Origin of the sequence: Halomonas halodenitrificans DSM 735 (genome assembly GCF_000620045.1) — a bacterium.
In the GTDB taxonomy this organism is placed as follows: Bacteria; Pseudomonadota; Gammaproteobacteria; order Pseudomonadales; family Halomonadaceae; genus Halomonas; species Halomonas halodenitrificans.
Map to the genome: position 1 here is coordinate 1 of NZ_JHVH01000008.1, position 55,226 is coordinate 55,226.

Genomic DNA, 55,226 nt, shown 5'->3' on the forward strand with positions numbered 1-55,226 from the left:
GCCAAGACACGCTCACTGGCGACCCATCTGTATCTGTACCGCGCGCCCTATCAAGGGCGTAAAGACCGCAACAAGAACGGCAGTACGTCACGTGCTGGCCGAAGCCGTAAGGCGGCCAAGGGGCAGCGAGAGCCCTGGGTGTTGGTCAGCAACCTGCCATCACGCCATTCCACCGCTGCCAAGGTCGTTGGGCTCTACACCAAGCGCATGGAAATCGAAGAGGGTTTTCGGGACATCAAGAGCGAACGCTTTGGATTTGCGTTCTACCTGCATGGCACCCGACACGCACGGCGCATCGAGGTCCTGCTTCTCATCGCGATGCTGGCCAGTTTGCGCCTCTTGGCCCATGGACTTTCCCTCTATCATGCGGGAAAGGCGCCGGCTTATCAGAGCAACACGCGTCGCTCACGGCGGGGCCTCTCACTGTGGCGACTTGGTTGTGAGGCTGTTCTGGCCCGCCATCCAGCGGGCCGAATGGACCGGCTCTTCCGGCTGATGCGACAAGAGGCGAAGCTAAGCGTTACCGTATGATTCGTGGGGAGGCCTCAGGGTCTGACCCCATTACCGGTTAGGGCGCCAGACGGGGTTGGGGGGTCTGACCCCATCAGGAACCCCATGCCCTGGTTAGGGCGCCAGGCGGAAGTGGTGCCAGCCGTCGTCGCGGTGTTCGTAGCGGATACGGTCGTGGAGGCGGCTGGGCTGGCCCTGCCAGAATTCGATCATCTCGGGGATTACGCGATAGCCGCCCCAGTGCACCGGCCGGGGAATCTCCTGCCCCTCGTAGGCCCGCTCGAAGCGGGTCTGACGCTCCTCGATCCAGGTTCGATCGGGAATGACCACGCTCTGGGTCGCGATCCAGGCCCCGAGCTGGCTGGGGCGGGGACGGCTGGCAAAGTAGTCGTTGGACTCCTGCTCGCTGACCTGCTCGACACGCCCCTCGATGCGTACCTGACGAGACAGCGATGGCCACCAGAAGGTCAGGGCGGCGTGGGGCACATTGGACAGTTCGCTGCCCTTGTGGCTGTGATAGTTGGTATAGAAGATCAGGCCCTGCTCATCAACACCCTTGAGCAGCACCACGCGAGCATGGGGACGCCCCTGGCTATCCACGGTCGCCAGCGTCATGGCGTTACCGTCAAGGCCCTCGCTTTCCAGTGCCAGGGTAAGCCATTCCTCGAACAGCGGCATGGGCTCGTCGGTAGCCTGGGGTTCGTCGAGTTGACCGCCCTCGTAGTCACGGCGGATATCGGCAATCTTGCGTGTCATCGTCCAATGCTCCCCTGAAAATTATTGTGCATGGTCGCCGCTCCGGCGGCGCAGCTCAACATCTGATTTTGATTGTGGTCACGTTATGGTGGATTGCACCATCGCCATATAGGCCCCGGTGCCGCCGATGATCGACAGCAGGGCATTGCGCCGCCAGAGGTGCAGCACGGCGACGATCAGCGATGCCGCCATCATCGGCCAGCCATTGGCGCCGGTATTGAACTGGCCTTCCAGCAGCGGGCGGAAGTCGCGTAGCGCATAGATCACCAGGATCAACATCACCGTCGGGGGAAGGTAGCGCCCGAGATGCAGGATCAGGGGGTGGTCGGCGTGTCGCGCCAGGGCCACGAAGGGAATGATGCGAGTGGCGAAGGTCGCCGCGGCACAGACGGCGATGAATACCAGCAGTGACGACTGACTCATGGGGTGGTCTCCCGGTCGCGGCCGAGGCGATAGTGAAACAGCAGTATCAGGCTGGCCGCCCCGATGGCGCCCAGCAGCAAATGGCGGTCGGGTAGCAGCAATACGCCGCCCAGGCCGGTGAACAGGGCAATGGCAAAGGGCAACCAGCGGCGCAGGCGGCGCGCCTGTTCGAGGGTCAAGACGATAAACAGTGCGGTGAGGGCGAATTCGATTCCCTGACTGTTAAAGGCCAGTGTCGTGCCCGCCAGCACGCCGGCGATCGTCCCCAGTACCCACCAGATCTGATTCAGCAGGCTGACGCGAAAGGCCAGGCCATGGTCATTGCCATGCTCGGTGGGGAGGGTAGTGATCAATGAATAGGTCTCGTCGGTCAGGGCGAAGATCAGGTACGGCTTGCGCCAGCCGGCACCCTGGAAGCGCTTGAGCAGCGAGAGGCCGTAGAAGAGGTGGCGAGAGTTGAGCATCAGCGTCGCCACGGCCAGCTCCATCAGGCCGGCACCGGCGGCCAGCAGGGCCACGGCGAGAAACTGGCCCGCGCCGGCGTAGATGATCAATGACATCAGAAGCGCCGCCCACCAGGGCATTCCGACCTCCACGGCCAGGATACCGTAGGCGGCCCCCAGCGGTAGATAGCCGAACATCACCGGCAGGGTGAGTTTCCCGGCTTCCTTCCAGGCACTTGTCGGTGACACGGTGATAAACTCCTCTCGGCTGATGGGTCGGCTGCTGGGTGGGGGGCGATACCCAAGGCATCCCATGGTAAGACAGATCCACCGACATGGCAGCTTTTGGCAAGAAACGCGACTAATTTATGCAAGGAGACAAGATGACTCGACTGTTGGTATGGGATATACCCGTTCGTTTCTTCCACTGGTCACTGGTAGCCCTGATAGGACTTTCCTTCTACACCATGAAGACAGAGGGGGCGCCCTTTGTCTTTCCCATCGAGATCCATGCTCGAGCGGGCTATCTGCTGAGTGGACTGTTGTTGTTTCGCTGGCTCTGGGGACTGTTGGGCAGCCACCATGCACGCTTTGCAAGCTTTCTGCGCTCCCCCGGCACCATGATTGCCTATGGCCGACGGCTGGCGGGCGCCAGGCCCCCCATCTTCGCCGGCCATAACCCGCTGGGCGGCGCCATGGTGGTGATCATGCTGCTGTCCCTGACCTTTCAGGCGGTGAGCGGGCTGTTTCTGACCGACGACATCTTCTTCACGGCCCCCCTGAATGGCCTGGCCAGCGGTGACACCGTCAAGACCCTGGCCACGCTGCACTCGCTGAACTCCAACCTGCTGGTGGCACTGATTGCCGGCCATCTGTTGGCCCTGGTGCTCCACCGGCTCAAGGGGGAGCGGCTGGTGGGGGCCATGGTCACCGGGCGAAAGACCCTCGAGGGACCGCCGGAAGATGAGCCGAGACAGCGTCGAGCAGCGAGCCTTTATCTGGCACTGGGGTTGGTCGTGCTCTGCGCCCTGCCGGTGATCTGGTTATGGAAGGCGTGACGTAGCGCGATCGGGTGGCCATGAAAATATAGCCATGAAAACCACAGGGGGCGGCCTTCAGGCCGCCCCCTGTGGTTGCTGTCAACCGCGTCCAAAGCGCCTTATTCGGCCCGGAAGTCGTCGTGGCAGCCCTTGCAGCTCTTGCCGACGGCGCCGACCTGGCGGCGCAGGGCGCTGAACTCTTCACCATCGTCCACCATCTGAGCGAGGGTGGCGGCTTCCTGCTTGAAGGTCTCCTGACGCTCCTCGAAACCTTCCCAGTCGTCGCCGATATCGGCCAGGGCGTCGGTCTCGACACCGTGGTCGTCACCCTGGAGAGTGCCTTCAGTGAAGCCCTCCCAGGGCAGGTGGGCGACCGCCGCCAGGTTATTCGCCCGAGTGGCGAACTCGTCCGCGTCATACTCGATATCCCCCTGGGCCATGGCGCCCATGGGTCCCATCTGCCAGCCCATCACGCTCAGGGCGGACTGACGATAGTGGATGGCATCTTCGGGTTCGGCGGCTTGGGCGGCGAGTGGCAGCGCCAGGGCGGCCGACAGGCCGAGGGCCAGCAGGGGGCGGAACGTCACGGTCATCACAAACTCCTTTTTCTTGCTTGATGTGTCTCAGGCTTGATGCATATCAGTTCTAGCCTGGCCTAGCCTAGCATGGAAAGAGAAGGCCGCTAACTGCTACGTTCGGCGGTACGCTGCTGGCGGCTGCGAAAGCGTGCATAACCGGTACAGCCGGCGAACAGGGCCAGGGCGACAAGCGCCTCGGCCAGGCCCCGCAGGCCCTGGCCGGGGAGGGTAGCAACCATGACCCCCTGGGCGAAATACAGCAGGCTGACGAAGGCCAGCCAGGCATGGCCGCGGGGCCGCTGACCAATCAGCGATGGCAGGAAGAGTACCAACGGGAGCACGAAGGCGACGATGGGCATCCAGGTGCCGCTATCGCTGTCTATCAGCAGGCCACGATAGACCATCAGCGCCACCAGGGCGGCGTAGCTGCCCAGGACGAGTCTGCGCATCCGCGTGGTCAGGGTATCGAGGCCCTTGGCGTTTTCCAGGCGTTCCAGGGCGGCTCTCATCGGTCGTTCTCCCGCAGCGACGACAGGGCCAGGGCGAGTCGCGATAGACGCCGACCCTGGGCATGGGCGAGGGTGCGTTCATGCTCGTCCAGGGGCTGGTCGCTACGCTTGCCGGCGACGTGGCTGGCCCCGTATGGGGTACCCCCGCGCGTGGTCTCCATGAGCTCGGTTTCACTGTAGGGCAGGCCCGCATACACCATGCCGTGGTGCAGCAGAGGCACCAGCATCGTGAGCAGCGTTGCCTCCTGGCCGCCGTGTAGGCTCGAGGTCGAGGTAAAGGCGGTGGCCGGCTTGTCGATCAGTGCCCCGCCCAGCCATAGCTCGCTGGTGCCGTCCAGGAAGTGCTTGAGCGGGGCCGCCATGTTGCCGAAGCGAGTGGGGCTGCCGATGGCCAGGCCGGCGCAGTGGCGCAGGTCATCGAGGCTCGCATAGACAGCGCCTTCGGCGGGAATCTCGGGGTCGACCGCCTCGCAGGTGGGCGATACCGGGGGCACGGTCCGAAGCCGGGCCTCGATGCCATGACGGGATTCCACCCCGGCGGCGAGGCGCTCGGCCATGGCACGGGTGGCGCCGTGGCGAGAGTAATAGAGGATCAGCACATAGGGCAGGGAAGCGCTCATCGGGGCTCCTGGGGCTGGAGTGATGGGAAAGGCCAGTCGAGCGGCGCGAGAATGACCTCTCATTGTAACAACGGCCATTGTAACAACTGCCGGGCCCGGGCTCACGGAGAAGCCGGTGTCGAGGCCGAGGTCGATGTCGAGGGCAGGCGGCGATAGACCCAGGCCTCGCTGCCGTCGGCGAGGGTGATGCATACCCGTTCATAGCGAATGCCCAGTCGCTCATAGCGGTCGAGTCGGGCGAGGGCCTCGGCATCGACGGTGAACACCGCTCCCGGGACCCGCTCGCCGGGCGCCGGCTCCAGGTCGAGGCGGGTTCGACGCCAATCCTCGAGATAGGCGGGCCGGGTCTCAACCGCCTCGCCGATCACGATCCAGCGCACCGGTGGCAGGCGCAGGGTGCCGTAGACATAAACGCGATGGGGCCCCTCATCGATAGGCGCGAGGTGCTCGGGTCGGTCGTAGGTGAAGGGGCTCAGCAGGGTCAACCAGAGCCAGCCCCCCACCGCCAGTGGGGAGCCGAAGAGGACGAGGATTAGCGGGTGGCGCAGGCGCATGGGGCGCTAGCCTACCCGGGGCGGTCGCGATCACGCAAAGGGTCACGCCATGGCGGCGAGGGGAGCCTCTTCCCGACGGGCCGCCGCGTCCCGCTGACGCCGGCGAAACAGCGGCTCGGGCTGGTCGACGGCCGGCTGATAGGCGCGGCTGAAGATATGCAGGTTGCGCAGGGCATCATCGAGCCACTGGTCCTCGCGCAGCGACAGGCCATCGAAGCCGCAGCGGGTCATGAAGAAGAGCTGGTCGACCAGCACATCGCCGATGGCACGAATCTCACCGCGATAGCCGAAGCGTTCGCGCAGCAGGCGCGCCAGGCTGTAGCCCCGACCATCGGTGAACTTGGGGAAGTCGATGGCGATCAGCGGTGCCTCGGCGAGACGCGCGGCCAGGGCGGGGTCGAGTTCGGTATCGGCTGCCAGCCAGGGGGCGCAGCGATCCGAGGGCTCGGCCTCGAGCCACTGGTCGAGGGGCAGGATGACCGGGGTATCGCCCGGCGCCTGGGCCTCGCGAATGAGTCGCCAGTCATCGGCGGCCGGCCGGCCACGGAACAGATAGGGACGCGGCTGGGCCGGCGGAGTAGCGGCTCGGGGGGCTTGATCAGGCATAGACACGCTCCTTGAAGGGTTTGAGGCCGATGCGACGATAGGTATCGAGGAAGGTCTCCTCGGCGCTGCGTTCACCGACATAGACCTTGAGCAGGGTATCGATGACATCCGGGACCGCGTCGCGGCTGAAGGAGGGGCCGAGGATCTTGCCCAGCGATGCCGCGTTGCCCTGGGCGCCGCCCAGCGAGATCTGGTACCACTCCTCGCCCTTCTTGTCGACGCCCAGGATGCCGATATGACCAACGTGGTGGTGGCCACAGGCATTCATGCAGCCCGAGATATTGAGATCCAGCGGACCCAGATCGTAGAGGAAGTCCAGGTCTTCGAAGCGCTCCTGAATCGCCTGTGCCACCGGGATCGACTTGGCGTTGGCCAGGGCGCAGTAATCCCCTCCGGGGCAGCAGATGAGGTCGGCCAGAGTGCCCACCGTGGGGTTGGCCATGCCGAGGTCCTCGAGCCGGTGCCAAAGCGATTCCAGGCGATCCATGGGCACATCGCTCAGCACCAGGTTCTGCTCGTGGGTGACCCGCAGCTCGCCGGCGGTGTACTCATCCGCGAGGTCGGCCACCTGATGCATCTGTTCGGCGGTGACGTCGCCGGGGGAGTGGCCGCGGCGCTTCAGGGACAGGGTCACCGCCTTGTAGCCGGGCACCTTGTGGCCGTGGACGTTGTTGGTCATGAAGCGACCGAAGGCCCGATTCTCGCGGCGCAGGGCCTCGACCTCGGCGATGGCATCTGCGGCCACGGGGCGGCGCTCGGGATCCTCGAAGTGGGCCGCCACCCGTTCGAGGCTCTCGCGTGTCAGGGTCTGGGGGCCATCCTTGAGGTGCGCCCACTCCTCCTCGACCCGTCGGCCGAACTCCTCGACGCCCAATGCCTTGACCAGGATCTTGATACGCGCCTTGAACTTGTTGTCGCGCCGGCCGAACTGGTTGTAGACCCGCACCAGCGCCTCGAGATAGGTCAGCAGGTGCCGCCAGGGCAGGTCGTCCCGGATCACTTCGCCGACCATGGGCGTACGACCCAGGCCGCCGCCGGCCAGGACCCTGACCCGCACCTCGCCATGGGTGTCCTTCCAGAGCCGCAGGCCCACATCATGAACCTGGATGGCGGCGCGGTCTTCGGCAGCGCCGGTGACGGCGATCTTGAACTTGCGCGGCAGGTAGGCAAATTCCGGATGAAAGGTGGACCACTGTCGGATCAGCTCGCACCAGGGGCGCGGGTCGACGTCTTCGTCCTCGGCGACGCCGGCGAACTGGTCGGTGGTGGTATTGCGGATATCATTGCCGCTGGTCTGGATGGCATGCATCTGCACGCTGGCGAGCTCGGCCAGCATGTCCGGCACGCTCTCCAGCTTCGGCCAGTTGAGCTGCAGGTTGGTGCGGGTGGTGAAGTGGCCATAGCCGCGATCATAGTCACGGGCCAGATCGCCCAGCTTGCGCAGCTGGTAGGCGGCCAGCATGCCGTAGGGAATGGCGATGCGCAGCATGGGGGCGTAGCGCTGGACATACAGGCCATTCTGCACACGTAGCGGCAGAAATTCCTCTTCGCTCAGGCGCCCGGCCAGGTAGCGGTCCATCTGGTCGCGGAACTGGGTCACGCGTTCGTTGACGAGGGTCTGATCGTGGGAATCGTAGCGGTACATTCAGCCATCCTGCTGCAGTGAAAGTGGCAGAGCCTGGCCATGCAGCATACGGCGGCCTTTATATTATTTAAAAGAATAAAAAATTATAGTTTTTATTCTTAAAGTAATTAAGAATGCGTCTTTTTCGCGATTTTTTCGCAGGCCGACGTGTGAGGTTAGGGGTCAGACCCCAGGTGTTGGGGGTCTGACCCCATCGACTTTTCGCGGCGTCGTCCTCACACCGCGAGTCGCTGCCAGCGACGGCGACGCCAGATGACGGCGAACCATAGCGAGTTGAGGCAGCGGTAGGCGAGCTGTACCCACCAGATCCCCATCAGCCCCTGTTCGAACTCGACGCCTATCACCCAGGCCAGCGGCAGGAACACCAGCCACTGCAGCGACAGGGTCGTGGTCATCACCGTGCGATTGGCCCCGGCGCCGAGCAGGGCCTGGGCCAGCACCAGGGCCGCGGCGTCGAGCACGATCATCAGCGCCGTCAGTCGCAGCGGCAGGCGCGCCAGCTCGATCAGGGCCGAGTCATGCAAAAACAGGGAGAGCACGGCGTCGGGAAACAGCGCCATGGGCAGGGCGATCAGCGCCAGGCAGAGCCAGGCGAGGCGGACGACGTCCCAGCCCCAGCGATAGGCATCGGCATGGGCCTCGCGCCCCAGAGCCTGGCCTACCAGGCTCATGGCGGCGAGGCCCAGGCCCACGCCGGGCAGGATCAGCAGCAGCGAGAGGTTCACCAGTACATGGCCCACCGCGACGCTTGGGGTACCGACCCGGCCCAGGATCCAGAACAGGACCGCATAACCGGTGGCGAACCACAGCTGCTGGAAGGAATGGGGGCCGGCCAGGCGCAGGGTGGTCAGGAGCGTGGCGCGGCGCGGGAGCCCGGCGAGAAGGCCGGCGGGCCGGGCATCCCGCAGGCTGGCGGCGGCCCAGATGACGAGCCCCGCCAACAGCGACAGGGTGGTGCCGGCCCCGGCACCGGCGGCTCCCATGGCGGGCAGCCCCAGGTAGCCGAAGATCAGCCCTAGGCTCGCGAGCACGTTGATGACATGCATCACCAGGATGATGCGAAGATAGAGGCCGGTCTTCTGGATACCGTTCCAGTAGCCCCGGAAACAGAAGATCATCGCCACGGGGGCAAGGGACAGTACCCGCCAGCGAAAATAGGCGACCGCCTCGGCGTTGACCGCGGGGTCCTGGTTGATCCATCCCATCAGTGTCGGCGCCTGCCACAGACACAGCAGGGTAATGGGCAGCGACAGCAACGCGGCGATGAACAGGCCGGCATTGAGCGCCACGGCGAGCTCCCCCCAGGCCCGCTCACCGTGGCGCCGGGCAGTCTGGGCCTGCACGCCGGAGGAGAGCCCGAACAACAGGGCGGTAACCATGAACATCAGATAGCCCCCGATGCCCACGCCGGCCAGGGGCGCCTCGCCCAGGGTGCCCACCATGGCGGCATCCACCAGGTTGATCAGGCTCTGGGTCAGCATTCCGGCGATGATCGGCAGGGCGAGGCGCAGGATGGTCCGGCGGCGTGTCGTAGGAGGCAGCATGGCGTTCCGCGGCGAGGGCAGAGGCGGGCCGCGAGGGCGGCCCGCCGGGAGTCAGGCGGGGTCGTAGGAGAGCACCGGCGCCAGCCAGCGTTCCATCTCCTCGAGACTCATCGCCTTGCGCTCGGCCAGGCTCGCCACCTGGTCCCGGGTGATCTTGCCGGTGGCGAAATACTTCGACTGGGGATGCGAGAAGTACCAGCCCGCCACGGCCGCGGCGGGCCACATGGCGAAGTTCTCGGTCAGCGTGATGCCGGCCTGGTCCGTGGCCTCGAGCAGCGTGAAGAGGCTGGGCTTCTCGGTATGGTCGGGGCAGGCCGGATAGCCCGGTGCCGGGCGAATGCCCTGGTACTTCTCGGCGATCAGCGCCTCGTTGTCCAGGGTCTCCTGGGGCACATAGCCCCAGAACTCCTTGCGCACCCGCTGGTGCAGGCGCTCGGCAAAGGCCTCGGCCAGGCGGTCGGTGAGCGACTGTACCAGGATGGCGTTGTAGTCGTCGCCGTCGGCCTTGTAGCGCTCGGCGAGCGCCTCGACGCCATGGCCGGTGGTCACCGCGAAGCCGCCGATCCAGTCCGGCTTGCCACTCTCCCGGGGCGCCACGAAATCGGCCAGGCTGTAGCAGACCCCGTCGCGATTCTTGGTGGTCTGCTGGCGGATATGCTGGAGGCGCTCGATCACGGTGTCGCGGGACTCGTCGGCATATACCTCGATGACGTCATCATCGACGCTGTTGGCGGGCCAGATCCCGATCACACCCCGCGCCTCTACCAGCTTCTCGTCGATCAACTTGCGCAACATGACCCGGGCATCCGCGAACAGGTTGCGCGCCGCCTCCCCGACCTTGTCGTCGTCGAGGATCTTCGGGTACTTGCCGGCCAGCTGCCAACTCATGAAGAAGGGAGTCCAGTCGAGGCATTCGACCAGTTCCTCGAGGTCGTAATCATCGAAGGCGAGTGTGCCGGTCATGGCCGGGCGGGGCGGCGTGTAGGCGCTCCAGTCGAGGTCACACTTGCGCTCCCGGGCCTGGGCGTAGGTGAGGTCGGCGGCCTTGGGGCGGCGCTTGGCATTGCGCTCTCTAACCCTCTCGTATTCCTCGCGAATATCGGCCACGTAGGCCGGCTTGAGCGTGTCGGAGAGCAGCTTGCCGGCCACCCCCACGGCCCGGGAGGCATCGGAGACGTAGATCACCGGCTGTGCGTACTGAGGGTCCACCTTGACCGCCGTATGGGCCTTGGAAGTGGTGGCACCGCCGATCAGCAACGGGAGCTCGAAGCCCTGGCGCTGCATCTCCTTGGCCACGCCGACCATCTCGTCGAGGGATGGCGTGATCAGGCCCGAGAGGCCGATGATATCGGCATTCTCGTCCCTGGCGGTCTGCAGGATCTTCTCCGTCGGCACCATGACGCCGAGATCGATCACCTCGTAGTTGTTGCATTGCAGGACCACGCCGACGATATTCTTGCCGATATCATGGACATCACCCTTGACCGTGGCCGTGACGATCTTGCCCTTGGCCTGGGCATTGTCGTCCTTTTCCGCTTCGATATAAGGCAGTAGATGCGCCACGGCCTGCTTCATCACCCGCGCCGACTTGACCACCTGGGGCAGGAACATCTTGCCGGCGCCGAACAGATCGCCGACCACGTTCATGCCGTCCATCAGCGGGCCCTCGATCACCTCGATGGGGCGGTCGAAGCGTTGGCGCGCCTCTTCGGTATCCTCGAGGATGTAGGCGGTCACCCCCTTGACCAGCGAATGCTCGATGCGCTTTTCCACTTCCCAGGAGCGCCATTCCAGGTCTTCCTTCCTGGCGACACCGCCACCGTCGGACTTGTACTTTTCGGCGAGGTCCACCAGGCGTTCCGTGCTGTCGCTGCGGCGATTGAGCACCACGTCCTCCACCGCATCGCGAAGCTCGGCATCCAGGTCATCGTAGACCCCCAGCTGGCCGGCATTGACGATGCCCATGGTCAGCCCGGCGCGGATGGCATGATAGAGGAACACCGAGTGAATCGCCTCGCGCACCGCATTGTTGCCGCGAAAGGAGAACGAGACGTTGGAGACGCCGCCGGAGACCATGGCGTGGGGCAGGTGCTCGCGGATCCAGCGAGTGGCCTCGATGAAGTCCACGGCGTAATTGTCGTGCTCCTCGATGCCGGTCGCGATGGCGAAGATATTGGGATCGAAGATGATGTCTTCCGGCGGAAAGCCGAGCTCGTCGACCAGGATCCGGTAGGCGCGCTGGCAGATCTCGGTCTTGCGGGCGAAGGTATCGGCCTGGCCGACTTCGTCGAAGGCCATCACGACCACGGCGGCGCCGTGTCGGCGACAGATGGTGGCCTGCTGGCGGAAGGCGTCCTCGCCCTCCTTCATGGAGATGGAGTTGACCACCGCCTTGCCCTGGATGCACTCGAGCCCCGCCTGGATGATCTCCCACTTGGAGGAGTCGACCATGATGGGCACCCGGGCAATATCCGGCTCGCCGGCGATCAGATTCAGGAAGCGCACCATGGCCTCCTGAGATTCGAGCATCCCCTCGTCCATGTTGATGTCGATGACCTGGGCGCCGTTCTCCACCTGCTCCAGGGCGACCTCCAGGGCCGTGGTGTAGTCCTCGTCCTTGATCAGTCGCTTGAAGCGTGCCGACCCCGTGACGTTGGTGCGCTCCCCGACGTTGACGAACAGCGATTCGGGCCCGATGTTGAAGGGCTCGAGGCCGGACAGGCGGCAGTTCTCCGGGATGGCGGGGACACGGCGCGGGGACATGCCCTGGATGGCGCGATGAATGGCGGCGATATGCTCCGGCGTCGAGCCGCAGCAGCCGCCGATGATATTGACCAGGCCGCTGGCGGCGAACTCGGCGACGATCTCCGCCATCTCTTCCGGGGTCTGGTCGTATTCGCCGAATTCATTGGGCAGGCCGGCGTTGGGGTGGGCGGAAACGTGGGTTTCCGCCTTGGCGGCCAGCTCCTCGACGTAGGGGCGCAGCTCGGCGGCGCCGAGGGCGCAGTTGAGGCCCACCGACAGGGGCCGGGCGTGGCGCACCGAGTTCCAGAAGGCCTCGGTGGTCTGCCCCGACAGGGTACGACCGGAGGCGTCGGTAATGGTGCCGGAGATCATCACCGGCAGGCGCTCGCCCCGTGATTCGAAGAGTTCTTCCAGGGCGTAGATCGCGGCCTTGGCGTTGAGGGTGTCGAAGATGGTCTCGATCATGATCAGATCGGCCCCCCCTTCGATCAGCGCCTCGGCGGCTTCGCGATAATTCTCGCGCAGCGCGTCGAAGGTAACGTTACGCTTGGCCGGGTCGTTGACGTCCGGGGAGAGCGAGGCGGTTCGCGAGGTGGGGCCGAGGACCCCGGCCACATAGCGGGGAACGCCGGTCTCGGCGCCCACGGCATCACACACCTCGCGGGCCAGCCTCGCCGCCTCACGATTGATCTCGGGCACCTGCGCTTCCATGCCATAGTCGGCCTGGGAGAGACGCGTGCTGTTGAAGGTGTTGGTCTCTACCACATCGGCACCGGCCTCGAGATACTCGCGGTGGATGCGCGTGACGAGGTCGGGGCAGGTGAGCACCAGCAGGTCGTTGTTGCCCTTGAGGTCCGAGGGCCAGTCGGCGAAGCGTTCGCCGCGGAACGCCTCCTCGGACAGCCCGGCGTTCTGGAGCATGGTGCCCATGCCCCCGTCGAGCATCAGGATGCGTTCATCGAGGCTTTCGATCAGGGTGGCGGTCTGGGCTGTCGGGGCGGCGGGCATGGCGTGAGGGTGTCTCCAGCGTAGGATGTCCAGGGGGCGCGGCCGCCATCGTGCCTGAAGGCATCTTCCGTGAGGCGGTCTCTATTAATATCAAGCCCGCCATGGTAACAAACCCGGCCCCAGGAGGGCAGGTAGACGAACAAAACCCACCAAATCACTCGGGATTGTCTCGTCGGTCCGCGTGTCTTACCATAAGCGGCATCAATGTATCCGGTACGCGGCGACCTCGCCGCTGCCGCGGAGCGGGAATTACCATGAGCGAATCGATCCAGATTACCGATAGTGCCCAGGATTACCTCGCCGAGCTGCTCGAAAAGCAGGGCGTCGAGGGGATCGCGGTGCGTATCTTCATTACCCAGCCCGGCACGCCCTATGCCGAGACCTGCCTGGCCTATTGCCGGCCCGGCGAGGAAGAGTCCACCGACGAGAAACTCGAATTCCCCAAGCTCAATGTCTTCCTGGACAAGAACAGCCTGGCGTTTCTCGAGGAGGCGGTGGTCGACTTCAACGCCGACCGCATGGGCGGACAGCTGACCATCAAGGCGCCCAACGCCAAGATGCCCAAGGTCAACGCCGACAGCCCGCTGGAGGACCGCATCAACTACGTCCTGTATAGCGAGATCAATCCCGGCCTGGCGGCCCACGGCGGCGAGATCAAGCTTGTCGAGCTGACCGGCGAGAGCATCGCCGTGCTGGCCTTCGGCGGTGGCTGCCAGGGCTGCGCCGCTGTCGACCTGACCCTGAAGGATGGCGTCGAGCGCACCCTGCTGGAGCGCATCCCGGAGCTCGGCGGGATTCGCGACGTGACCGACCATACCGATACCACCAACGCCTACTATCGTTAAGCGACGCGGTGGCACCGTTGGGGTCAGACCCCCAACCCCTGGGGTCTGACCCCAGGGGAGTGCAAATAGCCACCTAGCGGTTGTTATCGGTGGCATCATCCTGCGCTTCCTGCGCTTCCGATTCCTCTTTCTCTTCCTCTGTATTCTCCGCGGCTGCGGAGCCTTCCCATAGGCAGCGGTAGAGCTGCTCTTCCAGGCTCTTCACGCGCTGCGACTGCTCCTCTAGATGACGCTTCTGCTCGTCGATACGGGCCTGAAGCAGCGTCTGCTCGTGTTGGCGGGTCTCGGCCAGCACCTCCGCCTCGCGACGCACTCCCTCGCTCTCGCGATGCCGCTTCTCCTCCTCGGCCAGCCGGCCGCACGCCTCCTGCCATTCGCTTTCGCGCCGGGCCAGACGCTTCTCCAGCTGCTCCTCCCGGCCGGCCGCCGCCTTCTCCTGGGCCAGACGCTCCTGGCGCGCCTGGTCGAGCAGTGTCATCAGGCGGGTCTCGGCGCTCTCATGGCGCTGCTCCTCCCGGGTCAGCTTCGCGTGGTGCTCCTCATCCAGCGCCTGCAGGGCCTGGCGGTGCTCCTCGGCCACGCGGCCAGCCTCGTCGCGGTAGCGCTGCGCCAGGGACTCGGCCTCGGCCAGGCGTGTCGCGAGTCGGTTCTCCGTGGCCTGCAGGGCCTCGACCTGGGCCTGAGAGGTGGCCAGCTGGGCGCTCAGCGCCTCCAGGCGCTGCTCGGTACCGGCCAGATGTTCGGCCAGGGCGGCTTCGCGCTGCCGGGCATCCTCGGCCTGGCGACGCGCCTCGGCCACCGATTCCTGGGCCTCATCCACCCGGCGATCCGCTTCTTCCCGGTAGTGGCGCAGCGTCTCGTTGGCGCTTTCCTGGGCCTGGCGCCAGAGCCCTTCGGCCAGCTCCTGGAGTGCCGCCGGCATGCCCCGGGGTGGCGGCACGTCGCGGTTTTCCTCGCGCTGCTGCCGCCAGGTACGCAGGTGGTCGCTGATGGTGGTGAAGCTCCCGGTCCCCAGGACCTCTCGAATCCTCTGCACGCTAGGGGCGTCACCGCCGGTCAGCAGTTCGTCGATGGCTCGCTGAACGTCTTCGTAGGTCACGCCGGTGCGCGCCATGGGGCTTCTCCTGGGCAAGGGGGCGCGAGCGGATGGCTCATGGCGCCCCTGTGAGTCGATATCCGGCGCAGCTTAGCGGGGATTGGGCGGAAATGGAAGGTAATTACATAATACGTAATACGTAAAATACACTACGGTATACACGGGAAAAGCAAGATTACGCGCCTTATCTTGCTTTTGTTGAGGAGGAGGCGGGATACTTGCCGAGTGAGGAGTGAGGAGTGAGGAGTGAGGAGTGAGGAGTGAGGAGTGAGGAGTGAGGAGTGAGGAGTGAGGAGTGAGGAGTGAGGAGTGAGCCAATGGCACATCAGACGCCAGGAGAGATAACGACGGCGCCGGCGGGGCAACTGCCGGCGGCGCCGGGTGGATATATCGCGGCGCGCAGCGATGCCGAGGCGGTGGCCGAGTGGCTGGCGGAGTATCGTGCCAGCCCCAGGACCCAACAGGCCTATCGTCGCGAGGCCCAGCGGCTGCTCCTGTGGCTCGCCGAGCGGGGCATGACCCTCGGCGAGGTGCGCCGGGACCACCTGGAGGACTTCGAGGCCTTTCTCGCCGATCCACGGCCCCGAGCACGCTGGGTGGGGCCGCCGCGGCCGCGCCATGCCGATGACTGGCGGCCGTTTCGCGGCCCGCTGTCGCCGGCCAGTCGCCGTCAGAGCCTGGTGGTCCTGCAGGGGATGTATGCCTGGCTCGCCGAGGCGGGGTGGGTGGCCCACAATCCCTTTCGGCTGATGCGCGACAAGCGCCGGCGTCTCGACAACCGTCAGGGGCGCATCGAGCGCTATCTGGAGGCGCCGCTATGGAAATGGTTCTGGGGCTGGCTGAACGAGGCGGCGGGACTGTCGCCGGAGGAGGAGGCATCGCCGCGGCATCGCTACGAGAGGGCGCGACGCCGGTTTATCTTTGGTTTTGCCTACCTGCTGGCTCCGCGTATCGCCGAGATGAGTGCCGCCCACATGGGTGACTTCCAGCGACGCGAGGGGCGCTGGTGGTGGAGCGTCGTGGGCAAGGGCGACAAGGCCGCCAGCATTCCGGTGCCCCCGGACATGATGGCGCTGTTGGCCGAATGGCGTCTGGCCCTGGGTTTGGCGCCAGAGCCCCAGCCGGATGAGGCGACACCGCTGCTACGCGCCCTGGACGGCAGGCGCGGCATCGGCGACAACCGCCTCTATCGCCTGATTCGCCAGGCCTTTAGCGAGGCGGCCGAGGCGCTGGCGATGGGGCAGGGCGAGCCGTCTCACCGCTGGGCGCTGCAGCTGCGCCAGGCCACCCCGCACTGGTTGCGCCATACGGCGCTGACCCACCAGGCCCAGGCCGGGGTCGAGCTGCGCTATTTGGCGGCCACGGCCCGGCACTCCCGGTTGGATACCACCGCCCGCTACCTGCATGCCGAGGACGAGGCCTGGCACCAGCAGCAGGCCCGCCATGGCCTTTTGGGGTCAGACCCCAGGGCATTGGGGTCTGACCCCGAAGGGGGCGGACGCGACCGGGGGTAAGCCGGTATAATCAGGGTAACGATTTCAAGGAGTGTTCATGACTACCGATGCCACCGCCGAACAGGCTCAGCAGGAACTGATCGACGAATTCGAGATGTTCGACAACTGGATGGATCGCTACCAGTACATCATCGATATGGGCAAGGCGCTGCCCGAGTTTCCCGAGGCGTGGAAGCAGGCCGAGCTCAAGATCCAGGGCTGCCAGTCCAACGTCTGGATGCGCCACGAGCGCCAGGGCGAGGTGCTGCACTTCGATGCCATATCCGATGCCGCCATCGTCTCGGGGCTGATCGCGGTGCTGATGCGCATCTACAACGACCGGCCGGCCGCGGAGATCCGCGATACCAGCCCGCATTTCCTCGGCGATCTGGGGCTGGACAAGCATCTCTCGCCGACCCGCAGCAACGGCCTCAACGCGATGCTCAAGCGCATCTACGAGGTGGCCAAGCAGGAAGCCGCCGCCTGAGCCTGACGCACCGGGCGGCCGGAATCGTTTTGTCAGCCCAGGACAGGAATGAAATCGGGTATGGCTGGCCTCGACTTGCTGGTGCTAGTGGCTGGTGCTAATGGCCGTCATGCTCCGGCGTTCGGGGCCGGAAGTGCTCATCGAGCTCGGGGTCCTCGCGGCATAGCGTCTCGCTGGGGCCGCCGGGCACCGGGTCGATGCCGCCTTCGCTACCGGGGTGGCAGCGGGCGATGCGCCGCGCCGCCAACAGCCCGCCCTTGAGCGGGCCCTGCACCCGGATCGCCTCCACGGCATAGCTGGAACAGCTCGGCCAGTAGCGACAGCGCGGGCCGAGCAGGGGGCTCAGGGTGAGCTGGTAGAGCCTGACCAGGCCGATCATCACCCCCGCCGCGGCCCCTCGCAGGCCGCGAACCAGCTTGGCGAGGCAGGCGGCGAGGCAGGGCATCAGGGGGTTCCGTACAGGGTGGCGGGATCGATCAGCGGGGCGCTGGTGATGCGCGCCGTGTCCTGCTCCAGGGCCACATAGAAGCAGCTGCGGCGTCCGCTGTGGCAGGCCGGACCGGTCTGATCGACCCGCAGCAGTAGCGTATCGCCATCACAGTCCAGGGCGGCACTCATGAGATGCTGCTGCTGCCCCGAGCTCTCTCCCTTGCGCCACAGCTTGCCCCGGGAGCGGGACCAGTAGCAGACGCGACCGGTGCGTAGCGTCTCCTCCAATGCCTCCCGGTTCATCCAGGCCATCATCAGCACCTCGCCGCTGTCATGCTGTTGGGCGATGGCGGGAATCAGCCCGTCGGCATTGAATCGAATGGCCTCGAGCACGGCGGCGAGGTCGTGGCGGCTCTCGGCCGGGGCTCGTTCCAGGGCCTTGAAGGTATCGGACATGGCGGGTCTCCGCAGGAAAGGATCAGGCGTGGGGGGCGCAGCAGGCGTCACAGCGTCCCAGCAGTTCGATGGTCTGGCGCTCCACCCGGAAACCCAGCCCATGGGCGCAGTGGGCGAGCTCGGCATTGACGTCATCCAGGTGCAGTTCCTCGACGCGGCCACAGAGGCGGCAGATCAGCAGCTGAAAGCCGTGGGAATGCTCCGGGCAGGGGCAGGCGACATAGGCATTGAGCGACTCGATGCGATGCACCAGGCCCTGGGCGATCAGAAACTCCAGGGCACGATAGACCGTTGGCGGACGCGCCGAGGCATGCTCGGCGGCCAGGCGCTCGAGCAGCTCATAGGCCTTTAGCCCACCGGACGTAGCGGCAATCATCTCGAGCACGCGGCGGCGGATCGGTGTGAAGCGCACGCCGCGCTGCTGGCATTGCCGCTCCGCCTGAAGCAGCAGGTTGGGGGAATCGGTCATGGCGCCCGTCGGCTGGTGAGGTCTGGCGCCATTCTACCCAGAGGCGGCGAGGCGGGCTACCGCACTCAGGCGCCGGCGGCGGGCTCGAGCTCACTGCGCCGTGCAAAATGCCGACGCGAGAAGGCGACTCGCTCCTCGGGCGAAACGCCTTCCGGCTGCGCCTCCACCAGATCGAGACGCCGCCGCAGCCCCTCGCCGTTGGCCATCTGGATGGCGAGCCCCGGCCGGGCATTGAGCTCCAACAGCATGGGCCCCTGGTCCTGGTCGAGCACCATATCGGTACCCAGGTAGCCCAGGCCGGTCATCTCGTAGCAGCCGGCGGCCAGCTGCAGCAGGGTAGGCCAGTCGGGGATGGCCAGGCTGATCAACTCATGGCCGGTATCCGGGTGGTCGTGGCGGGTGCGGTCGAACTGAACGCCGCGGATGGCGGTGCCGGTGGCGATATCGAGCCCCACCCCGACCGCGCCCTGGTGCAGGTTGGCCTTGCCATCCGAGGCGGCAGTGGAGAGGCGCATCATGGCCATTACCGGATAGCCCTTGAAGACGATGACCCGGATATCCGGCACGCCTTCGTAGGTGTACGCGGACAGGCTCTCGTCGAAGTTGATCAGCGCCTCGATCACCGCCACATCGGGGGCGCCCCCCAACGAATAGAGGCCGGAGAGGATGTTGGAGACGTGGCGCTCCACGTCGGACAGGCTCATGCGCACGCCGCTGGGCTTGATGTAATCGCCGCCTTCGACGCGATCGACCACCAGAATGCCCTTGCCGCCGCTGCCCTTGGCCGGCTTGATCACGAAGCCGCTCCGGTTCGTGAGCAGCTCGCCGAGGCGCTTGACGCCAAACTGCGTGGATACGGTGCCGATCAGGGCCGGCGTGGTGATCTGATAGCGCTCGGCCAGCAGTTTCGTCTGCAGCTTGTCATCCACCAGCGGGTAGAGGCGGCGGTTGTTGTAGCGTCCGATATAGCGAATATTGCGCCGGTTCATTCCGATGATGCCCTTGGCGCGCAGCTTGCCGGGGGTCGTCCATTCACCCATGACTCACTCCTCGGTGACCGGCTTGAAGCGACGCAGCTCCAGCAGGCGATAGCCGGTGTAGTTGCCGATCATCAGGATCAGCGCCATCAGGATCAGCTGCACCCCGAGGAAGTTGAAGGTGATATGGCGCACCCAAGGGTTATTCATCGCCAGAAAGGCCAGCACCGCGGTAAACAGACTGCCGCCGCCCTGAATCAGCACCTCCTTGGGGCCTTCTTCCTCCCACAGGATCGACATGCGCTCGATGGTCCAGGCGAGGATGATCATCGGGAAGAAGGTGATGGTCAGCCCGGCATTGAGGCCGAAGCGGTAGGCGAGCACCGAGAAGACCGAGATGATGCCGATGACCGTGATGATCACCGCCGTCACCCGGGCCACAAGCAACAGGTTGAGATAGGACAGGTAACTGCGGATCACCAGGCCCACCGAGACCACCAGCAAGAAGCCGATCAGGCCGGTCGCCAGGCTGGTCTGGATAAAGGCCAGGGCGATCAGCACGGGCATGAAGGTGCCCGAGGTCTTGATCCCCACCAGGATCCTCAGCAGCACGACCACCAGTGCACCGATCGGGATCAGCAGGATCGTCTGGAACAGCGCCTGCTCCTCCAGCGGCAGGCTGTGAATCGAGAAATTCAGCAGCGTGTCATCGGCGAGCTGATTGCGTACCGCGGCGGCCGCCGGCTGGTTGCGGGCAATCATCGAGAAGTTGACCTGGGAATTGGTGCCGCCTTCCACCTCCAGCACCGCCTGGCCGTTACCCTCCCAGATCAGGAGGTTATCGGGACGTCCCTGGGCACCGGTGGCCGGGTCGAAAAGCGCCCAGTGCTCGCCATCGAAGACCTGAACCCAGCTGGTGAGGGACTGGCGCCGCCGGCCATCCTCGAGCAGCAATCCACTGACTTCCCGGGCGCGCACATCGGCCTGGTTAAGCAGGCGGACCAGCAAGGGCGTGCGCTCGAACTGGGTCAGCAGCAGGCGGGCATTCTCGCCCTGACGCTCTTCGTCGAAGTCATGGAGCAGCTCGCGGGCGAAGGTGAAGGGGTCGGCGCTGCGGCTCCAGGCGCGCTCGATCAGCTGGGCGGCGGCGGTGTCGTAGGGGCGCTCCCAGACGATGTCACGCTGCGGCGGCGGCGAGGCCAGGCGAGGAGGGGGGTTGCTCGGGGCCCGCAGAACCTGGGCGGTGTAGTAAAGCTGCTGTGAGCCACTGGCCTCACGGATCGACCACTGGGCGCGCCGGGCCTCGTTCTTCTCGATGAAGGAGAGGCCGAAGCCCGGTGAGGCGGTGTGTTCGGTGAGCAGGCGAAAGCCTTCCTGGGAAGAGGGCAAGGCCATGTCCACCAGCACCGGCTCGCCCAGGGCGGTGAAGTTGACCTGCGCCTCTACCTCCCAGACTTGGCGCTGTTCACCCGGCGTCCAGGGCACCTCGAGCTGATAGTGACGATGCAGGGTCATGGCCACGCCGGCCAGGAACAGGACGCCAACCAGTAGATAGAAAGGCAGTCGTGACATGGGTCATCCTTGGCAGAGAGCGACTGGGGCTTGGCTCAGCGCTCTTCGTTGTCGGGTTCGGTGTCATTCTGGTCGCGCTCGGCTTCCGTTGCCGGACGACCACCGGGAAATTCGGGGCGCTCGTGGAGATAGCGCTGGGCCACGTCGACCACGGCGATGTCCAGCAAGAAGCGCCTGCCCAGGATGACCGGGAAGTCGAGATGGGTGCGGTCACTGAGCGTAAACTCCACCGGTTCGCGAATCGACCCCAGGGTCATCATCAGCGTCACCACCGGCCGCGATTCCTCGCCGGTCGCCTGAATGACACGGACGCGGCGTTCGACGGGCGCTTCGATCCACTCATCGCGCACGGCATCCACGACCACATCCTTATCGTCCAGGCCCAGCTTGAAGCGGATCCAGTTTTCCCCGTCGCGCTCGAAGGGGGTGATCTCGCTGGCCGATAGCGACGAGGTGTTGGCGCCGGAATCGATGCGGGCCTTGAGATAGGTGCCCACATCGACCAGGCTGATCCATTCGCGACCGCCCAGTACCGTCTTGTTGGCCAGGCCGTGTTCATCGGCGGCACACTGCTGATTGACGACCACCGGCTCGGCGTCTTCGCTGTTGAGGTCGTCCAGGCGGGCCTGCATTCCCCGCAACAGGGAGCCGACTTCGCGTATATCGCCGATGAGCACGTCCTGGCGATCCGCGACGCCGGATACCTCGGCGCTCAATTGAGGAGTGTCGCAGCGAGCGCTCAGGGCATCTTCCATGGCATCCATGCGCTGATGAAAGTCCGCCGGTGCCAGCGTCGGCGCAGGCTCGGGCTCTTCCGCCTGCATGGCACAACCGGAGAGCAGGATCACGGATGCTGCAAGAGTCGCATTCAATAGAGGATGGGACATGGGGCAGGGCAATTCCTTTGAACGATCCGGCGATCATAATGAGTCCCCAAGGGCCTTGTCCAACTCGACGCATGAGAACCAGGCTCAGGAACAGCTGCCGGACCCGCGGAATGGGATTACAACATGACACGATTTAACATAATATACATTATGCGAAATCCTGTCATGCCAGGTTGGAAGAGCCGCTTGATTGTCTCGACAAGCGCCAGTGTCATGTTCGATGCGCCATATCGCGATACACCCGAACAACTGCAGCGGGCGCCGATGATCGACGCCCGCTGCAGTTATATCTGTTTCGACCGACGCCACGCGCCGGCCGATCACACCGCTACTGGCCAGGCCAGGTACTGACTCGGCCCCGGCGCTTACTCGGCCGGCGCGTAGGAGCCGTCTTCGCGGTGGACTTCGTTGCCGCTCAGGCCCGGCGTAAAGACACATGCCAGGTGCATGGTCTTGCTGGCGCGCAGCAGATGCTCGTCGTGCTGGTCGAGGATGTAGATATCGCCCGGCTTGATCGGCCAGATCTTGCCATCGGCCAGGGTCTCCACCTCGCCTTCGCCTTCGATGCAGTAAACCGCCTCGAAGTGATGCTTGTAGTGGATATGGGTCTCGGTGCCCTCGTAGATACGGGTAATGTGGAACGAGCACTGGCCGCCATCATCGGCCAGGGAAAGACGCGTGCTGTCCCAGTTGCCGTTTTCGGCGGTGACCATGCGATCCGTCTGGCGACACTCATCGAGATTACGAACGATCATGGGTTCTCTCCTTGAATTTTGCTGCGTGGCATCGGTTGTCCTGCGTTTGGCCTATCAGCTTAGCGCCTGCTTGGCACTCTGCTCGAGGATGTCCAGACCCTTCTGAAGGTCTTCGTCGGGAATGCTCAGCGGGCAGAGGCACTTGATTACCTCGCCGTCCTGACCGCTGGTCTCGATGATCAGGCCGTTCTCGAAGGCCTGGTGAGTGACCTTGTCGGCGATGTCGCCGCTACCCACATCGATACCACGCATCAGGCCGCGGCCACGCTCGGAGGCCTCGATGCCTTGCTCGCTGATCCAGGCGGCGATCTTGCCGAAACGTTCGGCAACGATGTCGCCCTTGCGCTGCACGTCCTTGGCGAAGCTGTCGTCGGCCCAGAAGTTCTCGAGTGCCGCGGCGGCGGTGGTGAAGGCCAGGGCGAAGCCGCGGAAGGTGCCGTTGTATTGACCCGGCTTCCAGACGTCCAGCTCCGGGCGCATCAGCACCTGGGAGAACGGCAGGCCGAGCCCGGAAAGCGACTTGGAGTTGGTCACGATGTCCGGCACCACATCGGCGTGCTCGAAGCTGAAGAACTTGCCGGTACGCCCGCAGCCTGCCTGGATATCGTCGACGATCAGCAGGATGTCATGGGCGCGGCAGATCTGCTCGAGGCGCTTGAGCCAGTCCAGGCCACAGGCGTTGATACCGCCCTCCCCCTGCACGGTCTCGACGATGACGCCCGCCGGCACATCGAGGCCGCCGGACTTGTCGCCGAGCAGCTTCTCGAAGTAGTCCAGGGTGTCGGTGCCATCTCCCAGGTAACCATCGTAGGGCAGGAAGGATCCCCCCACGGTGGGCACCCCGCCGGTGGCCTCGCGGAACTTGCTGTTGCCGGTCACGGCCAGGGCGCCCATGGTCACGCCATGGAAGCCGTTGGTAAAGGTCACGATGTTGTGCCGGCCCTTGGCATTACGCGCCAGGCGGATCGCCGCCTCGACGGCGTTGGTACCGGTCGGCCCGGGGAACTGTACCTTGTAGTCCAGGCCACGCGGCTTGAGGATGATCTCGTCGAGCGCCTCGAGATAGCGACGCTTGGCGGCGGTAAAGAAGTCCAGGCCATGGACGATGTTGTCTTCGGCCAGGTACTCGAGCAGGGCCTGCTTGATCTTCGGGTTGTTGTGCCCGTAGTTCAGGGTGCCGGCGCCGGCGAGAAAATCGATATATTCGCGGCCGTCTTCATCGGTCAGGCGGGCATTCCGGGCCTTGGTGAAGACCACCGGAAAGGAGCGTGAATAGGTACGGACGTCGGATTCCATGCGTTCTAGGATCTGGGTCTGCATTGAGAGCCCTCCAGGGGATAGGAAATGGATAGGTCAGGTGACGCGAGGCTCACGGGCGCCCTCGCGCTCGATCGAAGAGTATCAAGAGTCAGAGACGATCAGTCTGGAAGGGGCCGATCCTGATCAGGTTCTCGGGATCGTGCTCGCCGCCCAGCTGGTCGGTAGAGAAGTATTCGCGACTGTTGAGGGGCGCCTGCCAGCGCTGGGCAAGGCGTCGAAACAGGCCCCAGGACGCCAGGTTGTCGGGCGTGATCGTGGTCTCGAGATGGTGAACCCCCACGAGCTCCGGACGCGTCATGATGGCTTCGACCAGGCGTCGAGCCAGGCCGGTGCCCCGGGCCTTCTCGCCCACGGCGACCTGCCACAGGAAATAGGTATCCGGCGCGTTGCTTTTTACATAACCGGAGACGAAGCCCACGATCTCACCGGTCTCGTCGGTGGCAACGGCACAGGTGTCACGAAACTGGGTCGCCAGGAGCAGATAGGCATAGGCGGAGTTGACATCCAGCGGCGGGCAGGACTTGACCAGCTCGTAGATGCCCCAGCCGTCATCGGGATTGGACTTGCGGATGAAGAGGTCACTGGCTTCGGCGTCGACGACTTCGTCGGCCACGGTGGGCCGTGCGAGGTCGGCAGAAGGTGTGAAGGGCTCTGTCATTGTCATCATTGGCGGTGTTCGCTTCGGCGATGTCGGCAAGGATTATATCAAGCGCCCGGAAAATCTCAAATTTGCCATTATTTTGAAGAGCCATATCCATAATAAAAAATTATGCGAGACACGCACATGGCGGCCAAGGGACTGATTGGCCGGGGCCACTGGAGCATTTCAAGTCTAGTTCAGGTTGCCGGCAATGACGCAATGAAAAGGGCCGCCCGAAGGCGGCCCTGGTAAAGCGTATTTAGCGCCGGGTCGGCGTGCGCATGGTGACGAACTCTTCGGCACCGGTGGGATGGATACCCACGGTCGCGTCGAAGTCGGCCTTGGTCAGGCCGGCCTTGACCGCAATGGCGATGCCCTGGATGACCTCGCCGGCCTCCTCGCCCACCATATGGGCCCCGACGACCACGTCGCTGGCGTCATCGACGATCAGCTTCATCAGGCAGCGTTCGCTGCTCCCCGACAGGGTGTGCTTCATGGGGCGGAATTCGGCACTGTAGACGCGGATCTCGCCATACTGCTCCCGCGCCTGCTCCTCGGAGAGCCCCACGGTACCGATATTGGGGTGACAGAAGACCGCCGTGGCGATATTGCGGTAGTCCAGCGGCGCGCTCGGCGGCGTATCCGCGTAGTGACACCGGACGAGGTGCATCGCCTCGGCGAGCGCCACGGGAGTGAGCTCCGGCCCGCCGATGACGTCGCCGAGGGCCAGCACCGAGGGCGCCGAGGTTTCGAACCGATCATTGACCCTTAGATAGCCGCTCGCATCCCGCTCCACGCCCAGGGCATCCAGGCCCAGCCCTTCCAGGTGGGGGCGGCGCCCGGTGGCGGACAGCACCGCATCCACCTCCAGGACCTGGCCATCGGTCAGGGTCACCAGCAGGCCATTCTCGCCCTTGTCGATACGCTCGACATTGGTCTCGAAGCGCAGCCCAACGCCCTTCTCCGCCATCTGGTCCCGGGTAAACTCACGAACCTCGCGGTCGAAGCCGCGCAGGAAGAGTTCGCCACGATAGACAAGGTGGGTATCGCTGCCCAGGCCATTGAAGATACTGGCGAATTCCACCGCAATATAGCCGCCGCCCAGCACCAGGAAGCGTTCCGGGAAGCTCGCCAGGTCGAAGACCTCGTTGGAGCTAAGGGCCAGCTCGCTGCCGGGGAAGTCGGGTATCCAGGGCCAGCCCCCGACGGCGACCAGGATCTTCTCGGCGCTGTAGACCTCGTCGCCTACCGCAACATGATGCGCGTCGACCACCCGGGCACGGCCGTTGATCAGGCGCACTCCCGCCCCCTCGAGCAGCCGCGAGTAGATGCCGTTGAGGCGCTTGATCTCGCCAATCTTGTTGTCACGCAGCGTCGGCCAGTCGAAGCTCGGCGGCTGGGCCTGACGCCAGCCGAAGCCCTCGGCATCCTCGAAGGCGTCATGGAAATGCGCGGCATAGGAGTAGAGCTTCTTGGGTACGCACCCCACATTGACGCAGGTGCCACCGAGATAGCGGTCCTCCGCCACGGCCACCCGAGCGCCGCTGGCGGCTGCCGTGCGCGCGGCACGGACGCCTCCCGAGCCAGCGCCGATCACGAAGAGATCCCAGTCGTAGGCGTTTGGTTCGATATCGGACACGATGTTGCTCCTTGCCATGGGCACTTGGCCCCTGAATTTGATGAGGCGATGATAGCAGCGATAGAAACCCGACGGCATAGCACGACATGCGTACCAGGCCGATGGCCGGTCGGCGGCAGCGCTCGTGTTGACCGCTTCCCCAAGGAGCGGTAAAAAAGCGCCCACTCTTTCTTGCGACGTCTATCCGCTCCCATGACGCTCCCCCCCACAACCGAGGCCCACCATGCGAAAGGAAATCGAAACCCTGCTGGAAAACAACCGCGCCTGGGCCGAAAGAGTCCATCGCGACGACCCGGACTTCTTTGCGCGGCTGTCGAACCAGCAGAATCCCGACTATCTGTGGATCGGCTGCTCGGACAGCCGTGTCCCCGCCAACCAGATCATCGCCCTGCCCCCCGGCGAGGTCTTCGTGCACCGCAACGTCGCCAACCTGGTGCACCATAACGACCTCAATGCGCTGTCGGTACTCCAGTACGCGGTGGATGTGCTCAAGGTGCGCCATATCATGGTGGTGGGCCACTATGGCTGTGGTGGCGTGCGCGCGGCTCTCGAGGGCGGCGATAATGGCCTGGTCGACAATTGGCTGCATTCGGTGCGTGAGCTCTATCATCTGCACCGTGATGAACTCGAACCACTCGAGACAGAAGCGCGTGTGGACCGGCTGTGCGAGCTCAATGCCTGTTCTCAGGTGACGCGTCTGAGCCGCACCAAGATCATCCAGCAAGCCTGGCAGCGCGGTCAGGACATCTGGCTTCACGGTTGGGTATATGGCCTCGCCGATGGCCGCGTCAAGGACCTGGACTGCACCATCGCCGGCCCGGAAGAGGCCGCCGACCTCTACCGGATCAAGCGCGCCACCCCCGCCGGCTGAGACCCCGACAAGGCCGCCGCTCCGGTCGGATGGCGGCCTCAACCATCGGTTAGTAACCAGCAGTTATTCGACCTTCGTATCAAAAATCACCGGCTCATTCGTCCAGCGCATGACGCCAATCGGAATTTCGATTGTACCGATCCTCGTCGGGTCTCTATGTTGGGATATGTAACCCTCGTGCGCGAGGTCGCGCACCAACAACAATCCTGATCAAGGGAACCCGACATGATGTTCAAGCGCACTCTACTGGCCGCCGTCGTAGGCGCCACCATGACCGGTGCGGCTCTGCTGCCCGTTACCGCGAGCGCCGAGACCACCCTGCGCATGGCCTATGATGCGGACCCGGTTTCGCTGGATATCCACGAGCAGCTTTCCGGCGGCATCCTGCAGCTGTCCCACATGACTCATGACCCTCTGGTTCGCTGGACCAAGGACCTCGATTTCGAGCCGCGCCTGGCCACCGACTGGGAGCAGGTCGACGACACCACCATGCGCATGACCCTGCGCGAGGGCGTCGACTTCCACAGCGGCAATGCCTTCACCGCCGACGATGTCGTATGGACCGTGGAGCGCCTCAAGCGCAGCCCCGATTTCAAGGCGATCTTCGACCCCATCGAGAGCGTCACGGCCATCGACGAGACCACGGTGGAGTTCAAGACCGCCGACCCCTATCCGCTGCTGCTCAACCTGGCCACCTACATCTTCCCGATGGATAGCGAGTACTATTCCGGCACCGATGAAGATGGCGACGCCAAGGACGAGATCGTCAAGAACGGCAACTCCTTCGCGTCCTCCAACCTCTCGGGCACCGGCCCCTATACGGTGGTCGAGCATCGCAAGGGCACGCGCATGGAGTTCGCGCGCAACCCCGACTACTGGGACAGCGAGTCGCCGGGTAACGTCGACACCATCGTGCTGACGCCGATCAGCGAGAACGCCACGCGGGTGGCCGCCCTGCTCTCCGGTGACGTCGACTTCATCGCCCCGGTCCCGCCCAATGACCTCGATCGCGTACGCGAGAGTGATGATGCCAAGCTGGTGACCCTCTCCGGCACGCGTATCATCTTTTTCCATATGAACCAGGAGCGCGTCGAGGCCTTCCAGGACCCGAAGGTGCGCCAGGCCTTCGCCTATGCCGTCAATCAGGACGCCATTGCCGACCGTTTGATGAAGGGCTTCGCCACGCCGGCGGCGCAGTTCTCCCCGGATGGGTATGTCGGCCATATCGACTCCCTCGAGCGCCGCTATGACCTGGAGAAGGCCAAGACCCTGATGGAAGAAGCCGGCTACGGGGATGGCTTCGAGATCAGCATGATGGCGCCCAACGTGAACGACGCCAAGATCGCCCAGGCGGTCGCCACCATGCTGGCGCGCATCAATGTCGATGTGGACCTCAAGACCCTGCCCAAGGCGCAGTACTGGGGCGAGTTCGATGACCGGGCCGCCGACATGATGATGATCGGCTGGCACTCCGATACCGAGGATAGCGCCAACTTCCACGAGTACCTGACCGCCTGCCCGGATGCCGATACCGGCGCCGGCCAGTACAACGCCGGCAACTTCTGCAATCCGGAGCTCGACAAGCTCGTGACCGAGGCCAACCTCGAGGTGGACCTCGAGAAGCGTGCCGAGATGCTGCAGCAGGTCGAACAGACCCTCTACGACGAGGCCGCGGTCGTGCCCCTGCACTGGCAGGACCTGGCCTGGGCGGCGGCAGACAACGTCAACATCGAGCCGGTGATCAACGTGATGAACTTCCCCTATCTCGGGGATCTGGTCATCGACGCGGACGATTGACCCCGCTGCCGGCCCGCCGGGCCGGCAGCATCCGTTTGCCGACTCCCCATCAATGAGCGACGCACTCCTCCCGGGAGTGCGACGCCTCCTGTCTGCCCACAGGACACCTCCATGATCGCCTTTCTGATCAAGCGCCTCTTCCATGCGCTGCTGGTGATGTTTGTCATCAGCCTTATCGCCTTCTCCATTCAGGATAACCTCGGCGACCCGATTCAGCAGATGGTCGGCCAGTCGGTGCCCGAAAGCGAGCGCGAGGCCCTGCGTGAAGAGCTGGGCCTCAACGACCCCTTCATGGTGCAGTACCTGCGCTTCGCGAAGAACGCCGCCCAGCTGGACTTCGGCTACTCCTATATCTTCAACGAGCCGACCACCGAGGTCGTGATGCGCCATCTTCCCGCCACACTGGAGCTGGTGGCGGCCACGACCCTGTTGATCGTGCTGCTGTCGGTCCCCATCGGGGTCTACAGTGCCATCAAGCCACGCGCCTGGCTGTCACGATTCTTCATGGGGGCCTCCATCGTCGGCATCTCCATACCGGTGTTTCTAACCGCCATCGTGCTGATCCAGCTGTTCTCCATCGGGGTGAGCTGGGCTCCCTTTCCTGCGGAATCGGGCTGGGGCAGCTGGCTCAACGGCGTGCTCTCCACCGAGGGGGGAATGCCCGCCTATGGCCGCGGTGACCCGGTGCACGTCTTCGGCACCTGGTACACGAACTTCGCGTCGACCGAGGGGCTTGTCTACCTGGTGCTGCCCGCGATTTCGCTGACGTCGATCATGCTGCCGTTGTTCATCCGCCTGATACGCGCCGAGATGCTCGAGGTACTGCAGTCGGAATATGTGAAGTTCGCCCGGGCCAAGGGGATCAGCCTGCGCCGCATCTACTTCCTGCATGCCCTCAAGAACACCATGCTCCCGGTGATCACCGTGGGCGGCGTGCAGATCGGCACCCTGGTGGCCTACACCATCCTGACCGAGACCGTGTTCCAGTGGCCCGGCATGGGCCTGATGTTCCTCAACGCCATCAACCGCTCGGATATCCCGCTGATCATTACCTACCTGATGATCGTGGGCCTGATCTTCGTGATCACCAATACGCTGGTCGACCTTATCTACGGCATGGTCAACCCCACCGTCAAGCTTACAGGGAAGCCCGCATGACTACCGAGACCTCTCCCCTGCAGGCCCCGCCCCTGCCGAGCCGCTGGGAGCGCCTGCGCGACTCCTACCTGCTCTACAGCTTCAAGCGCGATCCCATCGCCCAGCTTAGCCTGCTGGTGTTTATCGTCTTCGTGACCGGCGCCGTGCTGGCCCCCTGGCTGGCGCCGATGAACCCCTACGACCTGGCGCAGATCGATATTCTGGCCTCGGAGCTGCCACCCTTCTGGATCGAGGGCAGTGACCCCGCCTACATGATGGGCACCGACGCCCAGGGGCGCGACCTGCTCTCCACCATCCTGTATGGCGCCCGGGTCTCGCTGATCATCGGCTTCGGCGCCGTGGCGCTGCAGGCCCTGCTGGGTGTGGTGTTCGGCCTGATGGCCGGCTACCTGGGCGGGCGCATCGATGCCTTTCTGATGCGCCTGGCCGATATCCAGTTGTCCTTTTCCACCCTGATGGTAGCCATCGTGGTGGGTGCCCTGGTCAAGGCGATCTTCGGGGGCGCCACCTTCAGCTCCTATGCGGTGCCGCTGCTGGTGCTGATCATCGGCCTCGCCGAGTGGCCCCAGTATGCGCGCACGGTGCGGGCCTCGGTGCTCGCCGAGAAGGGCAAGGAATACGTGGATGCCGCCCGCACCATGGGGCTGCCCAGCCGACGTATCATGTTTCGCCACATCCTGCCCAATACGCTGTCGCCGATCTTCGTGATCTCCACGGTGCAGGTGGCCAACGCCATCATCTCCGAGGCCGCCCTCTCCTTTCTGGGGCTGGGCATGCCGGAGACTCACCCGTCGCTGGGCTCGTTGATCAAGTCGGGCTTCGACTACATCCAGTCGGGCTCCTGGTGGATCACCCTGATTCCCGGCGCCGTGCTGGTGGTGCTGGTGCTGGTGATCAACCTGCTCGGCGATTGGCTGCGCGATGTGCTCAATCCTCGCCTCTACAAGGGCTGATCCCCATGCAACGGCTCGATCTTTTTCATCTGCCCGGCGCCTTCCGGCACGCGACGCTCAACCCGCGCCCCTGGGTGTATCACCAGGGCTGATGACGCTTACGGAGTTCCCATGTCACTTCTCGAAGTCAACCAGCTCGACGTGCGCTTCGCCCTGCGCCATGGCGACGTCAGGGCCCTGCGCGACGTCGGCTTTACCCTCGACCGCGGCGAACGCCTGGGCATCGTCGGTGAGTCCGGTGCCGGCAAGTCCGTCGCGGCCTTCAGCCTGCTCAACTTGATCGCCAAGCCCGGCTATATCGCCGGTGGCAGCATCCGCTTCGACGGCCAGGAGTTGATCGGCATGCGCGACCGCACCCTGCGCCAGATCCGCGGCAACCGCATCTCGATGATCTTTCAGGATCCGATGATGACGCTCAACCCGGTGCTCTCCATCGGCGAGCAGATGGTCGAGTGTCTCAAGGCTCATCGTCGCATCGGGCGGCGCGAGGCGCGTGCCATCGCCCTGCGCAAGCTGGAACAGGTGCATATCCCCTCTCCCGAGGCGCGCCTCGACCAGTACCCCCACGAGCTCTCCGGTGGCATGCGTCAGCGCGTGATCATCGCCATCGCCCTGCTCCTGGACCCGGATATCATCATCGCCGATGAGCCCACCACGGCACTGGACGTGACCATCCAGGCCGAGATCATGGACCTCTTGCTGGAGCTGTGCGAGAAGCACAACGTCGGCCTGATCCTGATCACCCACGACCTGGGGGTGGTCAGCCAGGTCACCCAGCGCATGCTGGTGATGTACGCCGGCCGGGGGATCGAGCAGGGTCCGACCCGGGAGATCATCAATGCCCCCCAGCATCCCTATACCCAGGGGCTGATGAACGCCCTGCCCCAGATGGCCACGCCGGGCAGCCGGCTCAATCAGATCCCCGGCAGCATGCCGTCGCTGGATAACCTGCCCAGCGGCTGCGCCTTCCATCCTCGCTGCGGCTTTACCCGGCGTCCGGATGGCAGCGAGCGTACCGCCTGCCGAACCCAGGTACCCGAGTTCGTCGCCTCCGGCAACTGCCAGGCGGCCTGTCACATGGTGGCCGAAATGCTCGACCAGGAGCGTATTCCGGCACAGGAGACCACCCGATGACCGATACTGCATCCCACGCGCGACGGACACCCTCCCGGTCCGACACCGGGAAGGACAAGACCCTGCTGGAGATTCGTGGGCTGGAGAAGCGCTTCTCGCTCTCCGGAGACTTCCTCGAGCAGCTCAAGTTCAAGGGCGGCAAGCTGGTACGCGAGCAGGTGCATGTCCACGCCATCAACGGGGTCGATCTGGAGATCCAGCGCGGCGAGGCCCTGTGTGTGGTCGGCGAATCCGGCTGCGGCAAGTCCACGGTGGCGCGTACCGTGATGGGGCTGCTGCACCCCTCGGCGGGCGAGGTTCATTACGCTGGCCAGCGCATCGATGACCTCTCGACCCAGGCGCTGATGCCCTACCGGCGGCGTATGCAGATGATCTTCCAGAACCCCTATGCGTCGCTCAATCCGCGCATGACCATCCAGCAGACCCTGGAAGAGCCCATTCGCCTGCATCACCCCGACTGGAGCCGGCAACAGGTCCGTGACCAGGTCGATGAGGTCATGGCGTCGGTGGGCATCGCCGCGGACTGGGGGAAGCGCTACGGCCACGAGTTTTCCGGCGGTCAGCGTCAGCGTATCGCCATCGCCCGAGCCCTGGCCGTGGACCCCGAATTCATCGTCGCCGACGAGCCGATTTCCGCGCTTGACGTCTCGATCCAGGCCCAGGTGCTCAACCTGCTGATGGACGCCCGGCGGGATCGTAACCTTACCTATCTGTTCATCACCCACGACCTCGCCGTGGTCGAGCACTTCGGTACTCGAGTCGCGGTGATGTATCTGGGACGCGTGTGTGAAGTCGCTCCCACGGCAACGCTCTTCGCCACGCCGCGCCATCCGTACACCCAGGCGCTCATGTCGGCGATACCCCGGCTCGAGGACGAACGCCCCCAGCATATTCGCCTGGAAGGCGAGGTGCCCACGCCGGTCCACCTGCCCCCGGGGTGCGTGTTCCATGCCCGCTGTCCCCATGCCAATGCGCGCTGTCGCCAGGAGATACCTCGGCTGATCGCCCGGGAGGATGGCAGCCAGGTCGCCTGCCACGGGGTCGAAGAAGGCCGAATCGACTGACCCCGTCAGGCATCTGGCATAATGCCCTTTGGGCACGGCAACTTGGCACGGCAACGGGAGAGCACATGGAGCTGCGCTGGCTCGAGGATTTCATGGCGCTGGCGCATACGCGACACTTCTCGCGGGCGGCAGAGCAGCAGAACGTAACGCAGCCGACGTTCTCCCGCCGCATCAAGCTGCTCGAGGAGGAGATGGGCACCGTCCTGATCAATCGTCAGACGCTGCCCCTCTCCCTGACCCCGGCCGGCGAGGAATTCCTGGCCCTGTGCCATGATGTTTCCCGGCGGGTGGCCGAGAGTCGGCGACGCCTGGCGCAGCTCGCCGAACAGCATGCCGGGCGCATCCGCCTGGCAGCCCCCCAGAGCCTGTTGAGCCACTTTCTTCCGGCGTGGCTGGGCCAGTGGCCGGTGCCGCCCCCCGTCACGCCCGACCTGCGGGCCACCGGCTGGCTGGCGGACGACTTCTTTCGGGCCCTGGCTCATGACGAGTGTGACCTGGTGCTCTGCTACTGGCCTTGTGCCCCCTGCGGGGTCGAGCCGGACACCCAGGACTATCTCTCCTGCCGGCTGGCCGACGAGCGGTTTATTCCCCTTTCCCTGCCGGAGGCGGATGGCCAGCCCCGCTTCGGGCTGGAGGGCGCGGCGCGCCTGCCCCTGATCGCCTATCACCCGGGGGGATTGACCGCCGCGGCGATTCGCTCCCACCTCGCCGGCCTCGGCGACGCGCCGGCGTTCAGCATCCTCAACGAGAGCATCCAGAGCGGCAACATTCGCGAACTGGTGGCCCTGGGCTACGGCCTGGGCTGGCTGCCCGAGTCCAACGTAGAAGACGCCCTGGCCAGCGGCGGCCTGGTACCGGCCGGCGGCGAACGCTGGTGGGTGCCCATGGAGATCCGGCTGTTTCGCCGTGTCGATAACCAGCAGCCGGCGGTGGCGGCGTTATGGGATAGCCTCGACGGCCTGGGACACTAGGCGCCCAGGCCGATGGGACAGCTGACCCTGCTGACCCCGATAGTGTGTTAGGCACCCAGACCGATGGGGCAGCTGACGCCGGTGCCGGCCAGGCCACAGTAGCCGCCGGGGTTCTTGTGCAGGTACTGCTGGTGGACCTCCTCGGCGTAGTAGAAGTCGCCAAGGGGTTCGACCTCGGTGGTAATGCGGCCACCGCCTGCGCGCGCGAGCGCCCGCTGATAGGCCTCCCGGGTGCGCAACGCCAGCGCCTGCTGTGATTCGTCGGCGGTCAGGATGATCGAGCGGTACTGTGACCCGACATCGTTGCCCTGACGATTCCCCTGGGTCGGGTCGTGGGCCTCCCAGAAGTGCTGCAGCAGCCGCTCGAGGTCGATCTCGGCGGGATCGAACACCACGCGCACCGTCTCGGCATGGCCGGTCAGCCCACTACAGCACTCCTCGTAGGTGGGGTTCGGTGTGATGCCACCGGCGTAGCCCGCGGCGGTGACGTACACACCGGGGAGCTGCCAGAACAACCGTTCGGCCCCCCAGAAGCAGCCCAGGCCCAGCACGATCTGCTGCAGCCCCTCGGGAAACGGCGGCAGCATCGAACGGCCATTGACCGCATGCACCCCGCCGATGGCGAGGGGTGTATCGCGTCCGGGCAGGGCCCGGGAGAGGTCGAGCGTCATGGTTGGCTCTCCTGTCGAGTATCATCGAGCGTGTTGGGGTTGCCGGCGCGGCTGAAACTGTAGACCAGGTCCACCGCCTGTGCCGCACCGGAGACCGCCTCCAGGTAAAGGCTACGCCAGATGTTGTAGCGCAGGGTCAGCTCGGCGATGGGCGAGAAGACGCCTACGCCATAGCCTACCTCGAGGTCGTCGGTCAGCTGGCCGCTGAGGGTGACCTGGCTATCATCGCCGCTTCCCGCGGTGTCCAGGGTGAGGTCCGAGACGCCGAAGGCCTCGCCGATGCCACCCACGGCACCGCCGGCCTGCCCCACGGCGAGCCCCACCAGCGCCGAGGTCAGGGCACCGTCGTTATCGCTGTCGTTGGGCGCCCGCCCGCGCAGCACATAGGAGAGCCCGCTCGCCTCGTCCATGGCGGGTTCCGAGAACACCTCGAGCTGCGGCGACGCGGCGCTGCCGGTCACGCGCAGGCCGGCGACGACGCCATCCTGAGTCGCGTCCGGGTTGCGCACCGCCTCGAAGTTGAGCAGCGGCTGTCCGGGAGGGCCGCTGAATAACAGCTGACCCTCACGAATGATCAGGTCCTGACCATAGGCGCGGAAACGCCCGTCCACCAGGCTGACATCGCCGAACAGCTGTACCGGCCCGTCCTGCTGGCGCACCTCCAGGGTGCCGGAGAGGCCGGACTCGAGGCCGTAGGCGGAGAGCTCCATGTCCGGCCCCAGGCCCAGCTCGATCTGCACGTCCAACGCCATGCCGGCGTCGGCCATGGCCTCGGCGGTATCCTCACCGCTATCGGCTTGCTGCGCTGCACGCTCGGCCTCACGCCGAGCCTGCTCGTCATCTTCCTGGGTGATGATCACCTCGTCGGGGCTGGGTGCCACCGCCGAGGCCGGCAGTTCCCCGACCTCCAGGCGTGCCCAGGGCACGCTCACTTCGCCGCGTACCTGAAGCCGCGTCGGGCGGGCACGAATCGCAAGGTCCGGGGCGATACGCAGGCGCCCGAATTCCGGCAGCACCGCGAGGATGGGCTGGTCGACGCCGCGCAGGGAGACGTCGGCACGCCAGTCGTCCGGCGTGGGCCAGGCGGCATCGCCGTCGATATCCAGCCGCCCCTCCTCGGCGGTGATATAACCGTCGATGCTGGCCGCCGTGCCCTCCAGGTCGATGCCCAGCTCGCCATCACGCACCTCAACGGGGACATCGGCACCGCTGGCCTTCAAACCGGTCAGGGCGATGCGTTCGCGCATCTCGGGGGACTCGAGGCGACCGCCCAGATCGACGTTGCCCGAGAGCCGCCCCTCCAGGGTTTCCATGCCGGCGGCCAGGCCACGATAGGGGGCCAGGCGCAGTCCATCGAGGGACAGGCGGCCCGACAGGCTCCCCGCACCGACGGGGTCGTCGACGCGGGCCTCCAGGGCCAGGCTCCCGGCCTGGTCGAGCGTCAGCTCGAGATCGAGGTCGGCGGCGCCTTGATTGGCGTCGAACTCCCCCGCGAGGCGGGTCTCGGGCAGCGACCAGGGCTGGCCATAGGCATCCTGCCCATCCAGGGCCAGGCGGCTCTCCAGGCGGCCGTTCGCACGCCAGCTACCGTCCGCCCCCCAGCCGGCATCGAGGTCGAGGCCGGTATCGCCTTGCGCGGCCCAGCCGGGCGGCAGAAACGGGTCGGCAAGCGCCATGGGCACTTCCTCGACCCTGAGGCGAACCGCCCCACCATCCGCCGACGCCGTCATGGTCTCGACCAGGCACAGGCTGCCGCCCTGGCGCCGGGTCAGGCAGAAGGGCTCGACCCGGGCGCTGCCCTGCTCGAGGTCGGAGGCAAATACCATCGGCGTGTCGAGACGCAGATCGCCCTGCTCGGCATCGACCTCGAGGCGGGACAGCCGTCCCGCATAGGCCGTACGCTGGGCGTCGAGTCCCGCCTCCAAAGTCAGGGCCGCGCGGGAGAGCGGCATGCTCGAAGGCGCCTCGGCCTCCAGGGTGAGGCGGTGGTCGGAGAGTCGCCCATTCAGCCCCAGGGTCACCTCGTCCAGGCGTTGGCCGCCGGCCTCGAGGCCGGCAAGCGTCAGGCCCACCTCCATGGCCGGGTCCTCCAGGCCGCTGACGCGGCCGGACAGGCTGAGGTCGCGCAGGCGATTCTCGGCGAAGGCCAGGGACTCACCGGTGAGGTCCAGGTCCAGCTGGGGCGCTTTCAGGCTGCCGGCCGCCTCGATGCCGCCGCTGACCCGCCCCGAGAGCGACTCGTGCAGGCTTGCCAGGTTCGGCATGTCGATCTCGCCCTGGAGGGCGATCCGAGGCTCGCTGACCCGCCCCGCCAGCTGCAGTCGATTCTCGCCCTGTCGGAAGTCCAGCCGGGTGATATCCCAGCGCATCTCGCTGTCACCCTCGAGCTCGGTCCGCAGGGCGAGCGGGCGCTCCTGCAGCTCACCGTCGATGGAAAGCTCGGATATGCCAAGCTGCCAGCCGGATTCCCCCTGCTGAAAGCCCAGCGCCACGTCGCCATCGAGGCGGCCGGGCAGTCCCTCCACGAATTGGCCGGGGTCGACATTGTCGAGTCGGGCCCGGGCATCGACCGTGATGCCATCCTCCCAGGACGCACGCCCTTGGCTGGTCACCGAGGCCTCGCTCATCGCAAGCGACAGCGGCGTCCAGGCGAAATGCGTCAGGTCCCCACTGCCGGCCAGTGCCAGCCGGGTATAGGGAAGCTCGGGCCCCTCGGCCTTGAGCGAGGTGGCGAGACGATAGCCCACCAGGCTCCCTTCCAGACGCAGGGCCAGGTCCTTGACCAGCCAGGGTGCGACGGCAACCGTCTCTCCCTGGGCATTGGTGGTGGTCTGGTGCCCGGGGAGCGGCCACTGCACCAGGTCACTGGCCAGGCTTGCGGTCAACGGCAGCGTGGGGTCGAGCAGATCGGCCCGGGCATCCAGCGCCAGGTCGACGGGGCCACTGAGCTCCAGGCGCATCAACAAATCGGCGAGGCTGCCATCCAGGCCCAGTGCGATACGCTGACCGGCCAGCGCCGGCATGATGTCGGGAAGCCAGAGGGCGGTCTCGAGGCGCAGCTCGAGCGGATAATCATCGCTCAGCGTGATGGCGGCCTCGAGGCTGGCGTCAACGTCGCGGGTCGAGACCTCCAGCGGGCGTATCTCCAGGGAATGGCCTTCGCCGAAGAGCGAGAGGGCCAGCCGTTCGACGCCATAGTCCACGGCCCCTTCCACCGCGCTATCTTCCACCAGCAGCTCCGGTACCTCCACGCGCAATGGTAGCGTCACCTCGGGCAGCTCCCGGCGAGGCTGCTCCACCAGGTCCCCGGCCGCCAGCCCTTCGGCCGGGGCGGCCACTTCCTCGGGCAGCGGCGAACGCACGGTGATGGCGGCATCGATCCCGGCCGCGGTCAGGCGTGGCCCCTCTTCTTCGCCTTCGGTCAGTGCCAGCCGGGCGCCGGGCGAGAGCGGCAGCAGCAGGCGGGTGCCGGACAGGCGCGTGGGCAGAAGCCTTAGCGTATCGCCCTGGGCCCGAGCACCGGTGCTGAAGTGGTCCCAGCGCAGCCGAGTGCCATCGGCCAGCATCACCTCGACATCCTCGAGATATATCCGCCGCAGCTCGATGGGAAATGGCAGCTCGATGGGGCCGGGTGGTTCGCCCGCCGGCGTCGGCTCCTCGGCGTCGGTGCCCTCGCCCTCGGCCAGGCGCACCCGGGCCCCCTCGATGCCCAGCACCTCCAGGCAGAGACGGCCGGATAGCACGCATTCGTCTGACCAGGCGATCTCCAGGCGATCCAGGGCGACGTTGGCCGTCCCGGCGTGCATGGAGAAGCCCTCGACCACCAGGCGATCCAGGGGCGCCCCTTCGTAGGCGTCCACGCTGAACAACCCCAGGCGCTCCCCCTGATCGAGCAGCAGGCCGGTGCCCCAGGGCGAGAGCCCCAGGCCCAGCGCCAGGCAGACCAGGCCGAAGAGCCAGAGAGGCAGCAGGATCAGCAGGCGTATCAGTGCCCAGAGCAGGGTCAAAACTCTGGACCGATGGCGAAGTGTAGGCGCCACGAATTGTCCTCGTCGTCGAAGGGATGAGCGATATCCAGGCGGATCGGCCCCACCGGTGATATCCAGCGCACGCCGAGTCCGGCGCCGGTCTTGAGGTCGTCGGGGCCCCAGTCGTCGAAGGCATCGCCGGTGTCGACGAAGGCCGCCCCCCACCAGTCGCCGGTGACGCGATGCTGCCACTCCAGGCTGTAGGTCAACAGCTGCTGCCCGCCGGTCAGGTCGCCATCATCGTCCTCCGGCGACAGGCTCTCGTAGCCGTAGCCACGCACGCTGTTGTCGCCGCCGGCAAAGAAGCGCAGCGACGGGGGAATCAGGGAAAAGTCGTTGGTCTCGATGGCCCCCAACCCCAGCCCCGTTACCACGCGGTTGTCGGCACCGATCTTGCGAATCCAGCGCGTATCGCCGGTGACGCGGACGAAATCCGCATCGGAACCCCAGGTGCTGTCGGAGACCTCCAGGCTCAACTGCTGGTAGTCACCCCAGGTGGGGAACGTCGGGTTACGGGTGCGGGTGCGCGACCAGCGGATGCCGGGATAGAGCAGCAGCACCTGTTCGCTGTCACTCCCCTGGGTGTAGTCCTCGTAGGTGGTCCGCACATAGAGGTGCTGGATCCAGCCGTTGTCGAACTCCCAGCGGCGCGCGCCCTCGACGGTCGCCTCCAGCGAGCGCGTGTCGTCATTGTCCTTGTGACTAATCCCGTATTGGAAGCGGTAGCTATCGCGCAGCGGATTGTCGAGGGGCATCTTGTAGACGCCCCCGAAGCGCTGTTCGGGAGCCGAGAGATAGAGGTCGTGATCGAGCCCGTGGCCGTAGCGATTGATCCAGGGCTGTTCCCAGGAGAATCGCATGCGCGGACCCACGTCGGTGGCGTAGCCGACCCCCGTTTCGAAACGGTGACGGTCGGCGGGGGCCACGCTGACGTCGATGGGTACCGAGGGGCGCGCTTCCTGGCGGGCGGTCAGGGCCGTGGCCCCCTCGAGGGCCGCCCCGGAAACACGCGGCGTCGCCGTATAGCGCTCCCCACCCTGGGTGGCCACAACCTCGGTCCAGCCCGGCGAGCCCTCCTCGAGGGCCAGAGAGGACTGCTGGAGCCGCGGTTTGACGGTAATGGAGCGAAACCATTCGGTCTGGCCCAGACGCTGGTTGAAGCTGGCAAGCTCACTGGCCAGATAGGGCTCACCCGGGGCAAAGGGAAGCAGTCTGCGCAGGCGCTCGGGCTCGATATGGCTGCCGCTGATGGCAACCTCGCCGAAACGATAGCGTGGCCCACTATCCAGGGCCAGGTAGAGCCTCGCGCTCTCGGCGAAGGGGCGCACCTCCATGCGGCGGTCGGCGTAACGCCACTGAAAGTAGCCCCGTTCCATGGCGAGATTGGCCAGCTTGCCACGCAGGCTGTCATAGGGGGCGTGCACCAGAGGGTCCCCCTCGGCCAGGGGGAATTCATCGATGGCTTCCTGGAAAGGCGGATCATCCTGGGCATCCCCCGCCAGGCGAAAATCGAGAGTCTCGACACGCACTCGCGCGCCCGGGTCGATGACCAGCTCGACGAACTCGGGCGCCTCGCCTTCGGCCAGCCGGGCTTCTATTTCCGGTTCGTAATAGCCGTAGACCCGCATCGCCTCGGCGGCAAGGCGGCGTGACTCACCTTCGAGCCGCGCGCGGCTGTACTGCGTCTCATCCAGTCCTTCGAGGTAGTGGCTCACATTCTTCGCCACGTCCCCTTCGAGCCCATCGACCCGGGCCTCGATGGCCATCGCCGCCGGGACGGGCAGCATGCCCAGTGCCAGTGTCGCCGCGATCAGGCGTACTCCGCTATGATTCTCCATATCCTTACGCCTTGCCGTCTGCGACTCGGGGGGGAGTCCTGCCGTGGGCGTCAAGGACGCAATGCTTCGAGCCGTGCGCTGAGCGCAAGCTGACTTCGACGCAATTCGCCAATCTCGGCCTCCAGCGCGGTCTGGCGCTGGCGCAGGGCACCCTGTTGCTGTTGCCCATCTTCCCGCGCCTCGTCGACGCCTTCAAGTGTCTCGGTCAGCGTAGCGACGCGCGCCTGCAGGGTGTCGAGGCGCGAGCGCTGTGTTTCCTGGGTGTCGGCGAGGCGTTTCTCGGCCGCCTCCCGCTCATCGCGCAGCGTCTCGAGTGCCGCCGCCTCGATGCCCTGCGCCTCTAGCTCGGTGAGACGCCGAGCGTTCTCGCCCTGGGCTTCTCTGACGATATCGAGGCGTTCGCCGAGGGCGCCACGTCCCTCTTCTCCGGCGCGCTCCAGGGCATCGAGAGATTCCTGGAAGGCCGAAAGCGTCGCCTCCCGGGTCGCGGCGGCCTCCTTCATGCGGGCCAGGCTCGTCTCGTGCCGAGCGATCACTCCCTCGAGACGCTCGACCCCCGTGGCCAGGTCGTCCTCGAGGGCCGCGAGGCGAGGCTTTAGAGGGGCATCCTGATTGGCCAGGGCATCGAGGCGGGCCTCCAGGCGGTCGAGGCCGTCGTCGTCTCCGGTGGCGGCATCGAAGCGGGCATGCACATTGGAGAGCTCACCGCTCAGCCGGGCGGTCTCTGCCGTCAGACGCTGGCGCTCCTGCCAGCCGAACCAGCCCATCGCCGCCAGGGCCGCGACAAGCATCAGGATCAGCAGCCATAGCGGCCACACCCGCGGCGGTTCGGGATGCCGGGGACGGTGTGCCGCCAGGCTGGCCTCCGGATCCGGGATTATCGATCCGGCGTCGCGGCGGGGTTCCGGTCGCTCTGCCATGCTCTGCTCCTCGTGTGGCCGGGGACGGGATGCCGGGATCCGGGTCGCCTGATATCATGCCGTATCACCGCCTTCTGCGCCAAGGACGATCCATGCCCTTCGAATTGCCCGCACTGCCCTACGATACCAAGGCACTGGAGCCGCATCTGTCGCGCGAGACGGTGATACGGCTCCACGGCCAGACCCAGCGGGCCTGCCTGACCCGCCTCAACCGGCGGGTGGCCGGCACCCCCTGGGCGGCCGCTTCGCTGGAGGCGATCCTCCTCGGTGGCGAGGCGGACATCGCCCGCCAGGCGGCGAAGGCCTGGGCCCTGACCTTCTACTGGCACTCGCTCTCGCCCCAGGGCGGCTCGCCGGACGCCGCCCTGATACAGGCGATCGAAGCCCGCTGGGGGAGTCTCGCCGGTCTCGAGCAGGCCTTCGCCACCGCCGCCGACGAGGCCCCCGACGACGGCTGGATATGGCTGGTGCGGGGCCCAGAGGGGCTGGCCGTGTTGGGCAGCGAGGCACACCAGGTGCCCCTGACGCTTGGCCTGACGCCCCTGCTGGTCCACCATCCCGCGGCGGACCCGAGCGCCCCGACGCCGCTCTCTTCCTTCTGGAAACTGGCCAACTGGTGGTTCGCGGCCATCAACTTCGCCGGCCCCGCCGTACACCGATGATGCCGACTCACGGGTCGGCCCGGCGCCCGATGCCCCGGTAGTGAAGCCCCTGGGCGGCGACCCACTGGGGATCATAGATATTGCGACCATCCAGCACCAGGCGCTCCGTCAGTCGCGAGGCCAGTTCACGCCAGTCGGGATTCCAGTAGGCCTTCCACTCGGTCACCAGCATCAGGGCATCGGCTCCCCGGCATGCCTCGAGGGGATCCGCGTCCATGAGCTCCAGCAACGGGTGGTCTCCGACCTCCTCGCGCAAGGCGGGCAGTGCCGCCGGGTCATGGAGGCGAACCCGCACCCCCTGGGCCCATAGCGCTCGCAGCAGCGTCAGCACCGGCGCATGGTCGATGCGGGCGGTGCCGGGCTTGAAGGCCGCCCCCCAGATCGCCACGCAGCGCCCCTCGAGGCGGCCGTTGAAGTGTGACCACAGCTTGCGGAACAGCGTCTCCTTCTTGTGCTCGTTGATGTCGAGCACCTGATCGAGCAAGGCCGAATGCCGGCCGCTGGCGGATTGCACGTCGGCCAGGCGCACCAGGTCCCGGGAGAAGTTGGGGCCACCGAAGCCGCAGCCGGGGTAGAGATATTCATAGCCGATACGCGGGTCGGATCCCATGCCCTGGCGCACGAACTCGACGTCGACACCCAGGCTATCGGCGAGGCCCGCCACCTCGTTCATGTAGCTGATGCGGGTGGCCAGCATGCCGTTGATGGCCAGCTTGGTCAGTTCCGCCGCGCGCCGCGGCATGCACTGGATGACCTCCCGGCGGCGATTGAAGGCACGCAGCAACTCGCGCACCTGTGCCTCGGCCCCGGCATCGTCACAGCCCAGCAACCAGCGGCTGGGCCGGGTAAAGGTGTCCCAGGCGCGCCCCTCCTCGATCATGTCCGACAGGGCCACGGCGTGGCTGCCCTGTCCCAGTCGGCCTTCCAGCCGTTCGGTCTCACCGACCGGGAAGGTCGAGTGATTGACCAGCAGCCGCGGCCGGTCGCCGGCGCCCTTCAGCGCCGCGAACAGGGTGTCGAGTTCACTGCGCTGCTCGGGCGAGAGGGCCAGCCAGACGACCTCCTGGGGGCTTGTCAGGGCGTCCTCGGCGTCGCCTGCCAGGCGCAGCCCAGTACCGGATAATCCGGCCTCGAGCTGGTCGAGCAGGCGTGGCTCGCGGATCAGCCAGTCGGCCTGACGCAGGGCCGACCAGGGCTGGTCGGCATGCGGCAGCCAGGTGACGGTGTGGCCCACAGAGGAAAGGGCCGCGGCGGCGGTGGCGGCGGCGAGCTCGCTGCCGTGGACCAGCACACGCATGGTTCAGTCCTCCCCGGCGTAACGTGCCAGCAGTTCACGAAACCCCTGGCCATAGCGGGCATGGCGACGACCGTAGGCGAGCGTGGCCTCGAGGTAGCCGAGCTGGTGGCCGCAGTCGAAGGTCTTGCCGCTCATCCGGTAGGCGTCGACGCCCTCGCGGGCCCGCAGGGCCTCGATGGCATCGGTGAGCTGGATCTCGTTTCCGGCGCCGGGCGGAGTCTCGGCCAACAGGGCGAAGATACTGCCGGGCAGCACATAGCGGCCGATCACCGCCAGGTCCGAAGGCGCCTCATCCACCGGCGGCTTCTCCACCACGCCGGCCAAGGGGCGCGACTCCCCCGGGCCGGGCACCTCCCCGCCGGTGTCGACGATGCCGTACTGGCGAGTCATCTCGTGAGGCACTTCCTCCACCATCAACTGGGCATGGGCGGTGCGCTCGAAGGCGTCCAGCATGCCGCCCAGGTCGTTGCGCTCGAGGCCCTCGCCGTCCACCAGCACATCGGGGAGCAGCACCGCGAAGGGGGTGTCGTCACCGATCGCCGGCCGCGCGCAGAGCACCGCGTGCCCCAGGCCCAGCGGCTCGGGCTGACGCACGCTGATGATATTGACGTCGTCGGGGACGATCGAGCGCAGCTGTTCGAGCAGCTCGTGCTTGCCCTTGGCCTCGAGGCTCGCCTCCATCTCGAAGTGCTTGTCGAAGTGGTTCTCGATGGCCCCCTTGCTGGCGTGGGTCACCAGCACGATATCGCGGATACCCGCGGCGACGGCTTCCTCGACCACGTACTGGATCACGGGGCGGTCGACGATGGTGATCATTTCCTTGGGGATCGCCTTGGAGGCGGGCAGGCAGCGAGTGCCGAAACCGGCTACCGGAAGTACGGCCTTGCGAATCATGGGCAGTCCTTGTCGAGGGTCGCGAATAGGAAATCACACCGGCACGCGAGACGGGAAGTCGCCGCCGGCAACGGGTAGAATGCCCCCAATGATACCGGACTCGGCGTGGTCTGCCACCGCCCCGCGCCGGTCACTCCCTTGTCAACCTCCCTTATTAACCAGGAGAGAGCGAATGGGCACAACGCCGTCACCAGTGGAAAACATGGACCCCGACGAGATCGCCAAGTTCGAGGCCCTGGCCGAACGCTGGTGGGACAACACGGGTGAGTTCAAGCCGCTGCATGATATCAACCCCCTGCGGCTTGATTTCATCGACGCCCGCGCCGGCATGGCCGGGCGGCGGGTGCTGGATGTCGGCTGCGGCGGCGGCATCCTCGCCGAGGGCATGGCGCACCGTGGCGCCGATGTCATCGGCATCGACCTGGGCGAGGCCCCGCTGGGTGTCGCCCGCCTTCATGCCGAGGAGAGCGGGCTTGCCATCGACTATCGCCGGGTCAGCGTCGAGGCCCTGGCCGAGGAGGCCCCGGGCCGCTTCGATGTGGTCACCTGCCTGGAGATGCTCGAGCATGTCCCGGACCCCGGCTCGGTGGTGCGGGCCTGCGCGGCCTTGGTCAAGCCCGGAGGCCAGGTGTTCTTCTCGACACTCAACCGCAACCCCAAGGCCCTGGCCCTGGCCGTGGTCGGCGCCGAATATGTGCTGCGTATGCTGCCCCGAGGCACCCATGACTACGCCAAGTTCATTCGCCCCGCGGAGCTCGCCCGCTGGTGCCGGGAGGCGGGCCTGGCGGTGCGTGAGCAGAGCGGCCTGGTCTATAACCCCCTGACCCGCCGTTATCGGCTTCATCCCACCGATGTCTCGGTCAATTACCTGATGCACTGTCAACGCGAGGATGCCTGATGTCGACCCCTCACCCCGCCCCCGCCGCCCTGCTCTTCGACCTCGACGGCACCCTGGTGGACACCGCCCCGGACCTGGCCCGGGCCACCAATGCGCTACGCGCGCACCATGGCCTCCCCGCCCTGCCCTATCCGGTGATTCGCGCCCAGGTGTCCAACGGCGGCAGTGCCCTGGTGGAGCTCGCCCTGGGACTGGCCCGGGACACGCCAGGGCACGCTGAGGCCCGGCACTTCCTGCTCGCCGCCTACGGCGACGACGTGGCCGCCGAGAGTCGGGTCTTTGCCCCGCTCGCCCCGCTGCTCGATGCCTGGGAGACCCGGGGAGCGGCCTGGGGGATCGTCACCAACAAGCCGCGGGCCTATGCCGCCCCGCTGGTGGAGGCCCTGACCCTGGCGCCCGGGGCGCTGCTCTGCGCGGATGATCTGCCGGTGAAGAAGCCCGACCCCGCCCCGCTGCTGGAGGCCGCGCGCCGGCTGGGCGTGACCCCCTCATCCTGCTGGTATCTCGGCGACCACCTGCGTGACATCCAGGCGGCACGAGCCGCCGGCATGCCCGCCGTCGCGGTGGGCTGGGGCTATATGGAAGATGGCGAGGATTTTCGTGGCTGGCCCGCCGACCTCTGGTTCGAGACCGGCGAGGAACTGGTCGCCGCCCTCCTCACGGAAGGCGGCTAGCCACCCCGATTGGGGTCAGACCCCATGGGGTTGGGGGTCTGACCCCAGGTTGAGGGGTCTGACCCCAGGTTGAGGGGGCTGACCCCAGTTACTACCCCAGTTAACTCGTCCTGGGGGGTTGGGCGTCGAATTTCTCGCCGCTGTGCCCGTGGCTGTCCGGCCCCATCAGCCACAGGTAGGTGGGCATGATGGCCTCGGGCGTGCGCAGGGTATCCGGGTCCTCTCCCGGATAGGCCGAGCGGCGCATCTGGGTGCGAGTGGCGCCCGGGTTGAGGGTGTTGACCCGGACATTGCCCAGGTGCTCGAGCTCCTCGGCGAGTACCTCCACGAAGCCTTCGGTGGCGAACTTGGAGACCGCGTAGGCTCCCCAGTAGGCCCGCCCCTTCCTGCCCACGCTGGATGAGGTGAAGATCACCGAGGCGTCCCGGGAGTCCTTGAGCAGCGGCAGCAACGCCTGGGTCATCCAGGTCGGGCCATGGATATTGACCCGCATGACCTGCTCCCACAGCTCCGGGTTGTACTGCTCGAAGGGCGTGATGCGCCCGAGCAGCCCGGCATTGTGCAGGATCCCGTCCAGGCGGCCGAATTCCTTGTCCAGCGTCTCGGCCATGTCCTGGTAGTCCTTGAGGCTGGCGCCTTCGACGTTCAGCGGAAAGATGGCCGGTTGGGGACCGCCCGCCGCCTCGATCTCATCGTAGACCGCCTCCAGCTTGGCAGTGGTGCGCCCCAGCAGGATCACCGTGGCGCCGTGGCGCGCATAGGCGAGGGCCGCATCCCGACCGATACCGTCTCCGGCACCGGTGACCAGGATAACGCGGTCGCGAAGCAGCTCGGCCGGCGCCTGATAATCGATCTTGCAAATGGCCATGACTCTCTCCTCGATGATCAGTTGCCGGACTGGCGCAGGAAGTCCCCGGCGAGACTCGCCGCGGAGCTCTCGGGATATGACTCACGGACCCGCTCGAGAAGCACTCGGCTCTCATCGGGGTGGCCCTGGCGGGCCTTGAGCAGGCCCAGCTTGTACAGGGCATCCGGGACCTTGTTGCTCTCGGGGTACGCCTCGAGAACGGTGGTGAAGGCCGTCTCGGCGGGCCCAGGGCGACCCTCGGCGGCATGCAGCTCACCCAGCCAGTAATGCGCGTTGGGCGTCAGGTGGCTCTGCGGATAGTCGGCCACGAAGTCTTCAAAGGAGGCGATGGCCGTCTCGAACTCGCGGTCCTGAACGCTGGAGAAGGCCTTCTGGTAGGCCGCCTGGGCGTCACGATCACCGGCGCTCGATGACGGCTTGCCGGTGTCGGCGGTCTCCGGGGGCGCAGTCTCTTCGTCGCTGCTGGCGATATCTCCCGCGTCATCCGACGCCGCCTCGCTATCGGTCGGGAGGCCGGTGGCGCCGGCCGCTACCGAGGCGAGTCGGTCCTCGAGGTCCATGTACTGCTGGCGGGTCTGACGCCGCAGCTGGTCGAGCTGATGGCGCAGCTCTTCCACCTGCCCCCTCAGGCGGCGGAGTTCCTCCTGGTGCTCCTGGACGCGATTGAAGATCACCAGGCTGCCACCGGCCGCTTCGCGGGTCTCGGTCTGCTGATAGAAGGTATTGGACTGGGTGGTCAGATCCTCGACCACCGGCTGTTGGGCCAGTGCGGGAAGCCCTACGGAAAGCGGGAGCACCAGGGCTCCCGCACCGCACAGTCGCTTAAGACCGTGTTTCATGTGTCTCTTCCTCAACGCGGGGTCTCGCCTCAATAGTCGAACACGACGCGACGGTTCTGGGCGTAGGCCTGATCATTCTGGCCACGGGCCGCGGGACGCTCTTCCCCGTAGCCGACCACTTCCACCTGGGAGGGGGAAATGCCCTGCACGGAAAGGAACTGCTCCACGGAACGGGCACGCCGCTCGCTCAGGGCCATGTTGTACTCGCGGGTACCGCGCTCGTCGGTGTGCCCCTGAAGGACAACCCGGACATTGCCATTCTCGCGCAGATAACGGGCATTGGCGGCCAGCACCGGTTCGAACTCGCTGCGGATACGATCGCTGTCGAACGCGAAGTAGATGGTGCGCTGCTGCGGGATGCGTCCATCGGCCTGCTGTCCGGACGTGCTCGATGTGCCGCTCGCCGTGCCACCGTAGCCGGAGCCGCTGGTCCGGCCGTCACTCACGCCGCTGCTGCTGACACCACTTCCATTTCCACTGCGGGTGCCGTCCATGGAGCCTTCCTGGCTCCCCCCGGTACTGGAACAACCGGCCAGCACGGCCAGCGACAGGGCGACCGCCAGGGAGCGGGCATAGGGCTTGAATTGCATCTTGTCATACTCCTGAAGAATCAGTTCATGAAAGGTGACCACGCGGGCTCGCGCACATCACCCTGAGCGGAGGGCAGCCGGAAGGACGCACGTCCGTCGGCGGTGACCGCCCCCAACACCCCGCTGTTACCCTGCTGGGTGGCGAAGATTACCATGGTCCCGTTGGGGGCAACACTGGGCGATTCATCGGCACCCGATTGACTCAACGTTACCAGTCGGCCGCTGTCCAGATCCTGACGAGCCACCTGGAAGCCCTTGTTCGAGCCATGAATCAGGAACAGCGCCTCGCCGTCTGGCGAGAAGCGGCCGCGGGCGTTGTAGCCGCCGGTAAATGTCAGGCGCTTCTGCTCGCCACTGGCCAGGTCGTGCCGGTAGAGCTGCGGGCCCCCGCTGCGGTCGGAGGTGAACACCAGGCTACGGCCATCCGGCCCCCACGAGGGCTCGGTATCGATGGCCGCATCATTGGTGATGCGCTGCAGGTTGCGCGAGCCGAGATCCATCACATAGATCTCCGGCTGGCCGTCCTTGGAGAGCGACATCGCCAGGCGGCGACCGTCCGGTGACCAGGCGGGGGCCCCGTTGATGCCCTCGAAGGAGCTGATACGCGCCCGCTTGCCGGAGCCCAGCTCCTGGACATAGATCGCCGGGCGCTCGGTCTCGAACGAGACGTAAGCCAGCTTGCGTCCATCCGGTGACCAGGCGGGCGACAGAATCGGTTCCGGTGAGCCAAGGACCTCGCGGCTGTTATGGCCATCGGCGTCGGCGACATGGAGGGCGAACTGCATGTTATTGCCAACGCCCTGGGAGGTGACATAGGCGATTCGAGTGGAAAAGGCGCCGCGGATCCCGGTAATGGCCTCGAATATCTGGTCGCTGATGTGGTGGCCGGCGCCGCGCAAATCGTCTCCGCTGGCGGTCACCACCTCGCCCAGCATGCGCTTCTCGCCACTCACATCCATGAGCTCGAAGCGCAGTCGATAGCCGTTGCCCTCCCGGGAGGCACTGCCCACGACCAGGTAGCGAACATCCAGGGCCTTCCAGTTGGCGTAACGCACCTCATCGGCGCTGCTCGGCTGGTCCATCATCTGGCGCCGCGGCAATGGATCGAAGTAGCCGCTGCGTTCCAGGTCGTCATGCACGACCCTGGCCACGTCATCCGGCAGGGCTTCGTTACCCGCGAAGGGCACCACGGCGATAGGCGTGGCGCTCTCGTTGCCACGCGTGATCTCGATGGTCAGGTTGGCCTGGGCGAGCTGACTCACCAGCAGCAGGGTGGCGGTCAACCAGGCGGTCATCAGTGATTTCATCAACGTACGCCCTCAGGTGAAAAGACAAAACTAATGCGACGATATTCTCTCTGCAGGTGAGCTGGCAACTGTCGTAGCTCGGCGAATGGCGCCGCGGCTTCGACGGCCTGAACGGCCGAGCGGTCGAATGCACCGTCACCGCTGGAGGTCGCGACCTCGGCGACAAACAGCTCTCCGGAAGGCCCGAGCCGCACCGAGATCTCGACCCTGGCGCCGGAGGCGACATTGGGCGGAATCCGCCAGGCCTGCTCTATTGCCTGCCGCACCAGGGCCGTAAAGTCGTTGGCGGCTTGCTGACCCTGCTGGGCATTGGTGGCAGGCTCATTCGCGCCTTCGATCAACCGCTGCATCTCGGCTTCGGCCTGCTCACGCGCGCGGCGTTGTTCCTCGGCCTCCTTCTCGCGCTGGCGCTGAGCCTCGGCCTCCCGCTCGCGGCGGGCCTGTTCCTCGGCTTCCTTCTCGCGCTGGCGCTGCTCCGCGGCTTCTCGCTCGCGGCGGGCCTGTTCCTCGGCCTCCCGTTCGCGGTGGGCCTGCTCTTCGGCTTCTCGCTCGCGGCGGGCCTGTTCCTCGGCCTCCTTCTCGCGCTGGCGCTGAGCCTCGGCTTCTCGCTCGCGGCGGGCCTGCTCCTCGGCCTCCTTCTCGCGTTGGCGCTGGGCTTCGGCTTCCCGTTCGCGGCGGGCCTGTTCCTCAGCCTCCCGTTCGCGGCGGGCCTGCTCTTCGGCTTCTCGCTCGCGGCGGGCCTGCTCTTCGGCCTCCTTCTCGCGTTGGCGGGCGGCTTCTTCCTCGGCCTGGCGCTGTTGCTCGAGACGCTGGGCCTGTTCCTCGGCGTCGGCGGCGCGTCGTTCGGCCTCGGCTTCGGCCTGGCGAGCCGCTTCACGCGCCGCTTCTTCGGCTTGACGCTGCGCCTCTTGTTCCGCTTGTTCCGCTTGTTCCGCTTGTTCGGTCTGGCGCTGCGCTTCCTGGGCCGCTGCCGCTGCCGCTTCCGCCTCCTGGCGTGCCTGCTCCTCGGCCTGGCGCTGTTCTTCTGCCTGCCTGGCCAGCGCGCGCTGCTTCGCCGCCTCGGCGCGCTGGGCCTGGTCGGTAACCGTCTCGGTACTCACCAGGGTCGCCTGAACGATGGATGAGGGCTTGGGCTCATGGTCGCTGGCCGGCAGGCTGATCACGCTGACCAGCAGCACCAGGCCATGCAGGCCTACCGCCAGCAGTGTCGACAGGCCATAGCCTACCCGAGCGTGTCGTCTGGCCATGGCGGTGTCACTCCTCCCCGCTGGGGGGCTCGGAGATCAGGCCGACGCTGCCGACACCCGCGGTCTGCAAGGTGCCCATCAGGGTCACCACCCGGCCATAGGAGACGTTGCGGTCCCCGCGCACCATCACCGGCGTGCCGGGCTTGCGCTCCAGAAGAATGATCACGCGGTCCGCGACCTCTTCGAGGGGCATGGCGGTCTCCTCTCCGCCGATGGAGAGGTAGTGCTGGCCGTCGCGGTCCACCGAGACGATGATCGGGTCGCTATCCTCGGGGGGATCGATGGGCTCGGAGGTCACCTGGGGAAGGTCGACGTTCACCCCCTGGGTCAGCATGGGTGCGGTGATCATGAAGATCACCAGCAACACCAGCATGACGTCGATAAAGGGGACCACGTTGATCTCGCCCATGGGCTTGCGGGCTCCGCCGCGATGAAAGGGTCCATGCATGACGTGACTCCCTCAGGCGCCGGCGGCGTCGGACCGCCCCTGCAGATTACGGTGCAGGATGGAGTGAAACTCCTCGGCGAAGTCCTCGTACTTGCCCAGCATGCGGCCCGACTCGGCCGTGAGGCGGTTATAGAAGATCACCGCCGGGATGGCGGCAAAGAGCCCCATGGCCGTGGCAATCAGGGCCTCGGCAATCCAGGGGGCAACGGTAGACAGCGTCGCCTGCTGGGCCATGGAGAGTGACTGGAAGGACCCCATGATGCCCCACACGGTGCCAAACAGGCCGATATAGGGGCTGGCCGAGGCCACGGTCGCCAGGAAGACCAGGTGGCGATTGAGGCGCTCCTCTTCCCGGGACCAGGCCACTCGCATGCTGCGCTGTACCCCGTCGAGAATCGCCTGGGGGCTGCGTGTCTTGGGCATCAGACGGTTGAACTCACGAAAGCCGGCGCGAAAGATGTGCTCTCCCCCTTCGGTTTCCTGCTCCGGGGGGACCTCGCGGTACAACTCATTGAGATCGACCCCGGACCAGAAGCGGTCCTCGAACCCGCGATGGATCTTGCGGGCGCGGCGCATCAGGAAGGTACGTTGAAAGATCACGATCCATGAAAGGAGTGAGCCCACCGTCAGCAACAGCATGACAAGCTGCACCACGGTACTGGCATTCATGATCAAGTGGGGAATGGACATGGCGTCGTTCACGGAAATCCTCGTCAGGCTTGCGGTTAGGCGAAAAAGGGAGCCAATGGCTCGGCGAGTACCGGGGGCCAGGGCATGGGCTTGTGGCGCTTGGCATCGATACAGGCGATGTCGACTCTCGCCTCGCACAGAGGTTCCCCATCGCGGGTCACGACCTGGGCGAATTGCAGCCGGGCACGCCCCGCCGTCAGCACCTCGGCGCTGACCGCCAGGGAATCATCCAGCCTGGCGGGCCTGATATAACGACACTCGAGCCGGTGGACGACCAGCTGGACCCCGGTCTCGAAGAGCTCATGCTGGGTGATGCCCCGTGCCCGGAGCCATTCACTGCGGGCACGCTCCATATATTTGAGATAGTTGACGTAATAGACGATGCCGCCGGCATCGGTATCCTCGATGTAGACCCGCACCGGGAAGCTGAATTCGCTCATGGGCGCGCCTCTCCCGCCGCCGGCGAAGGGGGCAGGCCAAAATGCTGCCACGCCTGACGGGTCACCACGCGCCCGCGGGCGGTGCGCATCATCAAGCCTTGTTGAATCAGATAGGGCTCGATCACGTCCTCGATGGTATCGCGCTCTTCGCCGATGGCGGCGGCCAGGGAGTCGACGCCTACCGGTCCGCCGTCGAACTTCTCCATCATGGCCAGCAGCAGTCGGCGATCCATGTGGTCGAGACCATGCTGATCCACGTGGAGCATATCCAGGGCCCGGTCGGCGATGGCGGCGTCAATATCGCCGCTGCCACGCACCTCGGCATAATCGCGCACCCGGCGCAGCAGGCGGTTGGCGATGCGCGGGGTGCCCCGCGAGCGCCGTGCCACCTCCAGGGCGCCTTCGGATGCGGCCTCGACGCCCATCAGGCGGGCCGAGCGGGCGACGATCTCGGTGAGTTCCTCGATGGCATAGAACTCCAGGCGCTGCACGATGCCGAAACGGTCGCGCAGCGGCGAGGTGAGCAGTCCCGCACGCGTGGTGGCGCCCACCAGGGTGAAAGGCGGCAGGTCCAGCTTGATGGAGCGTGCCGCCGGCCCCTCGCCGATCACGATGTCGAGCTGGAAGTCCTCCATGGCGGGATAGAGAATCTCCTCCACCACGGCCGAGAGACGATGGATCTCGTCGATAAACAGCACATCGCCCGGCTCGAGGTTGGTCAGCATGGCGGCCAGGTCGCCGGCGCGCTCCAGCACCGGCCCCGAGGTCGACTTCAACCCGACGCCCATTTCCTCGGCGATGATATTGGCCAGCGTCGTCTTGCCGAGCCCGGGCGGGCCAAACACCAGGGTGTGATCGAGGCTTTCGTTGCGCCCGCGTGCGGCCCCGATAAAGATCTCGAGCTGCTCGCGGACCCGGGGCTGGCCGATATAGTCGGCGAGTCGCTTGGGGCGGATAGCGCGGTCGACGGGCTCCTCGCCCTCGCGGACATCGGCGGCGATCAAACGGTCACTCTCCAGCATGGCGCTACCCCGCCATCCGGCGGCTGAGCGCCGCCTTGATCATGGCCTCGGTGCTGTCTTCGCCCTCGAGGCCGGCGAGCATCCGGGCCGCCTCGGCCGGCTTGTAGCCGAGGCTGACCAGTGCCGCTTCGGCATCGGCCAGCGGGTCCTGGCGTGGTTCCCCGGAAGGGGCCGTACCCTCCGGTCCCGCAACGCCAGGCTCGGGGGCCTCCCAGTGCGGGAAGCGGTCGCGCATCTCGATGATCAGGCGTTCGGCGGTCTTCTTGCCGACACCGGGCAGGCGCGTCAGTGACTTGACGTCGTCATCGAGCACGCAGCGCCGAAAGGCGTTCTCATCCATGCCCGACAGGATGGCCAGGGCGAGCTTGGGGCCCACGCCATTGACCTTGATCAGCGCACGGAAGAGGGTCCGCTCCTGGTCACGCACAAAGCCATACAGCAGATGGGCATCGTCACGCACGGTGAGATGGGTATAGAGCGTCACCGATTCGCCGGCGGCCGGCAGGGCCACCAGCGTGGTCATCGAGGCCTCCAGCTCATAGCCGACACCGGCCACGTCCACCACCAGCCAGGGGGGCTGTTTGTCGAGAAGCGTGCCTCGCAGGCGTCCGATCATGGAAAGTCGTATCCTTGCATCAGGGTTAACGGCAGGCACCATCGATGCCGCCACTTATGACGAGTGCCGCCACTTATGACGAGCGCCGCCACTTATGACGAGTGCCGCCACTTATGACGAGCGCCGCCACTATGGCTGGTGCCGCCACTATGGCTGGTGCCGCCACTATGGCTGGTGTCGCCACTATACTGGTCGGCCCCGGGGCTGACCAGTCCGGGGGAACAGTGTTCGAGAACGCCATCACTGTCCCCGAAAAGCGACACCGTCAGGGTCGATAGTCTCGCCAGGAATCGCCCTTGCGCCGGCCGCGATGGCCGCCGAAACTGCCGCTCGTCACCAGGCCGCGTCGCGCATAGGCATGGGTCAGGGCGATGCCCAGCGCATCGGCGGCATCGGCCTGGGGTGTCGCGGATAGCCCCAGGATGGCGGTGACCATATGCTGCACCTGGAGCTTGTCGGCGCGTCCCGAGCCGGTCACCGCCTGCTTGATCTGGCGCGGGCCGTATTCGCTGACCGGCAGCCCATGGTTGGCGGCGCAGACGATGGCGGTGCCGCGGGCCTGGCCCAGCTTGAGCGCCGAATCGGCGTTCTTCGACATCACCACCTGCTCGATGGCGAACTCCCCGGGGCGATGCACGCCGATCAGCTCGCTGACGCCGGCATAGACCTGAGCGAGCTTCTGGGCCAGGTCGTCGGCGCGGATGCGGATACAGCCACTGGCCACATAGCGCGGCTTGGCGGCGGTCACGTCCAGCACGCCATAGCCGGTGATCCGCGAGCCGGGGTCGATGCCCAGAATCAGCATGCCACTCCCCTATTCGATGGCATCGAGAATGGCATCGTCGAACTCCGCATTGGTGGTGACGTTCTGGACGTCGTCCAGGTCCTCGAGCATGTCGATCAGGCGCACCACCTTGCGGGCCAGGTCCTCGTCCTGGATCGGTGTGGTGGTCTCCGGGAAGAGTCCCAGCTCACTGCGCTCAGGGGTGAGCCCTGCCGCGATCAGTGCCTCCTTCACCTCATGGTAGGCATCGGGGCGGGTGACCACCTCCAGGGTGTCGTCATCCAGGGTCACGATATCCTCGGGTTCGGCCTCCAGGGTGGCCTCTATCACCGCTTCCTCGGAGATGCCCGCGGGAAGCGCCAGGCGCCCCTGCTGGTGGAACATGAAGGCCACGGACCCGCTGGTACCCAGGTTGCCACCGCTCTTGTTGAAGGCGTGTCGCACCTCGGAGACAGTTCGATTGCGGTTATCGGTGAGGCATTCGACCATCAACGCCACC

Annotated in this window: 55 protein-coding genes (1 of these 55 running past the window's edge); 15 read left to right on the plus strand and 40 right to left on the minus strand. The window is 66.0% G+C overall.

What is annotated here, in order from left to right:
* Window positions 1-531, plus strand: a 531-nt coding sequence (locus Q358_RS16595) for a transposase (protein ID WP_043487697.1), incomplete at its 5' end; no start/stop codon positions are given.
* A 93-nt stretch (window positions 532-624) separates the two neighbouring features.
* Here Q358_RS16595 and pdxH read toward each other — a convergent pair.
* From pdxH to Q358_RS0105115, 3 genes are all read right to left on the minus strand, one after another.
* Window positions 625-1,266 (minus strand): pyridoxamine 5'-phosphate oxidase, encoded by a 642-nt coding sequence (gene pdxH, locus Q358_RS0105105; protein WP_027961067.1) that lies wholly within the window; start codon window positions 1,264-1,266, stop codon window positions 625-627.
* A 78-nt stretch (window positions 1,267-1,344) separates the two neighbouring features.
* Complete coding sequence (locus Q358_RS0105110; protein ID WP_027961068.1) at window positions 1,345-1,689, minus strand: branched-chain amino acid transporter permease; 345 nt, start codon at window positions 1,687-1,689, stop codon at window positions 1,345-1,347.
* Window positions 1,686-2,381 (minus strand): AzlC family ABC transporter permease, encoded by a 696-nt coding sequence (locus Q358_RS0105115; protein WP_027961069.1) that lies wholly within the window; start codon window positions 2,379-2,381, stop codon window positions 1,686-1,688. The genes Q358_RS0105110 and Q358_RS0105115 overlap by 4 nt, the downstream gene beginning before the upstream one ends.
* Window positions 2,382-2,515: 134 nt before the next feature.
* Between Q358_RS0105115 and Q358_RS0105120 the strand changes: the two genes are divergently transcribed.
* The gene (locus Q358_RS0105120; RefSeq protein ID WP_084286444.1) at window positions 2,516-3,190 is read left to right on the plus strand and encodes a cytochrome b/b6 domain-containing protein; all 675 of its coding nucleotides are present in this window, start codon (window positions 2,516-2,518) and stop codon (window positions 3,188-3,190) included.
* A gap of 101 nt (window positions 3,191-3,291) precedes the next feature.
* Here Q358_RS0105120 and Q358_RS0105125 read toward each other — a convergent pair whose 3' ends face one another.
* The 8 genes from Q358_RS0105125 to metH all read right to left on the minus strand — a co-directional run bounded on the left by Q358_RS0105125 (window position 3,292) and on the right by metH (window position 12,981).
* Entirely contained in the window at window positions 3,292-3,765 is a 474-nt protein-coding gene (locus Q358_RS0105125; RefSeq protein WP_051530196.1) for a c-type cytochrome, read from the minus strand.
* An 89-nt stretch (window positions 3,766-3,854) separates the two neighbouring features.
* A complete protein-coding gene (locus Q358_RS0105130; protein ID WP_027961072.1) occupies window positions 3,855-4,259 on the minus strand; it encodes a DUF2069 domain-containing protein in 405 nt (134 codons plus the stop codon).
* Window positions 4,256-4,879 carry an NAD(P)H:quinone oxidoreductase gene (gene wrbA, locus Q358_RS0105135; protein WP_027961073.1) on the minus strand — a complete coding sequence of 208 codons (624 nt, stop codon included), beginning with the start codon at window positions 4,877-4,879 and terminating at the stop codon, window positions 4,256-4,258. Before wrbA ends, Q358_RS0105130 begins: the two co-directional genes overlap by 4 nt.
* Before the next feature lie 101 nt (window positions 4,880-4,980).
* Window positions 4,981-5,433, minus strand: coding sequence for a gamma-glutamylcyclotransferase family protein (locus Q358_RS0105140; protein ID WP_043487699.1), 453 nt, complete (start codon window positions 5,431-5,433; stop codon window positions 4,981-4,983).
* A 42-nt stretch (window positions 5,434-5,475) separates the two neighbouring features.
* The gene (locus Q358_RS0105145; RefSeq protein ID WP_027961075.1) at window positions 5,476-6,039 is read right to left on the minus strand and encodes a DUF934 domain-containing protein; all 564 of its coding nucleotides are present in this window, start codon (window positions 6,037-6,039) and stop codon (window positions 5,476-5,478) included.
* On the minus strand, window positions 6,032-7,684 hold the full coding sequence (locus tag Q358_RS0105150; RefSeq protein WP_027961076.1) for a nitrite/sulfite reductase: 1,653 nt from the start codon (window positions 7,682-7,684) through the stop codon (window positions 6,032-6,034). Before Q358_RS0105150 ends, Q358_RS0105145 begins: the two co-directional genes overlap by 8 nt.
* 215 nt (window positions 7,685-7,899) lie before the next feature.
* A complete protein-coding gene (locus Q358_RS0105155; RefSeq protein ID WP_027961077.1) occupies window positions 7,900-9,228 on the minus strand; it encodes an MATE family efflux transporter in 1,329 nt (442 codons plus the stop codon).
* A gap of 51 nt (window positions 9,229-9,279) precedes the next feature.
* Window positions 9,280-12,981, minus strand: a complete 3,702-nt coding sequence (gene metH, locus Q358_RS0105160; protein ID WP_027961078.1) for a methionine synthase — start codon at window positions 12,979-12,981, stop codon at window positions 9,280-9,282.
* A gap of 254 nt (window positions 12,982-13,235) precedes the next feature.
* On the opposite strand from metH, the gene nfuA reads away from it, so the two are divergent.
* The gene (nfuA, locus tag Q358_RS0105165) at window positions 13,236-13,826 is read left to right on the plus strand and encodes a Fe-S biogenesis protein NfuA (RefSeq protein WP_027961079.1); all 591 of its coding nucleotides are present in this window, start codon (window positions 13,236-13,238) and stop codon (window positions 13,824-13,826) included.
* 73 nt (window positions 13,827-13,899) lie between these two features.
* Here nfuA and Q358_RS16600 read toward each other — a convergent pair whose 3' ends face one another.
* Complete coding sequence (locus tag Q358_RS16600; protein WP_051530197.1) at window positions 13,900-14,940, minus strand: DNA-binding protein; 1,041 nt, start codon at window positions 14,938-14,940, stop codon at window positions 13,900-13,902.
* Window positions 14,941-15,239: 299 nt separating this feature from the next.
* Between Q358_RS16600 and Q358_RS16605 the strand changes: the two genes are divergently transcribed.
* Window positions 15,240-16,436, plus strand: coding sequence for a tyrosine-type recombinase/integrase (locus Q358_RS16605; protein WP_051530198.1), 1,197 nt, complete (start codon window positions 15,240-15,242; stop codon window positions 16,434-16,436).
* 37 nt (window positions 16,437-16,473) lie between these two features.
* Entirely contained in the window at window positions 16,474-16,902 is a 429-nt protein-coding gene (locus Q358_RS0105180; protein ID WP_027961080.1) for a SufE family protein, read from the plus strand.
* Between the two features lie 97 nt (window positions 16,903-16,999).
* Here the strand turns inward: Q358_RS0105180 and yidD are convergent, their stop codons facing one another.
* The 10 genes from yidD to gorA form a co-directional block, all read right to left on the minus strand.
* Entirely contained in the window at window positions 17,000-17,347 is a 348-nt protein-coding gene (gene yidD / locus Q358_RS0105185; protein ID WP_043487700.1) for a membrane protein insertion efficiency factor YidD, read from the minus strand.
* Entirely contained in the window at window positions 17,347-17,787 is a 441-nt protein-coding gene (hisI, locus tag Q358_RS0105190; RefSeq protein ID WP_027961082.1) for a phosphoribosyl-AMP cyclohydrolase, read from the minus strand. The genes yidD and hisI overlap by 1 nt, the downstream gene beginning before the upstream one ends.
* Window positions 17,788-17,809: 22 nt before the next feature.
* A complete protein-coding gene (locus tag Q358_RS0105195) occupies window positions 17,810-18,256 on the minus strand; it encodes a transcriptional repressor (protein WP_027961083.1) in 447 nt (148 codons plus the stop codon).
* Window positions 18,257-18,321: 65 nt separating this feature from the next.
* Window positions 18,322-19,296 carry an alpha-L-glutamate ligase-like protein gene (locus Q358_RS0105200; protein WP_027961084.1) on the minus strand — a complete coding sequence of 325 codons (975 nt, stop codon included), beginning with the start codon at window positions 19,294-19,296 and terminating at the stop codon, window positions 18,322-18,324.
* A 3-nt stretch (window positions 19,297-19,299) separates the two neighbouring features.
* On the minus strand, window positions 19,300-20,805 hold the full coding sequence (locus Q358_RS0105205) for an inactive transglutaminase family protein (RefSeq protein ID WP_027961085.1): 1,506 nt from the start codon (window positions 20,803-20,805) through the stop codon (window positions 19,300-19,302).
* Between the two features lie 35 nt (window positions 20,806-20,840).
* Complete coding sequence (locus Q358_RS0105210; RefSeq protein WP_043487701.1) at window positions 20,841-21,692, minus strand: ATP-dependent zinc protease family protein; 852 nt, start codon at window positions 21,690-21,692, stop codon at window positions 20,841-20,843.
* Window positions 21,693-22,057: 365 nt separating this feature from the next.
* On the minus strand, window positions 22,058-22,447 hold the full coding sequence (locus Q358_RS0105215) for an ectoine synthase (RefSeq protein WP_027961087.1): 390 nt from the start codon (window positions 22,445-22,447) through the stop codon (window positions 22,058-22,060).
* A gap of 54 nt (window positions 22,448-22,501) precedes the next feature.
* Window positions 22,502-23,767, minus strand: coding sequence for a diaminobutyrate--2-oxoglutarate transaminase (ectB, locus tag Q358_RS0105220; protein WP_027961088.1), 1,266 nt, complete (start codon window positions 23,765-23,767; stop codon window positions 22,502-22,504).
* Between the two features lie 88 nt (window positions 23,768-23,855).
* On the minus strand, window positions 23,856-24,434 hold the full coding sequence (gene ectA, locus Q358_RS0105225; protein ID WP_027961089.1) for a diaminobutyrate acetyltransferase: 579 nt from the start codon (window positions 24,432-24,434) through the stop codon (window positions 23,856-23,858).
* Window positions 24,435-24,666: 232 nt separating this feature from the next.
* The gene (gorA, locus tag Q358_RS0105230; protein ID WP_425402539.1) at window positions 24,667-26,037 is read right to left on the minus strand and encodes a glutathione-disulfide reductase; all 1,371 of its coding nucleotides are present in this window, start codon (window positions 26,035-26,037) and stop codon (window positions 24,667-24,669) included.
* A 232-nt stretch (window positions 26,038-26,269) separates the two neighbouring features.
* On the opposite strand from gorA, the gene can reads away from it, so the two are divergent.
* The 7 genes from can (at window position 26,270) to Q358_RS0105270 (ending at window position 33,994) form a co-directional block, all read left to right on the plus strand.
* Complete coding sequence (can, locus tag Q358_RS0105235) at window positions 26,270-26,917, plus strand: carbonate dehydratase (RefSeq protein WP_027961091.1); 648 nt, start codon at window positions 26,270-26,272, stop codon at window positions 26,915-26,917.
* Between the two features lie 225 nt (window positions 26,918-27,142).
* Window positions 27,143-28,714 (plus strand): ABC transporter substrate-binding protein, encoded by a 1,572-nt coding sequence (locus Q358_RS0105245; RefSeq protein ID WP_027961092.1) that lies wholly within the window; start codon window positions 27,143-27,145, stop codon window positions 28,712-28,714.
* Between the two features lie 111 nt (window positions 28,715-28,825).
* Window positions 28,826-29,872 carry an ABC transporter permease gene (locus tag Q358_RS0105250; protein WP_027961093.1) on the plus strand — a complete coding sequence of 349 codons (1,047 nt, stop codon included), beginning with the start codon at window positions 28,826-28,828 and terminating at the stop codon, window positions 29,870-29,872.
* The gene (locus tag Q358_RS0105255) at window positions 29,869-30,825 is read left to right on the plus strand and encodes an ABC transporter permease (RefSeq protein WP_027961094.1); all 957 of its coding nucleotides are present in this window, start codon (window positions 29,869-29,871) and stop codon (window positions 30,823-30,825) included. Before Q358_RS0105250 ends, Q358_RS0105255 begins: the two co-directional genes overlap by 4 nt.
* A gap of 111 nt (window positions 30,826-30,936) precedes the next feature.
* Window positions 30,937-31,959, plus strand: a complete 1,023-nt coding sequence (locus Q358_RS0105260) for an ABC transporter ATP-binding protein (RefSeq protein ID WP_027961095.1) — start codon at window positions 30,937-30,939, stop codon at window positions 31,957-31,959.
* The gene (locus tag Q358_RS0105265; protein ID WP_027961096.1) at window positions 31,956-33,023 is read left to right on the plus strand and encodes an ABC transporter ATP-binding protein; all 1,068 of its coding nucleotides are present in this window, start codon (window positions 31,956-31,958) and stop codon (window positions 33,021-33,023) included. The genes Q358_RS0105260 and Q358_RS0105265 overlap by 4 nt, the downstream gene beginning before the upstream one ends.
* A 65-nt stretch (window positions 33,024-33,088) precedes the next feature.
* On the plus strand, window positions 33,089-33,994 hold the full coding sequence (locus tag Q358_RS0105270; protein ID WP_027961097.1) for a LysR family transcriptional regulator: 906 nt from the start codon (window positions 33,089-33,091) through the stop codon (window positions 33,992-33,994).
* A gap of 47 nt (window positions 33,995-34,041) precedes the next feature.
* Here Q358_RS0105270 and msrA read toward each other — a convergent pair whose 3' ends face one another.
* From msrA to Q358_RS0105290, 4 genes are read right to left on the minus strand one after another with little or no spacing between them, the layout of a single operon-like run.
* The gene (msrA, locus tag Q358_RS0105275; protein ID WP_027961098.1) at window positions 34,042-34,665 is read right to left on the minus strand and encodes a peptide-methionine (S)-S-oxide reductase MsrA; all 624 of its coding nucleotides are present in this window, start codon (window positions 34,663-34,665) and stop codon (window positions 34,042-34,044) included.
* Window positions 34,662-38,705 (minus strand): autotransporter assembly complex protein TamB, encoded by a 4,044-nt coding sequence (gene tamB, locus Q358_RS0105280; RefSeq protein ID WP_051530199.1) that lies wholly within the window; start codon window positions 38,703-38,705, stop codon window positions 34,662-34,664. Before tamB ends, msrA begins: the two co-directional genes overlap by 4 nt.
* Window positions 38,669-40,531 (minus strand): autotransporter assembly complex protein TamA, encoded by a 1,863-nt coding sequence (gene tamA, locus Q358_RS0105285; RefSeq protein WP_043487704.1) that lies wholly within the window; start codon window positions 40,529-40,531, stop codon window positions 38,669-38,671. Before tamA ends, tamB begins: the two co-directional genes overlap by 37 nt.
* Before the next feature lie 50 nt (window positions 40,532-40,581).
* Window positions 40,582-41,451, minus strand: a complete 870-nt coding sequence (locus Q358_RS0105290; protein ID WP_027961101.1) for a coiled-coil domain-containing protein — start codon at window positions 41,449-41,451, stop codon at window positions 40,582-40,584.
* A gap of 92 nt (window positions 41,452-41,543) precedes the next feature.
* Between Q358_RS0105290 and Q358_RS0105295 the strand changes: the two genes are divergently transcribed.
* On the plus strand, window positions 41,544-42,113 hold the full coding sequence (locus tag Q358_RS0105295; protein WP_027961102.1) for a Fe-Mn family superoxide dismutase: 570 nt from the start codon (window positions 41,544-41,546) through the stop codon (window positions 42,111-42,113).
* A 7-nt stretch (window positions 42,114-42,120) separates the two neighbouring features.
* On the opposite strand, the gene Q358_RS0105300 is transcribed toward Q358_RS0105295, so the two are convergent.
* Both Q358_RS0105300 and galU read right to left on the minus strand, forming a co-directional pair.
* Window positions 42,121-43,410, minus strand: coding sequence for a nucleotide sugar dehydrogenase (locus tag Q358_RS0105300; protein WP_027961103.1), 1,290 nt, complete (start codon window positions 43,408-43,410; stop codon window positions 42,121-42,123).
* A 3-nt stretch (window positions 43,411-43,413) separates the two neighbouring features.
* Window positions 43,414-44,304 (minus strand): UTP--glucose-1-phosphate uridylyltransferase GalU, encoded by an 891-nt coding sequence (galU, locus tag Q358_RS0105305; protein WP_027961104.1) that lies wholly within the window; start codon window positions 44,302-44,304, stop codon window positions 43,414-43,416.
* A gap of 172 nt (window positions 44,305-44,476) precedes the next feature.
* Between galU and ubiG the strand changes: the two genes are divergently transcribed.
* Together ubiG and Q358_RS0105315 are read left to right on the plus strand one after the other, a co-directional pair.
* Window positions 44,477-45,202: a bifunctional 2-polyprenyl-6-hydroxyphenol methylase/3-demethylubiquinol 3-O-methyltransferase UbiG gene (gene ubiG / locus Q358_RS0105310; protein WP_027961105.1), complete on the plus strand. Its 726-nt coding sequence runs from the start codon at window positions 44,477-44,479 to the stop codon at window positions 45,200-45,202.
* Window positions 45,202-45,876 (plus strand): HAD-IA family hydrolase, encoded by a 675-nt coding sequence (locus Q358_RS0105315; RefSeq protein WP_043487706.1) that lies wholly within the window; start codon window positions 45,202-45,204, stop codon window positions 45,874-45,876. Before ubiG ends, Q358_RS0105315 begins: the two co-directional genes overlap by 1 nt.
* Window positions 45,877-45,976: 100 nt before the next feature.
* Here Q358_RS0105315 and Q358_RS0105320 read toward each other — a convergent pair whose 3' ends face one another.
* The 12 genes from Q358_RS0105320 to Q358_RS18525 form a co-directional block, all read right to left on the minus strand.
* Window positions 45,977-46,744: a YciK family oxidoreductase gene (locus tag Q358_RS0105320; RefSeq protein ID WP_027961107.1), complete on the minus strand. Its 768-nt coding sequence runs from the start codon at window positions 46,742-46,744 to the stop codon at window positions 45,977-45,979.
* 17 nt (window positions 46,745-46,761) lie between these two features.
* Complete coding sequence (gene ybgF, locus Q358_RS0105325; protein WP_027961108.1) at window positions 46,762-47,583, minus strand: tol-pal system protein YbgF; 822 nt, start codon at window positions 47,581-47,583, stop codon at window positions 46,762-46,764.
* A 29-nt stretch (window positions 47,584-47,612) separates the two neighbouring features.
* Window positions 47,613-48,173: a peptidoglycan-associated lipoprotein Pal gene (pal, locus tag Q358_RS0105330; protein ID WP_027961109.1), complete on the minus strand. Its 561-nt coding sequence runs from the start codon at window positions 48,171-48,173 to the stop codon at window positions 47,613-47,615.
* A gap of 20 nt (window positions 48,174-48,193) precedes the next feature.
* Window positions 48,194-49,480: a Tol-Pal system beta propeller repeat protein TolB gene (tolB, locus tag Q358_RS0105335; protein ID WP_027961110.1), complete on the minus strand. Its 1,287-nt coding sequence runs from the start codon at window positions 49,478-49,480 to the stop codon at window positions 48,194-48,196.
* Window positions 49,480-50,727, minus strand: coding sequence for a cell envelope integrity protein TolA (gene tolA / locus Q358_RS0105340; RefSeq protein WP_027961111.1), 1,248 nt, complete (start codon window positions 50,725-50,727; stop codon window positions 49,480-49,482). Before tolA ends, tolB begins: the two co-directional genes overlap by 1 nt.
* Window positions 50,728-50,734: 7 nt before the next feature.
* The gene (tolR, locus tag Q358_RS0105345; RefSeq protein ID WP_027961112.1) at window positions 50,735-51,175 is read right to left on the minus strand and encodes a protein TolR; all 441 of its coding nucleotides are present in this window, start codon (window positions 51,173-51,175) and stop codon (window positions 50,735-50,737) included.
* Window positions 51,176-51,187: 12 nt separating this feature from the next.
* A complete protein-coding gene (gene tolQ / locus Q358_RS0105350) occupies window positions 51,188-51,877 on the minus strand; it encodes a protein TolQ (RefSeq protein ID WP_027961113.1) in 690 nt (229 codons plus the stop codon).
* Window positions 51,878-51,900: 23 nt separating this feature from the next.
* Entirely contained in the window at window positions 51,901-52,305 is a 405-nt protein-coding gene (gene ybgC / locus Q358_RS0105355) for a tol-pal system-associated acyl-CoA thioesterase (protein WP_027961114.1), read from the minus strand.
* A complete protein-coding gene (gene ruvB / locus Q358_RS0105360; RefSeq protein ID WP_027961115.1) occupies window positions 52,302-53,327 on the minus strand; it encodes a Holliday junction branch migration DNA helicase RuvB in 1,026 nt (341 codons plus the stop codon). The genes ybgC and ruvB overlap by 4 nt, the downstream gene beginning before the upstream one ends.
* Window positions 53,328-53,331: 4 nt before the next feature.
* A complete protein-coding gene (gene ruvA, locus Q358_RS0105365) occupies window positions 53,332-53,943 on the minus strand; it encodes a Holliday junction branch migration protein RuvA (RefSeq protein WP_027961116.1) in 612 nt (203 codons plus the stop codon).
* Window positions 53,944-54,208: 265 nt separating this feature from the next.
* Complete coding sequence (ruvC, locus tag Q358_RS18520; RefSeq protein ID WP_027961117.1) at window positions 54,209-54,748, minus strand: crossover junction endodeoxyribonuclease RuvC; 540 nt, start codon at window positions 54,746-54,748, stop codon at window positions 54,209-54,211.
* A gap of 9 nt (window positions 54,749-54,757) precedes the next feature.
* Window positions 54,758-55,226: the 3' portion of a YebC/PmpR family DNA-binding transcriptional regulator gene (locus Q358_RS18525; protein WP_027961118.1), read on the minus strand. The gene runs 281 nt beyond the window's last position; the window shows 469 of its 750 coding nt (coding positions 282-750); its start codon lies beyond the right edge, outside the window; the stop codon is at window positions 54,758-54,760.

What these genes read in the sequence shown, in the direction of transcription:
- galU (WP_027961104.1), bottom strand. Translation starts at nt 44,304, where the DNA reads ATGATTCGCAAGGCCGTACTTCCGGTAGCCGGTTTCGGCACTCGCTGC.
- yidD (WP_043487700.1), bottom strand. Translation starts at nt 17,347, where the DNA reads ATGCCCTGCCTCGCCGCCTGCCTCGCCAAGCTGGTTCGCGGCCTGCGA.
- Q358_RS0105155 (WP_027961077.1), bottom strand. Translation starts at nt 9,228, where the DNA reads ATGCTGCCTCCTACGACACGCCGCCGGACCATCCTGCGCCTCGCCCTG.
- Q358_RS0105150 (WP_027961076.1), bottom strand. Translation starts at nt 7,684, where the DNA reads ATGTACCGCTACGATTCCCACGATCAGACCCTCGTCAACGAACGCGTG.
- Q358_RS0105120 (WP_084286444.1), top strand. Translation starts at nt 2,516, where the DNA reads ATGACTCGACTGTTGGTATGGGATATACCCGTTCGTTTCTTCCACTGG.
- Q358_RS0105210 (WP_043487701.1), bottom strand. Translation starts at nt 21,692, where the DNA reads ATGTCCCATCCTCTATTGAATGCGACTCTTGCAGCATCCGTGATCCTG.
- Q358_RS0105290 (WP_027961101.1), bottom strand. Translation starts at nt 41,451, where the DNA reads ATGGCAGAGCGACCGGAACCCCGCCGCGACGCCGGATCGATAATCCCG.
- Q358_RS16605 (WP_051530198.1), top strand. Translation starts at nt 15,240, where the DNA reads ATGGCACATCAGACGCCAGGAGAGATAACGACGGCGCCGGCGGGGCAA.
- Q358_RS0105260 (WP_027961095.1), top strand. Translation starts at nt 30,937, where the DNA reads ATGTCACTTCTCGAAGTCAACCAGCTCGACGTGCGCTTCGCCCTGCGC.
- nfuA (WP_027961079.1), top strand. Translation starts at nt 13,236, where the DNA reads ATGAGCGAATCGATCCAGATTACCGATAGTGCCCAGGATTACCTCGCC.
- Q358_RS0105270 (WP_027961097.1), top strand. Translation starts at nt 33,089, where the DNA reads ATGGAGCTGCGCTGGCTCGAGGATTTCATGGCGCTGGCGCATACGCGA.
- Q358_RS0105195 (WP_027961083.1), bottom strand. Translation starts at nt 18,256, where the DNA reads ATGACCGATTCCCCCAACCTGCTGCTTCAGGCGGAGCGGCAATGCCAG.
- tamA (WP_043487704.1), bottom strand. Translation starts at nt 40,531, where the DNA reads ATGGAGAATCATAGCGGAGTACGCCTGATCGCGGCGACACTGGCACTG.
- Q358_RS0105125 (WP_051530196.1), bottom strand. Translation starts at nt 3,765, where the DNA reads ATGACCGTGACGTTCCGCCCCCTGCTGGCCCTCGGCCTGTCGGCCGCC.
- hisI (WP_027961082.1), bottom strand. Translation starts at nt 17,787, where the DNA reads ATGTCCGATACCTTCAAGGCCCTGGAACGAGCCCCGGCCGAGAGCCGC.
- pdxH (WP_027961067.1), bottom strand. Translation starts at nt 1,266, where the DNA reads ATGACACGCAAGATTGCCGATATCCGCCGTGACTACGAGGGCGGTCAA.
- pal (WP_027961109.1), bottom strand. Translation starts at nt 48,173, where the DNA reads ATGCAATTCAAGCCCTATGCCCGCTCCCTGGCGGTCGCCCTGTCGCTG.
- Q358_RS0105265 (WP_027961096.1), top strand. Translation starts at nt 31,956, where the DNA reads ATGACCGATACTGCATCCCACGCGCGACGGACACCCTCCCGGTCCGAC.
- Q358_RS0105320 (WP_027961107.1), bottom strand. Translation starts at nt 46,744, where the DNA reads ATGGCCATTTGCAAGATCGATTATCAGGCGCCGGCCGAGCTGCTTCGC.
- Q358_RS0105215 (WP_027961087.1), bottom strand. Translation starts at nt 22,447, where the DNA reads ATGATCGTTCGTAATCTCGATGAGTGTCGCCAGACGGATCGCATGGTC.
- Q358_RS0105315 (WP_043487706.1), top strand. Translation starts at nt 45,202, where the DNA reads ATGTCGACCCCTCACCCCGCCCCCGCCGCCCTGCTCTTCGACCTCGAC.
- Q358_RS0105200 (WP_027961084.1), bottom strand. Translation starts at nt 19,296, where the DNA reads ATGGGTGAATGGACGACCCCCGGCAAGCTGCGCGCCAAGGGCATCATC.
- Q358_RS0105130 (WP_027961072.1), bottom strand. Translation starts at nt 4,259, where the DNA reads ATGAGAGCCGCCCTGGAACGCCTGGAAAACGCCAAGGGCCTCGATACC.
- ybgF (WP_027961108.1), bottom strand. Translation starts at nt 47,583, where the DNA reads ATGAAACACGGTCTTAAGCGACTGTGCGGTGCGGGAGCCCTGGTGCTC.
- tolA (WP_027961111.1), bottom strand. Translation starts at nt 50,727, where the DNA reads ATGGCCAGACGACACGCTCGGGTAGGCTATGGCCTGTCGACACTGCTG.
- Q358_RS0105205 (WP_027961085.1), bottom strand. Translation starts at nt 20,805, where the DNA reads ATGTCACGACTGCCTTTCTATCTACTGGTTGGCGTCCTGTTCCTGGCC.
- metH (WP_027961078.1), bottom strand. Translation starts at nt 12,981, where the DNA reads ATGCCCGCCGCCCCGACAGCCCAGACCGCCACCCTGATCGAAAGCCTC.
- wrbA (WP_027961073.1), bottom strand. Translation starts at nt 4,879, where the DNA reads ATGAGCGCTTCCCTGCCCTATGTGCTGATCCTCTATTACTCTCGCCAC.
- Q358_RS0105245 (WP_027961092.1), top strand. Translation starts at nt 27,143, where the DNA reads ATGATGTTCAAGCGCACTCTACTGGCCGCCGTCGTAGGCGCCACCATG.
- Q358_RS0105300 (WP_027961103.1), bottom strand. Translation starts at nt 43,410, where the DNA reads ATGCGTGTGCTGGTCCACGGCAGCGAGCTCGCCGCCGCCACCGCCGCC.
- ruvB (WP_027961115.1), bottom strand. Translation starts at nt 53,327, where the DNA reads ATGCTGGAGAGTGACCGTTTGATCGCCGCCGATGTCCGCGAGGGCGAG.
- Q358_RS0105295 (WP_027961102.1), top strand. Translation starts at nt 41,544, where the DNA reads ATGCCCTTCGAATTGCCCGCACTGCCCTACGATACCAAGGCACTGGAG.
- Q358_RS0105145 (WP_027961075.1), bottom strand. Translation starts at nt 6,039, where the DNA reads ATGCCTGATCAAGCCCCCCGAGCCGCTACTCCGCCGGCCCAGCCGCGT.
- ruvC (WP_027961117.1), bottom strand. Translation starts at nt 54,748, where the DNA reads ATGCTGATTCTGGGCATCGACCCCGGCTCGCGGATCACCGGCTATGGC.
- can (WP_027961091.1), top strand. Translation starts at nt 26,270, where the DNA reads ATGCGAAAGGAAATCGAAACCCTGCTGGAAAACAACCGCGCCTGGGCC.
- Q358_RS0105180 (WP_027961080.1), top strand. Translation starts at nt 16,474, where the DNA reads ATGACTACCGATGCCACCGCCGAACAGGCTCAGCAGGAACTGATCGAC.
- ectA (WP_027961089.1), bottom strand. Translation starts at nt 24,434, where the DNA reads ATGATGACAATGACAGAGCCCTTCACACCTTCTGCCGACCTCGCACGG.
- msrA (WP_027961098.1), bottom strand. Translation starts at nt 34,665, where the DNA reads ATGACGCTCGACCTCTCCCGGGCCCTGCCCGGACGCGATACACCCCTC.
- ruvA (WP_027961116.1), bottom strand. Translation starts at nt 53,943, where the DNA reads ATGATCGGACGCCTGCGAGGCACGCTTCTCGACAAACAGCCCCCCTGG.
- tolB (WP_027961110.1), bottom strand. Translation starts at nt 49,480, where the DNA reads ATGAAATCACTGATGACCGCCTGGTTGACCGCCACCCTGCTGCTGGTG.
- ubiG (WP_027961105.1), top strand. Translation starts at nt 44,477, where the DNA reads ATGGGCACAACGCCGTCACCAGTGGAAAACATGGACCCCGACGAGATC.
- Q358_RS0105140 (WP_043487699.1), bottom strand. Translation starts at nt 5,433, where the DNA reads ATGCGCCTGCGCCACCCGCTAATCCTCGTCCTCTTCGGCTCCCCACTG.
- Q358_RS0105255 (WP_027961094.1), top strand. Translation starts at nt 29,869, where the DNA reads ATGACTACCGAGACCTCTCCCCTGCAGGCCCCGCCCCTGCCGAGCCGC.
- ybgC (WP_027961114.1), bottom strand. Translation starts at nt 52,305, where the DNA reads ATGAGCGAATTCAGCTTCCCGGTGCGGGTCTACATCGAGGATACCGAT.
- tolR (WP_027961112.1), bottom strand. Translation starts at nt 51,175, where the DNA reads ATGCATGGACCCTTTCATCGCGGCGGAGCCCGCAAGCCCATGGGCGAG.
- Q358_RS0105250 (WP_027961093.1), top strand. Translation starts at nt 28,826, where the DNA reads ATGATCGCCTTTCTGATCAAGCGCCTCTTCCATGCGCTGCTGGTGATG.
- ectB (WP_027961088.1), bottom strand. Translation starts at nt 23,767, where the DNA reads ATGCAGACCCAGATCCTAGAACGCATGGAATCCGACGTCCGTACCTAT.
- Q358_RS0105110 (WP_027961068.1), bottom strand. Translation starts at nt 1,689, where the DNA reads ATGAGTCAGTCGTCACTGCTGGTATTCATCGCCGTCTGTGCCGCGGCG.
- Q358_RS16600 (WP_051530197.1), bottom strand. Translation starts at nt 14,940, where the DNA reads ATGGCGCGCACCGGCGTGACCTACGAAGACGTTCAGCGAGCCATCGAC.